This window comes from Lentzea sp. NPDC059081, from assembly GCF_042738015.1.
GTDB lineage: Bacteria > Actinomycetota > Actinomycetes > Mycobacteriales > Pseudonocardiaceae > Lentzea.
Genome location: NZ_JBHYGW010000001.1, coordinates 543,023 through 600,693 on the forward strand (window position 1 = coordinate 543,023; position 57,671 = coordinate 600,693).

Below are 57,671 nucleotides of genomic sequence, written 5' to 3' on the forward strand. Positions count from 1 at the left end.
ATCCACCAAACCGCACCCCCGGCCAACAAGTCACCTGCTCGGCACGGAGGACCGCCAGCAGCACCAGCGACACCATCGGGTCCAACAGCCACGCCGCGAACCAGGCCAGCGACCACACCGCCGCACCAGCCGCCGCGAACTGCTGAACGTTGGTCATCGTGAACGCGAGCCCAAGCAGAATCCCGGTCCAACACAACCGGTCCACCTGCACAGCAACCCGCTCGATCGGCTCACTCACTTCCGATCACCACCACGGCCACGAGGCTCGTACGTGGTCACCGTGAGCGCCTTCGTCAGCGTGTACGACGCGAGCAACGCCGGCACCCCGAGCACCGCGAACAACAGCCAGCCGCTCCCGCCGTGCGTCACGACCACCCACTGAACGATCACGATCAGCACGGCGTTCACGACCACACGCCCACCGAGCGACATCAGCCGAACGCTCGTCCGCGCCGCGTTCGCCGCAGCCTTCGCCCGACGGGAACCAGCCCGCCAGACCAACACCAGAACCAAGAGGACACCGACCGCGGCCAGCACCTGAGTGGGCGTGACGCTGATGGCGTTCATGAACGCGGCCCCCTCTCGGCCCGTTCACCGCGCTGAAGCCAGTGCCGGTGCACCTCGCGCCGCTCGTCCTCCGGCAGCGCACCCCACACACCGACCGTCTCAGCGCCAGCAGTGCGCAACTCCAGTTCCAAGCACTCGTCCCGCACAGGACACCCGGAGCACTGCCGTTCAGCCAGCTCCCGATCGGTCAGTTCCTCGTCCGCCCACGGCGGTTCGCCCGTGAACGCCCACATGCACAGCCCGTCGCTCTCGACGACGTCGGTCAACTCATCGGTCGGCACCCATCGCAAGTGGTCCAGCAACCAGGCAATGCCGACCAGCCGCAGATCAGTCACGAAGCACCCCCGGCCCTGAGAGCACTCGCCGAAGCGAGCTACTGGAGACGACGAGACGGCCGTACTGGCGCTCTGCCGTGAGCACTCCGAGCCGGATGGCCCGGAACACGGCGGACTGGCTGATACCGAGCACCCAAGCGGTCTCGCGGATGGAGTGAACAGAAGACACAGAAGTACGCATAGGAATAGGCCCTTCAAAGAGTGAGCTGACGATTTCAGCTCTAATTGATTGATTTCAGCGCACATGAAGGCGCGCTTGATCGCGCACAGCGCGAAATGCGCCGTGTCACGTCTCCAAACAGCGCAAGGCGGCTAATATCAGCGCCGAGGCGGAACGCGGAGGAATTACGTGTCGGAGGATTGGGCGGCAGTCGCCAGAGCCATCAACGAGCGCGTGAACGAGCTCGGCTGGCGTCAACGCGAGCTAGCAGAACGCTCGAACGTCTCCCAGGCGATCGTCCGCGAGATCCAGCACCACACAGTGGAACGCCGGCGGGGGCCGCGGACGCTGGAGTCCTTGTCTACAGCCATGGGCTGGCACCCAATGCACCTCGACGCGGTGTTGCACGGCCGCCGCCCACCCGAGCGAGACGAGCCGATCACCGACCCCGGCGACTCGCTTTGGTCGCGTTTGGACAGTGTCGAACAGCGCCTGATCGACATAACCGAACGCCTGGACGACCTGAAGTCGGACCTCGCGTCGGTAGCGAAGCAAGTCCGCGAGAACCGGTAGCGCGGTGCGTTTCTGCTGGTTGAGCGCTTTGATTTCCATGCACCAATTCCAGCGTGAATCGGCGCCCGAACCCATGCATGTCCAATGCAAGTTCAATGCAGGTTCTGCGCTCCGGGGGTAGCGCGAGCATGAGCGTGAACGACGAGTGGACCGGCCAATCAGCGCGCTGCCTCCAGGCAGCACTGCGCATGACTCACGAAGCCTTCGCCGAACACCTAGGCATCGGCGTCCGCACGGTGGCCTCCTGGCACCAGAAGCCGGACACCAAGCCGCGCTCAGGAGTCCAGCGCGAACTCGACACCGCCCTGGCGAACGCACCCGCTGACGCAGCCGACCGTTTCCACGAGCTGGTCAACGGCGGACCGCTGGACCTCCCGGACGGCGCGTCCAAAGACGCGGAACTCCGTCTCAGCGAAGACGCGACGATCGTCGCCGCTCTCGACTGGCTCGACGCCCGCGCAGGCTGGGACCCCGGCACAGCCCGCCGAGAAGTGGCCGCACGACTGGCAGCCCTCGACCTGCACGCCCTCCAGGACCGCGGAGTCCGCCGCGGCCGCGTGAACCAACGCGACACCGCGAGCGCACTCGCGGACTACTACGGCACCTCGACCACCGGCCACGGCCGCTACACAGCAACGTTCGGCACGAACACGGCAGCCTCCACGACCGTGCTGACGCACCCGGACTGGCTGGACCTCGACTGCCCGCTGTTCCCCAAGCACGACAAGCTGAAGCTCGCTGGCGTAACCCCAGCCGACAACATCACGATGGACGAGGCGAGCGCAGACCGCGCCGCGCAACGGCTGGCCGAAACGCTGGCCCTGGGACACCGCATGGTGAACATGCCGCTGTTCCGGCTGCTCGACGTGGGCATGCGAAAGCACCAGCTCGCGGGCACCGTGGGCGTGACGGACTTCGTGGGGTACGTGGTGACGATGGACCTGCTCGAAGGCGAGCTGGTCGACGCACTCATCACCGACCAGCCGACGAGCCCCGGCGCACTCCCCCTCCGCGACACCTACATGCCGAATCTGACGGCCGCACTCAACGTCGGCGACCGAATGTGCGCAGGCGGAGCCCTCGCCCTCACGGCCATCGCCCGCCCTGCGGACGCGTTCCGCAGCGAGCCTGACTACCTCCTCCTAGTCCAGGAACGCTCAGGCCACGTGATCAACGCGGCCCGCCGCCTAGCGGTGATCCCCAAGGGCTTCCACCAGCCGCTAACGGACTTCCGCGCCGACACACAGGTAGGCGCGACTCTCCGTCGCGAGATGGAAGAGGAACTGTTCGGCCGCGACGACGTGGACAACACCGTCGGCGAACAGCGCCACGCAGACCCCATGCACCCAAGCCGGCTCTCCGAGCCGATGCGCTGGCTACTGGCCGAACCCGGCCGCCTGCGCATGGAGTGCACGGGCTTCGGCCTGAACCTCGTGAGCGGCAACTTCGAGTTCGCCAGCCTCATCGTCATCGAAGACGAGGAGTTCTGGACGCGCTACGGCGGAGACGTCCAAGCCAACTGGGAAGCGTCCCGTCTGCACCAGTACTCCAGCCGTGATGCGGAGCTCCTGGACGAACTCGTCAACGATGTAGCTTGGAGCAATGAAGGGCTCTTCGCCCTTCTGCAGGGCCTACGCCGCCTCCGAGAAATCGGCGGCACCCGCGTGGACCTGCCAGAGATCGAATGGGAGATCAGGTGACCGCCAACTGGCAAGCCGGCAACGCCGCGGACGACAGCACGGAGACCCGCGGCTGGCTGGTCGGACACTTCATCGACCCGTCGATCGGCGTCCGCTCCCAAAAGGACGTCGAAGTGAAGTGGGGAACCCACCCCGCCGGTGACAAGCGTCCAGATTGGACTGCCGACGACCAGCGCACGACCCTGGTCCTGTTGGTAGAAGGCAACTTCCGCGTCGATACCACCGACGGCAGCAAGACCATGACCCGCCAGGGCGACTACATCATGTGGGGACCGGGCGTAGACCACTCCTGGGAGGCCCTCGCAGACTCCGTCGTCATGACCGTCCGCTGGCCATCACAGACCTGACAACTCGAAGTTCGGAAGGCTCACCCGCGGGCCACCGATCTCGCGCAACCGCCGGAGCCCTTGGAGCAACGCGAACAGCCCCTCGTTGCTCCAAGCCTCCTGCTGCACCAGGTCCGTGATGAGTTCGCCGTCCAGGCTTGAGTAGAGCATCAGCCCGGACGCCTCCCAGTTCGCCTCAAGTTGCCCGCCGAACCGCGGCCAGAACTCCTCATCGTCGATCACCACGAGCGTCGCGAACTCGTAGTTGCCACTCACGAGATTGAGCCCGAACCCTGTGCACTCCACGCGCATCCGTCCCGGCTCGTCCTCCAGCCACCTCATCGGCGCTGACCAGCGACCCGGATGCATCGGCGATGCCGCCCGCGCCGTGCCTCCGGTCGCGTCCACATCGCTGCGCCCGAACAACTCTTCCTCCAGCTCGCGCCGGAGCGTGGCACCGATACGAACGTCAGCGCGAGGATCGGTGAGCGGCTGGTGGAATCCCTTCGGGATGACCGCCAGCTTCCCAGCGGCGTTCACCACCTGGTCCGACCGCGTCTGCACGATCAAGGCGTAGTCCGCAGCACCCCGGAACGGGTCCGCCGGCCGTGCAATCGCCACAAGCGCCAGCACCCCACCGGCGCAGACTCGGTCGGCGACATCGAGCACGGCATCCACGCTCGGCAAGTACCTGTCCCGCAACGGGTTCACCGCATTGGAGCCGCTCGTCGCTGATTCCGTCAGCTCCGCTTCGAGCAGGTCCATCGTCAGCGCGTACTCGACAAAGCTCCCCACGTCCGCCTTCCCACCGATGCCCCGTGCGCTGACGTCGATCTCCACCATCCGGTACACCGGCAGGTCCGCGAACCTCACCCCCAGAGCCGCGGACGTGACGAGCCGCTGGACAGCCGCCTCCGCGCCATCTGCGTCCAACACGGGTGTCACCCCAACTCGCTGCACAAGGGCCAGCCGCTCGTTGCCCGCGTCGAGCGGTAGCCCGAGGTCACTCCATTCCGGCCGCGTGAACACGCTGGTCCGCACATCCAAGCCCGGACCGCGGACGCCGAACGTGTCACCAGTTCGGTAGTACCGCCCCACCGCGTCCGCGACCTGACGCCGGCCGATGCCACTTCGCCGCGCTCGCAGGCCCTGGAGCGCACCGATGTCAACGAGCTTCAGCCCGGCACCGACCTTCGCCGCGGCCGAACCCTTGGCCCAACCAGCTGCGTCATCCAGCCACTCGAACGCACCCATCAAGCCTGGGTGAACCGACACGTCGCCCACACGTCCCGCAGGACTGCGCTCCGTCGGTGAAGACAACAACACCTCGACCGGTGTACCGAGCATGCTCTCCAGCAACCGGGCGGTACTCGCTTTGACCTGGCCAAGAGCCTCATCGGCCGACCGACGACCAGCAACAAGTCTCTGGAGGTGCCGGAGCCCGAGCGTGCCAGGCTCCCGATGCTCTCGCGCATACAGCTCGGCTTCCTGGACAAACTCCTCCAGCGTCAGCCGACGTTCCCATATCCGCTGCTCAAGCACGGTGCGAAACGTCCGCATCGCCCCTCCTAGCTCCCCAGGTCGCAGCTGGTCGCCCCAGGTCACCCACAGGCCGTACCGCTGATCTAGCGCTGATGAAATCTTGATTTCAGTCTGCCATGCCTGCTCCGCAGCCGTCAGACCGTCCGGTGACGTGAGGACTCCGCGTCCGCCTCAAACACGTCACCGGACACCCAACGCACGCGCCGCAGGGAAGGGAGCCGCTATGGCCGCGGTCACGGTCGCGCTCGGTCTCGTGGCAGGGGTGACGTGGACGTGGGTCATCGGAGACCACTTCGACTGGTGGAAGCGAGCGGCTGCGCGCCGTCGGCACCCAAGACATCACCACTAGGCGGGGTGCTCGGATGAACGACCTCCCAGCCGAGGCGTATGGCGAAGCGTGGTTGTCGCTCACCAACGAGCAGCGCACCGAGTTGCTGTCACGGCGACGCGACAACCAGCTCAACCAGAAGGCACTCGACGAAGCGCCCACCAACCACGGCGAGGACGAACAGCCCAACCAGCCGGAGACCACGCAACCGCAGAGCTTCTCATCAAGTTCTTCGCACCAGAGCAAGGAATCAGGACATGCCCAAGAGGTACTCGACCGCGCGCGGCCGTGAGTTCGGCGAAAGGCTGCGAGCGGCCATCGCGCGAGCGGGCATGACCTCCCGACAGCTCGCCGACCTACTGGGCTGGCAAGAGGCCAAGGTCTCGGACATGGTGAACGGCAAGGGAGGGGTCACCACTCTGGAACTCGTGTTGGTGCTCGGTGCCTGCCGAGTCCCTGAGCACGAGCGCGAGTACCTGCTCAGCCTCTTCCCTGCTACCGAGCTGAACGGCTGGTGGCAGCCACACGGCAAGTGCGCACCGGTCCGATCACACACGGCCCGCACCAACCTTGCCGCAGCCAAGTCCCTCGTCAGCTGGCATCCTCATGCGATCCCGGATCTACTCCGAACGGCCGACTACGCGCGTGGAGTGTTGGCCGCGTCAGCCACCGTGCTGGCGACAGAACTGGACGAGCGGCTGCGTGCGTTGCACGAGATGCAGGAGCTGCTCCGCAACGGTCTCGACTGCACGTTCTATGCCCACGAGTTCGCGCTTGAACTCCAGGTCGGTGGGCGCGAAGGGCATATCGCCCAGCTGCAACACCTCATGCGCATGGCGAACTGGAAGAAGATCAGGATCTTGATCGTGCCCGCGGCAGGCGGTGCGCATGCCGGCATGGCTGGACCGTTCACGCAGCTCACGTTCCCGAAGTACCAGCCGCTGATCTGGACCATGACCGAGAACTCCAGCCTCTTCGTCGAAGAGAAACACGCGGTCGAAGGGTATGAGGCAGTCGTCCAGGCACTCGACGAGATCAGCCTCAACGAGGATCAGTCGCTGAAGTGGATCTCCCGCCGATGCGTGCGTCTCCAGGAGTCCGACGGGGCCGAGGACGTGATCCGCGAAGACGAGGACGAGCCCTTTCCACCGTTGTAGGCAACAGGCGCGTCGCCACCAAGATGAGAGCGAGCAGAGTGATCGTGAGGCGTCGATCTCCTCATGCCTAAGGACTTCCGAGCTACCGCGCTCGAACGCGCTATCGGCCGAAAGCTGGCCAGCTGGCGAAACGAACGCGACCTCAGTCTCGTCGAAGCGGGCAACCGCGTCGGTTTCAGCAGCGCCAAGCTGTCCATGATGGAGAACGCGATACAGGCCTCCGCGGCCGTCGACATCATGGCGCTGGGGTACGTCTACAAGGTGCCCACACCTGAGTGGCAGTTCGTGATGTCGCAGGCAAGACACGCGGCGGACTTACGAATGCCCCGACCATCACAAGGCGAAATATTCGACGCGACCGAAGACCTTCCTCTCCTCATCGCAGACGCAACAAGGTTGCGCACGTTCGCCACGGACACGGTGCCGACAATCCTTCAACTCACCGACTACGCAAGAGCCATCACGCATCAGGACTCTCCTGCCGCATCCGCAGAACTCTCGCGCATCCGAGCATCTTGGGAAACCCGGTCAAGCACTGACGACCCAATAGCCGTCGAAGCGGTGGTGCCGGAATCGGTACTTCGTCAGGTCATAGGAGGCAGGCTCGTACGCAGGGCGCAACTGCTTCATCTCATGGAAGTAAGTGAGCTGGCTTCTGTGCGCCTCCGTGTGGTGCCGCACTCAGCCTCCGCATACCCAGCGGTGGGCTGCTCTTTCACATGGCTGAGCTTTCCACACCGATTACACAACGACATCGTCTATATTGAAACCTTCCTACACTCCGAGTACATAGAAGATCATTCCCACGTCAACCGAGCAGCAATGCGGTTCTCTGCACTTCAGGACCTTGCATTAAGCGAGAGTGAGTCGCTAGAACTTATCGCCGACGCGGCAGCGCACACTTAGCCGAATCACTTTACCTTACCTTTGCTGCACTACTGCTCCCCACTCTCAACGTTAGCAAAAACGACTAAACACTGGGCATCGGAGCAAGACTCTCGTACAATTCGCGATAGCGATTCCAAGCATTCGCAAGAATCTCTTCGTAACTGATCACCTTATAGCCATCAGCCAAGCCAGCGCGGTCAAATTCGGCCGAGAACTTGTCTCCAATCAGAATCACCTCGATATCCTCGTCTCGGAACTGCGCGAGCGACTTCTTAAAAACATTCTTGTACAGCATCACCTGCACAATCTCAGCAGCCGCCACAGTCACCCCTGGTCGCTTAAACTCGACAACAACAAGTCGCTTCGGCTTGCCTGCAGGACCACCCACGAGCGGGTGGTCGTCAAAGCACACGAGATCAGGGCGCTGTTTCGCCGCGAACTTCATCTCTTTTGCCAAACCACCAGCAAGCTTGGTTGCAAAGGCGCGGTTATCGAACCAATACTGGAGATCGTTTCTAAGAAGCCAAATATTGCCGGAGATGATCTTATGAATGTCGCTCTCAAGAGCCCCATCGCGCACCTTCTCTCGAAGAAGGTCGATAACATCGAGCTGCGATCGGAGGATCTCCGCGACCTCTGAAATGCGTGCTGCGCCATACTGCGCGAGCAGCTCACTCAGTCGCTCGACCTCATCAGGTGCCGCTTCCTTCACGGCGGTCAAGATGAGTTTCAATGCATCTGACTCATAGTACCTAATGATTAGGTCTACAATTTCATCGACAGTCTCGTTTTTCTCATTTCTCGCAAGCTTATCAATTATCGAATCGAGGGTTTTATTCAACTTCCCATAGAGCTCGGGCCCCAGAGCCTTCAAGCGCTTCTCGACTGCCGGATTACGCTCGATAGCCGCCCTCTTGCGTTCTTTTACTCTCTCCTTGGCCAGGCCACTAGCGATCTCTTCGAGTTTCTGACGCGCATACTCTTCCAGTGCTTGTACCGACTCATCCTCTGGATTGAACCCACTACGACTCGTATTAATAACAAATCCGCCTCGCCGGGACTTCGAGGAAGACTTAGACGGCTTCTTGATAGGGTCAATAAAGTCCGGCTCCAGCTCACCCACGATACGAGTAATGTTGAAGTAACCGTGCGTCTGCTGATTTAGGCCGAATAGGCTGGTGTCCTGAACAATACGATCTCGGACACGGACGCTAAAGCCGGGTTCCAGACTGCGCCGATCGTTCGCAATGACGTAGTACCCACGCACCCTGCCGTGTCCTTCGATGACGTCATTGATCTTCACTTTTTTCCCCGGTATGGACCCCGGGCTGCATTTGACACCATTGACAAAGATCTGCCAGTCGTGGCGCGCCGGCAGGTGCCGTGCTAAATACGCACGCAAGACCTCATCCTCGGGCCTTTTAACCTCCTCAAGGAAGTCACTAAGCGTAATAGTAGTTCCGGATGAAGTCTTACTTCGAACCTTGGTTACCGTGGGCTGCAGATCGAAGGACTCCAACTCCTCGACCGTATCCAAGGCGTCTCGATCGAGAGTAAGCCGCGTCTTCTCACCAGACTTCCAGGTCTCGATTGTCATCGTCTGAACAATGCCAAAGCCAGCAAGCTTTCCGATCCCCTTATTCCCAATCACCGCCCGACCGCTTTGAGTTAGTTCTCCGTTCTCGCTCTCGTCTCCACGCCGATCCCTGCCAAGATGAAGATACTTTTCTCTCATATCTGATGTGGTCATTCCGAGGCCATCATCAGAAATGACAATCTGAGAATCCGTGTAGTTGATTTTCACAATTTTTGCATCCGCGTCGTAAGCATTTGCGCACAGCTCTGCGATAGCTTTTGTTACTGTGTTGTACATAGCTACGCCAAAGTGATCCAAGAGGCGCGGCGATACGGTGAACTTCATGGCACCAACCAATCAGAAAGAAGCGCGGAAACTTCTCAGGTGTTACGGCAGATGCGGATACAAGGTTGACGACCAGCGATCACAGCGTGTGCAGCCTTAAATCGCCCGGCGCAGCTCTTAACATGGGGCGCTGCGCGTCCTCCCGCGAGAGTGAGGAAGGAGTTACTACCGTAGGTAGCCTAGGCGCCGGTCCCCACTCAACCCACCAATGCCGAAACCGCTCTACCAGTCCAGATCTCTCAACAGAATCCCAGCTCGCAGGGAAATTTTTGCTACGAACAAGAGACAACACTTCTTCGACGGCATCGTTGACAACCTGCATTCTGAAACGAGCAGTTGCCGGAACGGCAGATAGACAGCTACCAATAGCTAGCCGAGCAATCTCAATGCGGCGAGAAAAAAGTTCAAGCTCTTCCGCGTCCCAGCTCTCCGCGCTACCATCAAACGCATCAAGGAAATCGTCTACAGCGATCCACGCCACCGAGCGCGTTGCATTCATTAGACTTTCAGAACGAAGACGTGAATCTAGGTTAACTGGAAGAAAAGTCGATAGCGGCATCATCGATAGCACGTCGATGGCTTTTTCCCAGATTGGCAGCGCCCGCTCAAGCGATTCTCTGGACGCAACCACCACCGACTCCACAGATTCAGCTGTGAAAACTTCAAATCTCTCGACATGCGGCAATAATCCGCTGCACGCGACCAATGATTGCAGACATGGATTAATGTTCTCTTGCGCGATAGAGGCGCAGACGACTCTAGCGACCTTCGAATTGAAATTCGCGCGAATCAACTTTAGTCCGTTGGTTCCGAATATCGCTTCGGCCCGCCTCCACGAGGAAAGCCTTCCAGGATCTTCCATCAGCGGACGAATCGGTTTGTGCTCGGCACTTAGCCCGTGAAACCACGAAACAGCAGCTTCGCAGCCTCGCGCAAAGCCATCGATCAAGACGATGGCATGCGCTACGACGTCATCCTCTACCTCCGCCCCCTCTACAACAAAGACCTCTTTGACTCCGTCCCAGAAAAGCGTTTCGTGTGCCTCGCCGTTCCTTACATCCCTAATTACGGCTTGCTGCGCAAGACCGCCAAGCCATCCGCCTTGAGCAACCAGTGCATCACGCATTTGTGTCAGCATGGGCGGCTCCGACCAGTTCCCCACACTTAAGCAATGATGAACCCAACCATATTTCCTGAAAGGCCCTTCAATCATTCTCTTATACAGATCGGCAAGGGCGAGATGCGATTCTTCATCATCGTCCAGATGTGCCAGCAGACGTGACAAGGTCTGGTTGATTCTGACGCGACCTTGGCGCAGTTCGGGCTCGCTTCTTCGGAGATATTGTAGCGCCTGCCTGGCCGCGTCCGATCCTCGCGATCCCAGAAGCCGATTCTTTAGTGAGTCCATCGAGCAGTAAGCCGTTACCGGATCCTCGCAGGAAAGAATCCAACCTACCGTGGACACCGCAACGAGCACATCGCTGGTTGCGGGGAGATTAAGAGAACCGAGGTGAGGAAGTACTATATCAAGGAGCTCGCCAGCCCGTTGATAGTAATGTGAGAATATCCGACTAGGACTAAACTCGTTGTTGGCATCATAGAGCTCGCTAGAGTCAATTTTGAACGCAAGAGAGATCAGATCAGCCCGATCGTCCACTAATTCGACATTAAGCCATTCGACACTGTCTCGAATATCTTCTTCGACGAGGAATGGGCCACCGCTTGTCAGGCGCCGAGATATATCTAATAGACTCAAATCGATGAGACCCAGCATATTTCTCGCAGCGAACTCGTCGAATCTCGCGAACGGAGCCAAAGCGAGCGTGAGCGACAGGATGCTGCTGCGGATTTCAAGAAGGTTTTGAAGCCAGTCCTTAATTCCATTGAAACCGATAGAAAGTGGAGGCGCAGCGCATTCGGAAACAAAGTTCTCGACGTGACCGGTGATCTTTTGAGCGTACAAATCCCAGATCTTCGGGCCAATCGGCAACGTATGCCAGCCGGGAAGATGAAGAGGCATGTTTATTGCTTCCCGCACTGGTGCGATCAGCTTGGCACACGCAGAATCGGGAAGACTCACTAGCTCATACCACGCCGTCATGCCCACCTCCGCCCAGAGCGGCCGCCTCTACGAGGCGTCAACGGGCTGTCGCTCAGTAGATCTTCGACGTTACAACGCTGCCGTGCGACACGACCGAGGTCCTCTCTCCGCTGGTGGCTGGCCACCCGGCCGACGACTTACGTAGCTGCGGATACCCCGCGGTCGACTGCAGGGGTCGCACTCGCTGATCAGCTGACTGAAGACTCGCCAGCGACGTAGCGGGTTCATAGGGCTCGGCGCTGCGATCGAGTGGTCTCGTATCGCCGTGTGGTGTGTGGTGCTGCGGTCGATCGTGGTGGTGACGAGTCACCGGCTTCCAGGACGCTACGGATCGACAAGCCTTCTCTGTGAGCGTCCGCGGTCCCGGCACCAGGCCCCTCGACTACTCCAGCCCTGAGGTGCATCTCCTCGCGCCGGGACACGTGCGGTTCGGCCTGTCCCGTGTCCCGCGGTCACATCTTTGCAGGCAGACGCCTTCATCTCCGCAGCATGAGACCCGTCCCGCGTGAACAACGTAGGACGGTTCCGATGTGCCAGACGGGCCAGGTGCGCTACTCGGGTCCAGGAAGCGGCACGCGGGTGAATAGTGTGCGACTTCGACCTCGGACATCGAAGTTGATCAGGCGGATGAGGATTCTCCAACCCCTCATCCGCTTTTTCATACAAGGAATCTGCTGCCGAGCACGTGGCTCCGACCCACTACTACGTAAACGGCCGCCGTGCTTCAACGATTTCTCGCAGTTCGGCCGGGGTGAGCCAGTCCGTACCGCGGTGAACCATGCGGTGGCAGTTGGCACACAACACTGCCAAGTCCTTCAGCTGTGTGGTGATCTCGCCGGTAGTGTACAGCGGTACGACGTGGTGGCACTCGGCGTAACCCTCTCCTCGGGAGCCGTAGGCGTGCTGGAAGTCGAACCCGCAAACCTCGCAAGCGAGAGTGCCACGCTCCTGCAGCACCTTCTTGATCTTCCTGGCGCGCAGGCGTGGGTTTCGCTCGCGGCGCAGGTGGATGCGTTCTAACAGCCGACCTTCGAGCGCTACTTCCCCATCGCCGACCACTTCTTCGGTCACGGGCAGGTTGTCGAACTCGCCTGCCGCTGCAGCTGACCGCAGTCGATCAGCGATTGCGTGCATCTCATTGGGGCGCTTCAGAAACGCTTTCAGGACTTCGACATCCAACTTGCCGCCGTTGGTGGGTTTGCGTGACGAGTCAGGGTGCCGAGTAGCGATGTCGGCCATCTTCCGGCGGACGCTGTAAGGACTGCGGAACTTCGGGCCGCGCAGCTCGTCAGCGTGGATTGGCAACGACTGCAGCAGGGCCGACAGCTCCTCCACCTCAGGACGCTCAGAAGGTAACTCGTGCCATTGGTTCCGGGCGACGAGATCACACGCCAAGACGAGCTCGTCCCATGCCCAGGCAGGGTCACGTCCTGGTTGGGTGCCCACCGCCGTCTGGCCGACACCGTCCAGGCCCACCAGATCCATTGCCTTAGCGGCTGGCCCGTCATGGAAGAAGCGGTCGATCAACGCCTGAACCGCCTCGGCTCGCGCGGCAGCGTCTGCCGCCATCAGGTCGTAGACCTCCACCCACAGACCACCCTGCGGGTTGTGCTCCCGCAGCCACTTCAACGGAGCCGAGCTGTGCGCGGCGGGGATCTCACCGACTGCGTCCGTCAGCTCCCACCAGGGCGTTCCGGCTAACGCCACGAACGGGTATTCCGGGGTCGGCCGGCTGCCCTCACGCCCCAGCGCAGCAAACACCAAGCGCAGCTGCTCTTGCGCCTCGCGCCACCGCAACAACCTCGGTAACTGGCGCTTCGCCCTGCCTATCGCCCACAACAACAGAATTCCCTGGTGCCGGACCGGACGATCAGCAGTGCCAGCGGGAGCCAGTTGGTCAACCAGGGCCACCATCTCGCGAGTTCTCTCCGCGTCAAGCACCCGGCCTCCAGATTCGCAGGGATTCGCGATAGAGCTGACTGAAATTGTTCCAGAAATCTGGCCCACGCACCCGCCGTATCTCCTCCAGATACGGCTCACACAGCTCATGCAAACGAACGATGGAGTTCCCCCATTCAGCAGCTATGATGTTGGGCGGAAGCATGCCGTTGTGACTAGCGATCCCCACAAGGTCGTAAGTACGGCAGACGCTCTCGAACTTCTCCTTTAGCTCAGCACTCATTTCCTCGTAAGTGCCGCCGGTCTCTCGATAGGCACCGAGATCGCGGAATAGATCGCGCCTGGCGCTTACGATTTCTTCTTTCGACAGAAGGTCGGCAGCCCAAGTGAAGACACCACTAATTCCGTTGCGACGAGCAATTCGAGCCAGACTAATGGCGATAACAAGGTTTACAATCGCCGCCAAACCACTCGCGCATGCCGCTATCGCCGCGATAGCTGTCGACATACAACTCCTTCATCCTGGCGGCAGAACCTGACGGGACACCAAAGCCAATGGGGCATCAGCACTATCGGCCTGCCTTCAGCCATCGATACAGCGATGGCTCAGCATCCCTCTAACGGCGCAGTCGCAGGGCAGTGCCTGGTCATGTGCTGACGGCAGGAGCACGCCCGCCGCGTTCGCCAACGTGCCCCCAGACAGAGTCAGCCGTCCCGCAACACTCCCTCGCCCGCCTGCCACCAAGGCGCATGACTTCACGCCAGGACGCGTGTGGATCGAGCTGTCCCGCGTCCTACGTCCGCGAAAATCTGCAGCTAGAGGCCAACAAGCACAACGTGTGAGGCCCGTCCCGCGTGATCACCTCGGGACGGGCCTCCTGCACAGAACGGGCCAGGTGGCCTACTCAAGGCCAGGAACGGCTACGTGGGTGAATAGTGTGCGACTTCATCCTCGGACACGTGGGGGTTCAAGTCGGTAGCGACTTGAACCCTTCTTTTTAGACACAAAACCCCCCACGGGTCGGTAGAAGACACCGTCCACGTGGGGTTTTTGTATGTCAGAGCCAGTTGGTCAGCTGGCCTTGTCCTTCAGCGACCCCAGCTTCGTGCCGAGAGCCCGCTTCACGCTGTTGTCGATGTGGTAGCGCTGCAGAACCGCGGCGGTAAGTCCTTCCTCGCTCCACATCTTCTGCAGGTCAGCCGACGACCAATGCGCTGACCCCGCCAACGCCTGAGCGCCGAGCACCGTCTCGACCAGTGCTTGTTCGAACCACTCGTGGACGATGTCTTCGGCGGCCGTTCTCGCGCCGGCGGTGTTGCCGTAGTGCTCGCACCACCGACTGACCATGTCGGTGAAGACGCGGAAGTCGCTGTTGACCAGGAGGAGGTTCTGGTCCGCCAGGAAGCGCGCCGCACGGTCCTCCAGGTCATCGGCGGTGCGCGTTCCGTCCTTCGTTGAAATCCACCTCACCTGAGGCATCACGTCGGCGCCGTCTACCGGCTCACCGTTGTCGCCGCCCGCCGCGGCGTACATGGCGTAGAGGTTTCCGCTACGTCCTCCCTTACCGCTCGACCCGCGGTGCTTTCCAGCCGTGGCCTGATCGCGAGTGCCGGGGCTTCCTCCGAGCGCCTCGTCGCTGACCTCGACGGAGCCGTTCGGAACCCGGCGGTAGCGGCTCACTTTGAAGAGGTGCCGGATGGCGTGCAACCGATCACGAATGGACTTCTGGTGGTCCTTCACCCCTGAGCCAGCCGCGATTCGCTCCATGAGCTCGTTCAGCTCGGCAGGAATCTTCGTGCGGAACTCGGCTGCCCACTCCGACCAGGGAAGCACGTCACCATCAATCAACAGCTGGGTGCGAGCGGTGTTGGACGTGAGCATCTCGGTTTCGCGGTCGGGTTCGACGTAGATGACCACTCTGCTGGTACCAAAGATGACTCCAAACTGCTGGAGCATGCTGATGGCGCTACGACCCGTCTTGAGCTCGTACAGCTCATCCTTGTAGAGAGCTGCGACGTGACCGTTCGTGACATACATGTCGCCGACCTTGGTCCGCGTTTCACTCTCTTCATAGATCCAGACGTGAGCCACGGCGCCGTCGAGTTCCACCGAACCAGACCATTCAGAGTTATGTTGCAGGTAACGCTCCATGCCGATGACGTTTCGCAAGAAGTTGCGTCTGCTGTCCGTCCGAGGAGCGTCATACCCCTCACGGACCTTCAGCTCAACACCATCAGGAAGTTTGAAGTATCGGGTGTTCAAATACTTCGTCACCCATCGCTTACGCCCTGTACGCACTGCTTCAAGACTTGGCTCGATCGTGTTGGTCTCGAACTCGTTCCCGAGCAGAACCACCATGGTGCCGTGAGAACCCATTTGAGACGGCTTGGCTTCATCATCCGGAGTCATCCAATCGGCGTACGAGCCATCCTCACGCTCAAACCGCTTGACGCCGTACTCTCCGGTGTCCGGGTCGCGCCAAAGATGGATCATCGAGCCTTTGTTGTTTTTCCAGGATAAGTAAAGCAGACCCGCATGGTTTCGAGTTGCCGCTGCAACCTTCGCGCCGACACCGTAATTCCCGTCGTACGACTGCAAGTGACTGGACGAAGAAAGCTGGTTTATGTAAGTCAGCATCTCATCGCCGGTCATTCCCGTCCCGGTGTCGATGATGGCGAGCTTCGGAACCCCTGTTTTCTCGAAGTGCCACCAGGCAACGTCCCACACGACCTCACCAGCAACGCCGGAGAGCGACTCAATGGAGTTCTGCGTCAGCTCGCGGATGTACTGAAGCGGGTGACAGTCCTGACCGAGGCGGTCGACCATGAACCCGACGTTGGCGACCCCCATGGGCAATGTCGCCTTGATCGCTTCGGTTGTCACTTGCGGTCCTCTCTGGATCAGGGCAGGGGAATACCGCGGTCCCTGATCAGGTCATTTCCTCGCAAGAGAGAATCCATGAACGCAGGAGTGGCCTCACTGCGGCGTTCTCGGCACTCCATCCCTGCGGGGCGCACCAACACTTCCACCCATTCGACTTTTAGTTCGTCGACAGGCCTCCTTTCGTTACCGCGGCCGTGCTCGCCGGTTCGGCGTTCGCGACCACCACCCGGCGTGCGGACGCGGCCACGTTCAACCTGGTCTGGAACGCCTGGGGACCACTCGCCGACTACCGCGTGTCCGCGGAGTGCAACCCCGGCAACACCACACTTCCCATAAGGTCAGAGCGATGTGCGCATCGCGCCCGCCGGCGATGGACCGATTGGTACAGCGAGGTGACCACCAACCCGCAGGGAACGTCACCTTCGTCAACGCGCTGGGAAACATCAGGTTCGAGGACGAGACCCCCGGACCGCCAGCCGGTCGCGCGCGCGACCTACCAATACGTGTACGCGGTCCGGCTGCCGCGGATAACCACGATGGACAGTGCTTCCTGGATCGGCGAGCAGGTCCACCAGATGATCCAGTTGTGGGATGGCTCGGACCGGCTCTGGGCCGCGGGCAGGCACACGCTTGAGGCGACCCTGTTCTGGAAGGTCAACCCGTGGGATCCCGACTGCGGAAAGATCTTCGTGTACACGATGAGCGGCGGATACCTCGCCGCGCTGTACACCGGTGTACGACTGCCAATTCAGAGACGGGTGACGAAGCCGAGCAAGAGGCCGAGCAGAACGACGAGAAAGGCAATGGCTGCCCAGCGGAGCCTCCGGACGGCCTCGCGGAGCTTCTGGTACCGGTGGCGGTGTTGCTTGATCACCAACCACAACTCGACATGTGCGGCTTGGAGGATGTCATCGAGGTTTTGCGCGCGCGAGTGGGACCAGAAGTCCTCGAACGCGCCGAAGTGCTCGACTGTGTAGGGACCATTGAAGAGGAACGACGGTGGAAGTTGTTGCTGGGACGCGAACATCGTGCGGCTGTCCTTGATGGTGACCAGCACACCTGCCGCCCGGATGAGGGACATCACCACCAGACACGCGCTCCCGGCCAGGCCGATGGTGAAGCAGATGAGGAGCCAGGCCGAGAACCGGCCGGCGGGGACACTGAGCAGGTGAGTGAGGACCACTGCGTTGCCTGCGGAGAGGAGAGCACCGGCGCTCATCACCACGGAGGCGCGGGTAGCGGTTGAGGCTCGGAGACGGTCGTAGCGATCAAGATGCCACTTCGTCAACGACAGCTCGTCCCGGCTTCCTTCCACCGATACAGGCTCTGGATCAGCTTCGCCGACGCTCTTCATCCGATCGCCTCCGTCGAGGGTCTCGCCACCCGCTTGGTGGATACCGCGGTCGCCAACGGTCGCTGTAAACACGCTTCCTGCGGGCCTCGGGCATCCACTTGCCGGTCCGGAACACGTCTGATCCTAGCGCTTGCGCGGATCCGGGGACCGTCCGATGAAGGAGGGCCACGCGTGCAACGCATCCTTCGACCGACGGTATGGCAGCAGGTTCTGCCAGAGGACGTCTTCGCCAGCCTGGCGTTGTGGATGGAAGGCCAGGACTTCCAGTTGGATCACCGGGCGTGGATGCACGGCGGCAGCGGATCCCACGTGGCTCATGTCCGTCTACGGTACGACACCAAGGTGCAGGACCAGATCTTCAAGTTGATTCCGCCTCCGGACGGCGCGACCGAGTCGCGGAGAGTCGCCAGAGCGATCGAGCGGACTCCGCCAGCGTTCAGGGAGGCGCATCTGGTCAAAACCGCGCAATGGTCCCCCTTGTCGGAGTCACGCTGGTGGATCCATCAGCAAGAGGTCGGCGGCGGCGATCTCAACGAATGGAGGCCACTCACGAGCTTCATCGACGACCCGGCGTTCGGTGAACACTGCGCAGTGATCGTCAAGTCGGTGCTGGTCGAGTGGAATGACCGGCACAGTCCTCCGCCAGAAACAACTACGGCGTCCGGATTTCTGCAGAAGAGGTTGGCCGACCATCTGAAGGAGCGCGGAGGACTACGCAGGTTTGCCCAGGAGACGGAGTTCGACCTGGACGCTCCGCCGTCTGTTGTCCAGATCCCAGGGCGATCGGCAGCGTTGCCCAATCCGTTCGCACTGCTCCGCGGCGTCCTGGGGGCGAGGCAGCACATCGAGATCACGCTGGGCCGGGCGCACGGCGACCTCCACGCGGACAACATCCTGATTCCCGAAACAGATGAAGGGTCCGAGCCAGCCAGATACAAGCTCCTTGATCTGAGTCGCTTCGAGGATGACGCTCCGCTCGCCCGCGATCCGATGAAGCTCGTACTGTCCGTTGCTGCCCTCTGGCTCCCGTCACTGGTCGTGGAAAGCTCACTGCGCAGCTGTCTTGCGGAACTGGTGGTCTCACCGAACGGGTACCCGAGGTCGGCGCCAGTGGCCGGATACGCCGAGGTCTCGCAGAAGATCCACAGAGCGTCCGAGGCTCTGGCTCGCCAACAGAGCGCGACTCATGATTGGAAACTGCAGAAGCTGCTGGTGCTGATCATGACGGCGTTGCGGTTCGTCGCGCGGCAGGACTTCGGTATGGCGGATCGGATTTGGTTCTTCGAGGTCGCCGCGCTCGCCACCCGTGAGTTCCTCGATCCGGACCACGGGCGGGACCGCGGCCGAACATCGCCGACTCGCCGACAGCCGGTCCCGGACCGCGGCGGGCTGACGCTGGTGCGGCCGGAGACAACCGCCGACCTACCTGCATCCCCTGACAGCCAGCCTGAAGCGACGATCATCCCATTGCCGCTGAAGACGAGCCAACCGGTCGACGAGGTGCCGAGGTTGCTCGTGGAGCTGCTACACGGCATCAAGGAACTACCGCTGTCCTCCAGCGATGCTCGCCTGGCCTTTATCGCCGCAGGCCTCTGTAAGACGGCACGTCGGCTGGGCGAGGCGTTGGCGTTGATCAGCGGCACTGGGCCGGTGCAGCGTGAACTGCGCGGCGTCACACAACATCTCCAAACGCTGACCAGCGCGAGCAACCGCCGGCGCACGGTTCCTGAGCTGCGAGCGGCGGGAGACGAACTGCGTCGCTACGCGGATCAGCGCTGGGCGCTCCCGGACGACTGAGGGAGCATACGTTGCGCGAGCCTGCCGTCTTCCTCGCGAACTGGCACAAGCGGGCGACAGACAAGCGCACGCAGTTCATCAAGGCCGTCCGGCAACGCAAGCTGAAGGACAAGGTCAGCAATGGCTTGGATGCGTTGGAAGAGCTCGATGCGATCCGAGAGGAGCTCGACAACTGGCTGAGACAACAACGCCCGAGATCGCCGACGCTCACTGAGGCCGCACGGGAGCTGGTACAGCACCTCCTTGCGGTGCTGGAAAACCTAGCGACCGCCACGTTTGCCTGCATCGTGGAGTTTGGCCAGTTGGAGGAGAGGCCGGGCAAACCGCTAACCCCCAAGCAGACCTCCGACGTGACCACCGCGATGGTGAATTTCGTCAGGCCGGTCGAGAAGTGCTCTCAGGAACTACTCGACAGCGTTGCGGAGATGATCGAAGCACAGCGCGAAGTCGGGCTTGCCATGCAAACGCCTCGACGAACCGAAGTCCGTGCAGACAGCTATGACCCGCGCAAGCGGCATGCGTGAAGCAGCGAGGCGCGTCTAGAAGGCAGCCTGCAGGGTTTGCGTTGTAACTCCTGTTCGTGTCGCGGCGATTCGTTGTCATCGAGAGCGCGGGACCACAGTCTGACGCGTCGTCTACGACGACACTTCACGCATGTTCCAGGTCTGCAGCGTCAAGCGTCACGTTCCCGTCGCGTGTCTCGGGAGGACATCGTCATGCGGGCAGGCGGACCGTCTCTCGCCGGCGGCAGGCGGACCGTCTCTCGCCAGCGGCAGGCGTCCTGGCCGAGCCATCGCACGGATGTACTCCTAGAACCAGATTGAAGTTGGGGCCGACGGTTACAGCATCCCGCTGTCCTGTGTTCCCTCGCCGTTCTCGCTGGCAGGGCTGCCAGGCTCCATCTGAGCGACCCATCCCACGTGGCGTTGCGGAACGGGTCGCTTGTGCTCACGCGCCAGCTCCGCCTACTCAGGCTCAGGAAGCGCTACGTGGGTGAATAGTGTGCGACTTCGCCCTCGGACACCAAAATGTCGCAAATTTGCGACGTCTACGTGGCAGGTGCTCAAGTCCACTTGAGCACCTGTTTTGCGTTTCCGTGCCACGTGCAGGTGGCGTTCGATGACGATTTCCTACATCCGGCCGATCGTCCCGGACACGACGCCGGAAAAGGCGTCCGATGCCTTGACCCGGGCTCTTGCCCAGCCTCTCCCTCTGATCGCTGTCCCCGCATCCCGGCCTCCCAGGCTGACAAACGTCCTGTACCGGATGGCCACCGTGGACCAGCGCGGTCGCCTCGCTGACCGACACACCACGGCCGCACTGGACTGGAACGCGGGCACCCGGCTGCACATTCGCGAGCACGACGGCCTGCTGGTCATCACCGCCGACCCGCACGGCGTCTTCCAGCTCACCAAGCAGGGCTACCTCCGCCTACCAGCAGACGCTCGCCGCGCCGCGGCCGTGAGCTGCGGCGACGGGGTGCTCCTTCTGACACACCTCGATCGCCAGACCGTGACGGTGTTCCCACCCGTCGCACTGGACGGCCTCCTGCTGCGCGCCCTGCCAGGTGGTGAGGGCGCATGACCGGCGCACCGACGCAAGCCGAACTCGACGCCGCACGCCTGGTCCTCGACCGCATGGGTGTCATAGCCGAGTACCTGCTCAACTCCGTCAAACCGCTGGCACCAACGTTCGGCGAATACATCCCAGTCGTGGCCGCTGCGGTCAGTGACGGCACCCTCCGCGCCTACACCCCGTACTGGAACCGCGTGCTCGAACAGTGGGCTGACATCTCGCTCAGCGACCGCAGCCCGACCGACATCCAGCTGCTCATCCAGCACATCAAGGCCAACCTCACCGTCCGCCGCAACACCCGCAACGGCAACTCCGCCGCCGAGCACCTCATCGCCGCACTGCGCTGCCTCTACCGGCACGCCGTCAACGACGAACTCATCGACGAGCGTTCCAACCCGGCCGCCAAGGTCGCCAAACCGCTACGCCAGTCCAGCAATCGACGAGTCGCGGTCACGGCGGCACAGCACCACGGTGGACCGTATCCAGCCACTACGGCAGTAGGTCACACCTCGGTCGGCACGGCGGCCATCGAGCGGTTCCTGCGTCCGGTGACCTACCAAAACGCCCCCGACGCCCTGCTCCCAGAAGCGCTGTGCGACGCCAACCCGTGGGAACTGCCTCGGACCGTCAACGACGCTGGCGAATCGAAGAGCATCGCAATGCGGAGATCAGCGACAAGTCACGGCATCAGCGGGGAAATGCGGCGAACGCGAACCTCATGGAGGCAACCGAATAGGCCACGGCACCGGTGCACGACCCTGAGGTCCGAGATGGAGGAACCGCACACGACCGGAACACAAGACGCAGCCGAGCCGCGGAGACGGCGTCTCCGCGGATCACAGGCCGGTGGTCAAGCCGTCCGTGGTCGGCTGCAGCGTGCCGATCCGCGCCTCGCGTGCCTTCAACCTGCTGGTGTTCGTGAGGATATCGCCCACAGTGCTGATGATGTTCACCTCTGTTTCCAGTGCCCCGCCGATCCGGGCTTCGATCGACCCGATCGCGACTACTTCGGCCCTGTCGTCGAGCACGAGCTGCACACCGGCGAACGCGGTCTGCCCGGGCTTCAGCTCTACAGGGCGCGGTTCCCGCGGCAGGGGTGTCTGTTCGACCACCACCTCGGCGACCTGGCCCGTCACGGTGGTGAAGACCAGTCGCGGCCACCCCGTCACGGTCAGCGGGATGGAACCCGTGTTCGTCGCCGCCAGCACCGCGAGGCCGGGCTTTTCGGGCCGCAGGGCGAGGTCGACCCGCATCGGGCCGCGTGTCGTGGGCTCGTACGGCGATCCGCTCGTAGAAGGTGCGCTCGTGATGCGGTCGCCCTCACCGGCCGGCGGGAGCGTGGCGCACGAAGCAAGGCACAGAGCCAGAATGCTCAGGCACGCCGATGTTCGCATCGCAGCCATTGTCAGTTCTCCCCGGTGAGCGGGATCGTTCCCGGTCAGAGGGTGTCAGCGAAACGGTGCCACCTGGCGGGATCCAGCCTGGCGCGGCCCGATCGGGAGGCGAACCATGGCCGTGCGGACAGCGGCCGTGGCCGACGGACCGGCCACCACGATCGGCACCAGGAAGTGGTTGGGTCCTGGGCGTTCCGGCGGGCCCGCTCAGCGGCCGGAACTTCCGCGAGGCGACGGCCCGACCACCGTGGTGGGCAGGGGCCTCCACTCGGGCTCGCCGGAGGAGCCGCGGGCGACCTGGCCGAACACCTGGTCGCCGAAATGCATCCCGAAGCCGTACGTGTCCGGCCGCTCCAGTTCAGCCAGTACCCGTGCGCGTGCGGTGAGGACCTCTCCCGCACCGAAGTCCTGCGGTGAGATCCAGTCGTGGTGGGCGAGCTGCGCGGGAACGTGGAACACGTCGCCGAACGCGACCAGCCTGCGTCCGGCGGCCGAGGTGATCACGAACGAGGTGTGGCCCGCGGTGTGCCCGGGGGTCACCATCGCCGTCACCCCCGGCGCGATCTCCTCGCCGTCGGCGAAGCGGTCGCACCACCGGCCCAGCGGCTCGATCGTCGTGGCTACCCCGGGCGCTCCGAACGGCCGTTCGCCGGCGGCCAGTGACGCCCACTCCGCGTCCGCCACCAGGTAGCGGGCCGAGGGGAAGGTGGGCCGTGGTGTGCCGTCCTGCCCGGTGACGAACGCCCAGCCGGTGTGGTCGGCGTGCACGTGGGTCAGCGCGAGCACGTCGATCCGGTCCGGGCGGAGACCCAGCAGCTGCAACGTCTCCGGCAACGCGCCGCAGTCGACACCGCCCGCCGGTGACCGGGTCACGACGGGGCCGAAACCGGCGTCGACGAGCAGCCTGTGCCCGTCCCTCTCGACCAGCAGGCCGCCGGTCGACATCGCGATCGTGCCGTTCTCGGTCAGGTCACCGGCGTCGCTGGTCCAGAACCGTTCCGGGACGTCGGGCAGGAAGGCGTCCGGGCGCAGGTCCATCGTGCCGTCCACCACGTAGGTCAGCAGGACATCGTCCATGCGCAACGACCGCACCGCCGACCAGTCGCCGAGCCTGCCCGTCGTGCCCATCTCGGTCAGGCCGGCTTCACGCGCGGCTTCGGACGGGTGCTGCCACCGCCGCCCACCTGCCGTTCCGGATAGTCGCGCGCCGGCGCGGAGATCATCTCCAGCCGTTCGCTCATCTCCTCCGGCAGCTCCAGCCGCTCCGCCGTCAGCGACTCGGCCAGCTGTGCCGCGGTTTTCGCCCCCACCAGCGGAGCGACCACCCCGAGACGGTCCCGCACCCAGCTCAGTGCCACCGCGGCAGGTGTCACGGCCAGTTCCTCGGCGCAGCGGACTACCTCCTCCACGATGCGCCCGCACCGGTCGTCGGTGGCGTAGTGCTGCACGTACCACTGGAAGTACTTGCTGTCCCGACGGTTCTCCGGAATGCCCGCCCGGTATTTTCCGGTCAGCACACCACGACCGAGCGGTGCCCACGGCAGCACGCCGATGCCGGACTCCACCGCCGCGGGGAGGACCTCTCGTTCGACACCTCGTTGCAGCAACGAGTACTCGACCTCGGTGGTGACCGGTCGCGCGCGACCGCCCACGTCCTGGATCGTCGCCGCCTTCGCGGTCTGCCAGCCGCAGTAGTTGGACAGCCCGACCGACCGCGCCTTGCCCGACGAAACCGCCTTGTCGAAGGCCTCCAGCGTCTCCTCCAGCGGGTGCGTCCAGTCCCAGGCGTGCACCTGCCAGATGTCGACGTGGCCGGTGCGCAGCCGCCGCAACGACTCCTCCAGCTCCGCGAGCATCCTCTCGCACGAGGCGTCGACCTTGGTCGTACCGGGGATCATCCCGGCTTTGGTCAGCACTACGAAGTCATCGCGCCGGTGGGAGGTGGCCAGCTCCGCGCCGAGCACCTCCTCGGCACGGCCGTTGCCGTACACCGTCGCGGTCGTCACGAAGTTGCCACCGGCCTCGGCGTACGACCGCAGCTGCGCGGCCGCGTCCTCGTCGGTTCCCGGCCGGCCCCAGGTCAGGGTGCCGAGCCCGATCCGGGACACCTCCAGACCGCTGTTCGGCAGAACACGTTTCCGCATTGTCGTGGCTCTCCCTGTGGTGGATGGGGCTACTCGGAGTCGTTGGTGCTCAGGCGCACCGGCAGCGCGACGATCCTGCGCATCAGCGCCGTCTGGTCCCACACGACGTCGGTGGCGCCAGTCAGCCTGATGTCGTCGAACCGGTCCATCAGCGTCTCGAACGCCACCTCCGCCTCGACCTTCGCCAGGTGAGCGCCGAGACAGCGGTGCAGGCCGTACCCGAACGCCAGGTGCTGGTTGTCCTCGCGGCGGACGTCGAAGGCGTCCGGGTCGGCGAACCGATCGGGATCGCGGTTCGCCTCGGCGAGTGAGCAGACCACGACGTCACCCGCGGGTATCTCCACGCCCGCGACGACGTACGGCCGGTGCAGGGGGCTGCGGAACGCGGACAGCGCCAACGGGGTCTGGTACCGCAGGCATTCGTCCACTGTGGACGAAAGCAGCGACCGGTCTGCCCGGAGACCAGCGAACTGCCGCTCGTGGGTCAGCAGCGACCACAGGCCCTTGGTGAGCAGCTGGGTGGCCGCCGTCTGCCCTGCCAGCATGACCACGAAAACCATGGAGCTGATGTCGTCGTCGTCGCCCATCCCCGCGCCGACGAGATCGGTGATCACGTCGGCGGCCGGGGTCTTCCTGCGCTGCCTGCCGAGCTCCGCGTAGTAGGTCAGCAGTTCGGTGCCGGCGAGCTCTTGGCGCTCGCTGCTCGACAGCAGGTCGGTCACGAAGACGTCCGAGAGCTGTTGCACGCGCCGGCAGTCCGCCGCCGGAATGCCGATGATCTCCCCCAGCACCCTGGTCGGCAGCGGGGTGGTGTACGCGGTGAACAGGTCCACCACCGGCTCGCCGGCGAACGCGTCGACCAGCTCGCCGGCGATCCGCCGGACCGCGGAACGGGCGGCCTTGGCACGGCGGGAGGTGAAGTGCTGGGCCACGGCCGACCGCTTGCGGGTGTGCGCCGGCGGGTCGTTGTTGAGCATGCCCCGTTCGACGAGACCGCGCACGAACTCCGGCAGTCCCGCGAGCGGTGCCCTGTCCCCCATGGCCGAGGTGTCGTTCGACAGCTCGCCGCTGGTGAGCAGCTCCCGCACCAGTTCGTATCGGCGCACCTGCCAGATCGTCCTGCCGTCCGGCAGGGACACCTGGCGCACCGGCGAGGTCTCGTCGGTGACCGTCACGCGAGCACCACCGGGATCTCCGCCAGCCGGCGCACCACCATGCCGGGGCGCCACTTGGCGTCCTCGGCCGCGTGGACCAGCCGTGAGTCCGGGAAGCGGGTGAAGAGCCGTTGCAGGCCGACGGCGGTCTGCAACCGTCCCAGCTCGGCGCCGAGACAGCGGTGGATGCCGTGGCTGAAACCGAGATGCCCTCGCGGGCACCGTGCCGCCTGGAACGTGTCGGGGTCCGCGAATTGCCGCGGGTCCCGGTTCGCGCCACCCGTGGAGATGAGGATCAGCTCCCCCGCGGGGATCGTCACGCCGTCGAGTTCCATCGGATGGTCGAGGTAGCGCGGGGCGAGCATCCGGAACGGTGTCTCGAAGCGGATGACCTCCTCGACGCAGTCCGGCATCAGCGCGGGGTCGTCCAGCACCGCTCGCAGCTCTTCCGGATGGGTGAGCAGGGCCAGGATCCCGCTGCTGATCGCGCTGGCCGGTTCCATTCCGGCCACCAGCAGCAGCGTGATCATCGACATCAGCTCGACCTCGTCCATGGCACCGCGATCGGCCGCCTGGACGAGCTCGGTCAGCACGTCCGCGGCGGGCTGGGCCCTTTTGAGCGCCACCAGTTCCCGCGCGAACCGGGTCAACAACCGCGCCGCCTCCTCGACCCCTGCCTTGGTCGGTGCGGTCAGGACGTCGGTCTCCCAGACAGGAAATCCGCCACGCATGCCCTCCGGCACCCCGAGCAGCTCGGAGATGCCGGTGGCTACGAGGCCGCGCGCGTACCGCGCGACCAGGTCGACCGGTTCCCCGACCGGCAACCTGTCGAGCAGCTCGTCGGCGACCTCCTCGACGCGGGACCGCAACCGGTCGATGCGGCTGGGGACGAAGAACTTGCTGATCACCGACCGCAGCCTGCGGTGGTCGTCCCCGTCCTGGTCGAGCATGCTGCGCTGGAGCTCCCGCGGCAGCTTCGGCCTGCGCTCGATGTCGAGCAGGGTGCGCTCCATGAGCTCGTACCGGTGCTTGACGAGATCGCGTTGCATGCTGGGATCGCCGAGGATCGCCCGCGCGTCGTCGTACCGCGTCACGACCCACATCCGGAATCCGCCGTTCTCCACGGGAAAGGCGGCGTGCTCGTCCTGGATCTTCCGGAGGATCGGGTAGGGATCGGCCATGAACGAACGGGAGATCAGTCTCTGGGGATCGGCCGTCGCGCCAACGCTCATCGGGACCTCCGGACGTGGGATCTTCGATACGAGGAACGTAAATCTCCGCACGGCCCCCGTCAGCCGCACCGTTCCGGCCCACGGGACGAAATCTCGCACCCCCGCCATCCGGCCGCCGCGCCGTCACCGCGCTGCACTCGAGTACGGAGTTCGCCGCACCTTCGTCCAGGACAGCCCTGTCGCCATCCGCTCCCGAGTTCAATCGGGAGCGGGTGGCAAGCACCACGAACTTGGAGATCCAGCATGGCCTACGGTCTTGGTGTCGACCTCGGCACGACCTACACCGCGGCGGCGGTTTCGGACGCGCAAGGCACCCGCGCGATCCCGCTCGGTCACGGTGTCGCCGTTCCCTCGGTGGTGTTCGCCACCGAAGGCGGTGTGCTGATCACCGGTGACGCGGCCGATGGCGAGGCGAAGAAGAACCCGCACCGCGCTTCCCGGATCCACAAGCGCAGGCTGGCGGACCCGACGCCGTTGCGGGTCGGTGACGCGGTGCGGTCCCCCGCGTCACTGATGGCCGCTCAGCTCAAGGACGCCGTGGCGGTGGCCACCGCGACGCAGGGCTGCCGTCCGCAGTCCGTCGTGCTCACGTGCCCGGCGGTGTGGGGTCCCTACCGGCGGGAGCACTTCTCCGAGGTGCCACGCCTCGCCGGGCTCGCAGACGTGCGGATCATCACCGAGCCCGAGGCCGCCGCGATGCACTACTCGGTCGAACGCCGGCTCGGAGCCGGCGAGACCATCGGTGTGTACGACCTGGGCGGCGGCACGTTCGACGCCACCGTGTTGCGCAAGACGCCGCGCGGCATGGAGATCCTCGGCAGTCCGGAGGGGATCGAGCAGCTAGGCGGTATCGACTTCGACGACTCCCTGGTCGCTCACGTCGACCACAAGCTGGGTGGTGAGCTCGGTCGCCTGGATCCGGAGGACCTGACGTCGGCGCGCTTCCTGATGGAGGTGCGCGAGAGCTGTCGCGTGGCGAAGGAGCGGCTGTCCACGAAGACCAGCACCCTGGTCCAGGTCGAGCTGCCCGGTGGCAGTCACGAGGTCGAGATCACCCGCGCCGAGTTCGACAAGATCATCAAACCGCACCTCGACCTCACCACGGAAGCGCTCCTGCGGTCGATCCGCTCCGCCGGGCTGCGCCCTGACGACCTCGGCAGCGTGCTCCTCGTCGGCGGCTCCTCGCAGATTCCCATCGTCACGGCGACCGTGTCCGCCGCCTTCGGCAAGCCGGTGCGGGTCGGCATGCACCCCAAGCTCTCCGTCGCTCTGGGCGCGGCGGCGGTCGCACGAACGCGCCAGGCCCCGCCACGCCCGATGCCCGCAGTTCCCGCCGTGCGTGCCGCGCCGGGCCCGGGTCGCGCACCGCGCCCGGTTCCCCACGTCTCCACGTCGGCCAGAGCCTTCGACTGGCTCGGCAGGAGGAGCACGGTGATCGCGGTCGTCATCGCCGTCGTGCTGCTGGGCATCGGCGTCGCATCGGCGGTGCTGACCGGTGACGACTCCCCCGCCGCGCCGGTGGCGGGCGAGGCCACCCCGAGCACCAGCGCTTCGGAGGGGGCCGAGTTCCTCGAGCACGGCCGGGACGTGGCTCCCTACCACAGCATGATCGGATCGGACGACGACTGGACCGGCACCGCCTTGTCCGGGAGGGGCACCGCGACGCACAAGGCGCTCGCGGTCCGTTCGGGCGACGGAGCAGCCAAGGCCGGTGGACGACTGGTGACCTGGTCGGGCAGCGGTCCCGGCCAGTTCTACCTGCAACGCCACCAGGGGAACGCGGACGCGCGCCCGTACCTGGAGTCGGGCACGTTGACGTTCGACGTTCTCGTCACCAAGGCCCCGGCGGCGCCGGTCTCGCTCGCCCTGCACTGCCACTACCCCTGCGCCGCACAGGTGGGTATCACCGAGCTGCTCGCCCAAGCGCCGGTCGGCGAACCGACGACGATCCGGGTTCCGCTGTCCTGCTTCACGCTCAAGGGCCTCGATCCAGAGCGGGTCGACGTCCCCTTCCTGGTCAGCACCACCGGCGCGTTCGAGGCGGAGTTCGCGCGGGTGCGCTGGGAGTTGTCCGGCACCACCGCGGGTCAACCGGTCACACCGTGCGCGAGCCTGGCATGAGGCCGCTCACCGTCGACCAGACGGCGTCCTGGTACCGCCGGCACATGGCGTGGCCGGTCGAGATCGCCGACTCGCGCGTCGTTCTCCCACTTGGCCGTGGCTTCACGGCGTTCGACACACCGGCCGGCTACGTGAGCAAGGTGCTCGTACACCTGAAAGCGTTGCACAGCGACGACTTCAGCGTTCCGGTGCTGTCGGACGGACAAGCCGACGGACGGGCCGTCTTCCTCGCGGAAGCGGACGGTACGGTGCTGGGCCAGTACCAGATGCCCTACGACGTCACGTTCCTGGACTCGGCCATCGAGCTGGTGCTGCCGTTGCGGGCACCCGGTCCGGCCGGAGGCAACCGGTCGTGGCGCGTGCCGCCGAACCCGGCGGCACGCTGGCTCCTCCCCGGTCCCGCGGTGCTCGCGGCCATCAACGCGGCGGCGCCTCCTTCGCACCGGTGGAGGCCGGCCAAGCGGGCAGCCTCCCGTCCCGCCAGGACGATCATCGGCTGAGCGGGGCGCTTTCCCCGGCAGCATTCACGCCTGCCGCTTGCCCTCTCGCGGCAGGCGGACCGTGTACACCGTTCCCTCGTCCTGCCCGACCTCGATCGTGCCACCGTTGCGGTGCACGGCCTGCCGCACGAGCGCGAGCGCGAGGCCTCTGCTGCCGTCCTTCGTGGACCATCCCCGCCCGGACTCGTCCGCGTCGCCGGTCATCTGACCGGTGTCGGCCACCCGGATCACCAGGTCCTCGTCGGTCGTGCGCAGCGTCAGCACGACCGTCGGCGCGTTGCCACCCTCGATCGAGGCGTCCATCGCGTTGTCGATCAGCTTGCCCACTATGGTCACGAGATCGCGGCTCTGCAGAGAGCTCCCCTCCATCGCGGTGTCGTCCGTGACGATCAGGTCCACGCCGCGTTCGTTCGCCTGGGCGGCCTTGCTGAGCAGGAACGCGACGAGCACCGGCTCGTCGATCGAGCTCACCAGGGTGTCCGTCAGGAGCTGGGCCAGCTCCATCTCCCTCGTGGCGAAGCTGACCGCCTCCTCCGAACGGCCGAGCTCGATCAGCGACACCACGGCGTGCAACCGGTTGGCCGACTCGTGGGCCTGGGACCGCATCGACTCCGCCAAGCCCTTCAGCACGTCCAGTTCCCCCGTCACCGTCTCCAGCTCGGTGTGGTCGCGCACCGTCACGACCCAGCCTCGCGAGTCCACAGAGGACTTGTTGACGAGCAGCACGTGCGAGTCGGTGACGTGGATCTCGTCCCTGAGCTGACCGTCCGCCAGCAGGCTCGTCACGAGGCTCCGCGGGAGACCGAGCGAGTCCAGCGCGCGTCCGTCGACGTCCTGGGAGCCGAGGTCCAGCAGTTCGCGAGCACCGTCGTTGCACAACGTCACAGTGCCGGCGGTGTCCAGCAACAGCAGACCTTCGCGCACGGAGTGCAGGATCGACTCGTGGTAACCGATCACCCGGTTGAGCTGCGCCGGCTTGAGGCTGTGCGTCTGCCGCTGCAGCCGCGTGCTGATGAGGTAGTTCCCCACCAGGCCGACGCCGAGCATCGAGAGGTTCACCAGTGCCTGAAGCAGAGGTCGCTGCAGTTCGAGCAGCTCTCGCGCGATGATGGACTTCCTGACGCCCGCCGACACCAGCCCGACCACCCGGTGGTCGGGCGAGTAGACCGGGACCACGACGCGTGTGGAGGGACCCGCCGCCCCGGTGTAGTCGTCCCGCACCACCTCACCCGCGAGCGCTCTCGCGATGGATCCGGGGTACTGCCTGCCGATCTCCGAGGTGTCCGGGCTCGTGTACTGCACGCCGGAGGTGCTCATGACCGTGACGAAGTCGACCCCGGTGTCCTTGCGGATCTCCTCGGTGTAGGCCTGGAGGACCGCCGACGGGTCGGAACTTGCCAACGCGTCCCGGACGAAGGGGGAAGCGGCGACCGAACGCGCGGCGGAGTTGCTCTGGACGAAGACCGCCCGGTCGACGTTGTCACCCGCCACCGCTTTGGACAGGAACCCGTCCAGGACGACGAGCAGCAGGATGATCGCCGCCTGCAGGGCGAACAGCTGCCGCGCCACGCTCCAGTTGCGCACCGAGGAACCTCCATGTCCAGGTCTGCTCAGTGCACTGTGTAGACCAGTTCCGGTCGTCCGACCTGTCCGTACTGCGGACGGCGCACCGCCGTACCGGATTCCGCCAGGTACTCGAGGTATCGGCGGGCGGTTGCCCGCGACAGGCCGACCTCCGCCGCCACGCTCGCCGCGCTGAGCCCGCCGGTGGCCGACCGCAGCGCGTCCAGGACGGCGTTCAACGTGTCGGCGCTCATCCCCTTGGGGAGCGTCCCGGCGACAACACCGTCCACACCGGACTCGTCGGCCGCGTCGTCCTCGGCTCGTCGTTCCAGCGCCTTCGCGTACTGCACCAGCCTGTCCTGCAGGGTGGCGAACGTGAACGGTTTCAGCAGGTACTGCACGACACCTTCGGAGATGGCCGACCGCACCATCGCCAGATCGCGGGCGGACGTCACCGCGATGACGTCCATCAGATGCCCCGCGGCCCTGACCGCGCGCACGACCTGCAGACCGTGGCCGTCGGGGAGGTAGAAGTCCAGCAGCAGCAGGTCGATCTCCTGCTGTTGGATCATCCGCGCTGCCTCGGTGCCCGTGTACGCCACGCCGACCACCGCGAAGCCGGGCACCCGGTCGACGTACGTCCGGTGCGCCTCGGCCGCGACCGGGTCGTCCTCGACGACCAGCACGCGGATGGATGGGGAGTCCGGTCCGGTCATGAGGCGGCGAATCCCGTCCCGGTGCCCACCGTGGACGCGACCAGCCCGTAGCGTGTGCGACAGCCCACCTTGGCGAACAACTTGGTGAGGTGCTTCTCCACCGTCTTCACGCTCATCTGCAGTTCGCTGGCGAGCTGGCGGTTGGTGCGCCCCTCGCAGATCAGGTCGATGATGCGCATCTCCAGATCGGACATGTCCGGCCTGCGGTTGCGCCGTGCCGGCACCACCAGACCGTTGTTGCCCATGACGCGCCTGACCACCGCGCTGAGCCGGGCGGCCCCGATCGACTTCGCGGTTCCGTAAGCCCTGTCCAGCCACTGCCGGGGATCGTCGGTCACGCGGGCCACCGCGAGCTGGGCGTGGACCAGGCCGGCCCGGCACCCGCGCGTGCGGATCATCCTCTCCGCCGACAGCGCCGCCGACACGTCCCGGTCCAGCAGACCGCGGACGTACAACCTCGTCTCCAGCTGCGAGGCCGGGCCGTACCGGCCGTAGCTCGCGATGGCCGCGGCGAACTCGCCGCGGTCCACGTCCTGCTCGCCGGCTTCCACCGCGATCGTCGCCAGCCGTTGCAGCAGTTGTGCCGCACCGGGTTCCTGGGCGGACCTCTCCTGATCGGACACCCAGGTCCGGTACGCCGTCCAGCCTTGCTCGCAGGCCGCACCGGAGTCGCCGGCGTGGTACAGCAGGCCCGCCGACACCCATGCGCGCAGCAAGGGGAACGCGCCGTCCTCCGGCACGGCGTCCAGCCAGCCCCGCGCCTGCCGGTCGTCTCCCCGCCAGCCGCACATCTCGGCGCTGAACAACCGCGCCGCGCTCAGCACCACCGGATCCGCGGCCGACGCCGCCAGCTCGAGCTGGCGCGCCGAACTGAGCGCCCGGTCCCAGTCACCGTCGGCGTATGCCGCCAGCACGGTGTGGTAGAGGGCAATCGGCCCCTCTGCGGGCACGCTGTAACCGGCGCCGAACACGGCCTTGAACGCCGGCACCAGATCCCGCAACGCCCATGCCGACCGCACGTCCTCCGCGACCACGCCGTCCCCGACGGCGACCACACGGCCCGCGGAGTCCCCGCTCCCGCCCGACGGGTCCGGCGTAAAGCTCAACGCGATCTCGAACGGGTCCACGGGCTCTCCCGCGAGCCACCGGTCGGCGAGCTCCACCGGCGCAGGCACGGCTCCCCCGGCCTCGATGGCTGCCCGCAGACGGTCCGGCAGCGCTGCGGGAAGGTGCAGGCGCGCGAACGCCGCGGCTCGCGACAGCCCTTCGACCTCGTCGGTGTCCAGGGTCTGGGACACGGTGATCACCTCGTCGACGAACTCCGCCAGGCCGCGGTAGTCGGCCGCACGAACGAACAGCCGGCAGATCTCCGCGCGCAGCCGGTCGCGCACCGGGCCGGGGCCCGCGTGCCACCACGCGGCGCGACGCCGTGCGACGAGCTGGCCGGGGTCGTCGGACAGCTCCCGGATCCCGTCGTCGAGGAGCAGGTCGACCAGGTCGGTTCGCGGCGGGAACGCCGTGCCCGCCGCGGCAAGGTGGTTCACGACCGCCACGCGCCAGCCGACCCCTCGCCAGTCGTCGTCCAGCAGCTGCTGCGCGACCGCCCGGTGCAGTTCACGAACCGCCACCTGACCACCCGACTCTTCGACCAGCCCCGCGACCAGTGCCGGAATCGGGCAGGTCAGCACACCCGAGGGGCCGCTGGCGAGCACGCCGGCCGACACGAGCATGTCGGTCGCCTGACCGTAGCCGAGCGCGGACCGCTCCGTCGCGCTCGCCAGCGCGGGGATGTCGTCGAGGCCGAAGCCGAAGCCGCCGGCGGCCAGCAGGACCAGATCTCGGCCGGGTTCCGCGAACAGGCTGACCAGCGTGCGCATCTCGTGACCGGCGGGCAGCACCAGTGTCGTCCGCGGCTCTCGCACGACGAGGTGACCGCGCACCTGCACCAAGCGGTCACGGCGCAGCAGATCGGCCACCACGGCGACCATCGTGCCGGGGTTGCCGTACAACGACCCCAGGCTCTCACGCAGGCTGCGCAGCACCGTGGGGTCGATCGGCGCACCGGTGATCTGCCGGGCCAGCGCCTCGACCTCGCCGTCGTTCAGCGGCTCCAGCAAGACCACGTCGGCCGCGGCCGCGCACAGGTCGGCCGCCGCGGTTCCGGACACCGAGCACGAGGCGATGACCAGGTGGCCTGCCCCGTGCACCGCCGCCAGCGCGAGCAGCGGGTGGTCCATCCAGTCGGCGTCGTCGACCAGCAACACGACCGTTGTTCGTGCCCGAATCCGCACGAACAACGAACTGAGGGCGCTCAGCAGGATGTGCCGGCGCCACGACGAGGCATAAGCGATCGGATTGCACAGCCGCTTGACCGCGTCGATCGAGTCGATGACTTCAGGATCGTTGCCCAGTTCTTTCAGGGATCCGCGCACAGCGGCCAGGATCGCCAGCACCCGGAATGCGTCCCACACCGGCTGCTGCCCGTGCGCGCATTGGACCTCCAGGACGATCTGCCCCGATTCCCGCGCTTCTCGCGCGAACTGCCCGAGCAATGCGGACTTGCCGGCGCCCCCCGGCCCGCGGACCACGCGCACGGCCGAGCTGCGGCCGTCCCACCTGAGGACGTCGAGCTGGGCCTTCTGCCCGATCAGCTCGATTCGCTGACCCATCGCGCACCACCCTCCCGTCCCCTGGCAGAGCCCACATGAATCGAATCACCTGCCGGCTACCGGGAAGGTAGCAGGGAAAAAACCACTTCCATCGCGCGGCGCCCGATGGAAACGCATCCCGACCTGCCGGAGAACTCGATCCCGGAAATCGCCCCACCATTTCGCCGGCGCAGTCGCCCGCACCGGCGTGAACACGGCCCGACCGCCGAACAGAACACCATCTCGCCGGACCTCACTCGTCCGGTGTGCTGCGGGACACAGCCGGTCGAGGTGATGATCGGAACGGTAACGCCCGCGACCCCGGCAAACCCGGTGCGTCGTCCGGAGCAGCCGTCCGAAGTAGGGATTCCCCTCAGCAGCCGGCTCAGGTTCCCGGTTCGCCGGCCGACGCCTGTCCATCCCCTGGTCCCGCCATCTGCTCCGCGTAGAAGGCCGCGACCTCCTCGTCGCTCAGCGACACCGCGTCCCGCAGGAAGTCGCCGGTCAGCCGTACCGAAGCCACCCCGCCTGGGTTGTACAGCACGTCGACGCCGTCCGCGAGCAGCCGCACGAGCTCCTCCAGCTCGACCCGCCGCCAGTCCGGCGAGCTGACGCGCAGGCGGTGCAGCTCTCCCGTGGCGACGACGACGCACGGAACGTCGTCCGGCGAGTCGGTGACCAGTGGCCTGCCGTCACCGTTCATCGCGAGGTCCACCAGTGAGTCCCGCAGAGCCAGCTGGATGTGGCGGGACTCGGCCCGACGCTGCAGCACCAGCCGCAGCACCGCGTCGATCGGGTCGGTCGGCGAGTCCTCGTCGATCGGCCGGTAGGCCGGGTTGGACCGGAACTTCCCCACTTTGCCGTCCTCGAACGGCCACAGACCCACCACCGCCTCCAGCGGCGGCACGTCCTCGTCGTCGCCGGGGTCCCAGTAGGGGTCGGGGAGCACGAACCACCGGCCGCCGGCATCGGCCTGCTGCGGCCGTTCGGTCACGTTCTCCACCACTGACCACCTCCCGATCCCCCGTCCCGCCGCGAAGGTTAACCAGCCGACCGGCGTCCGCCACGGGAGAACGACGGCCGCCGGCCGGGCGTAGGGATCCCCCTCACCACCGGCGGACCGCTCGTGCCCGCGGCCGCCTCACCAGGCACCATCGCCGAACACGTCCGGCAGTTCGTCGAGTGCGCCGGCGTTGCGCAGGAACTCGGTCATCCACTCGTCACCGGCGTCCTGCTGATCCGGCACCGCGGCAGGTCCGGCTCCGGCAGGTGTGTTGACACCGACAGGTGCCGTGGTCGGCGGCCGTTGCGCCGCGACCACGTCCGCGAGGTCTCCTTCCAGGATCCGGACGTCCCCCTCGCCGCCGAGCACCATCCACCGGGTCACCCCGTCCGCGGCATCGTCGTGCGCCCACACCACCTCGGTCTCCAGGGCGGTGCTGACAGCCGATGCCAGCGGCCACATGTCCGCGTCCGGCCGCCGATCCTGCAGAACCACGAGCGGCGCCACACCCTCCTGCCGAACGGCCGCCAGCACGTCGCGATGAGCCAGAGCCGACGCCAGCTCCTCGACGCTCACCGACTCGCCGTTCCACAGCGCGACCCGCTCGTCGTCGCCCGACAGCACGGACACGACCTGCACGCCGTCGTGATCAGGCAACAGGTGCACTGCCGCGCCGGCATCGGTCGTCGACTCCCCCCGCGCGGGGAAGTACACGCCTCGGCCGGAAGGCCCGGTCACCGACTGCGTCGCCAGCCCCGCGTCCTGGTGGAGCGCGGTCAGCGCGGGAGCGACCTCCCAGGGATTCGAGCCCTGGTCCTCGGCCTCCAGCAGGTGCTCGAAGCCGAACGGTTCCAGGCCGGCCTCCTCAGCCAACGACGAGCCGAACACGTCGTCGTCACCAGCCCACAGCCCCTCCGGGCCCCCTGTCGTGTCGCCGAAGCCGAACGGCGCCGAGTCCGCGCTGCCTGCCAGCAACGCGCCGAACGCAGCGGCCTCCACGAGCGGATCGGGGGATCCGGTCTCCCCCGGTTCGGCCGGCGTTACGACGGGCATGTCGGACTCCGGTGCCGAAGTCGCCTCCTCGGTCGCGGCTGGCTCCTCGGGCGCAGCCGGTTCGTCCAGCGTGACCGGCTCCGCGGTCGCCTCCTCCACCGTGACCGGCTCGTCGGTCGCCGACACGGACGTGACCACCGTGGCAGCTCGCCCGGCCGGCGTGCGAATCGCCGCGACCACCTCCTCGAGCGTCCCCTCGAGGATCCGCACGTCCTGGTCCCCGTCGAAGAACGCCCACCGGGTCACGCCGTCCGCGGAGCCGACGTAGGACGACAGCACCCCGGCCCGCAGCCCGGCACCGACCGCCTGGGCCAGCACCGCCGCATCGGCACCAGGCCGCCGATCCTGCAGCACCAGGAGCGGAGCCACTCCCCGAAGTGGCACGGCATCGAGAACATCGCGTTCGCCGAGAGCCCACATGAACTCCTGCACGGTCACCGACTCGCCGTTCCACAGCGCGACGCGCCCGTCGTCGGTGGACTTCACCGACACGACCTGGACACCTTCTTGCTGCGGCAGCGCGTACGCGGCCTTGACGGACTCGCGCGCCGACTCCCCCTGGCCGGGGAAGTACACACCACGGCCGAACGGACCGGCCAGCGACAACGACGCCAACTCGGGATCCTGCTCGATCACCGGCACGTCGGACGCGAGCCGCCACGGCCGCGTCTGAGCCAGCCGGCCCGCGGCCATCCGGTCGAGGTCCTTCGTGAACGGCAGCAGGCCGAGGACCTCCGCCAGGGCGTCCAGTCGCTTCGCGTCGTCCACCGGACCGTGGCCGAGCGGAGTCGGATCCACCAGCATCGGCTCGAGCAGCGGGTCGATGCTGGGGTCCTTCGCCGCTTTCCAGAGCGCTTGGCTGAGCACGGCGTTCACCTGCCACTCCGCGATGTCGTGACCGCCGGGCCAGTGGAAGTCGATGAAGTCGTCGTCCGTCCCCTTCACACCTTCGAAGCTGACCAGCGTCCCGGCACCGCCACCGGTCGACCTGCGCAGGTCGGACACGGTTCGCACCTGACCCGGCATCGGCGGCAGGGGAAGCGGCCCGGCGCCCTGCACGACCTCGCCCGCGTCCCGGTATCCGGCGAAGTCGGCGAGGAACGCTTCGGCCGCCTTCGCCAGACGCAGCAGCCGCACGAACTCGTGAGCTCGATCCGCGCTGAACCTGTCCACCTTGACCCTGATCGTGCTGACGGTTCCGGCGGTGTCCACCAGCTTCTTGTCCCGGTGGCTGCGAATGGCCTGCAGAAGCGCCTCCAGCTCATCCCAGTGACGCTTGATGTCATTGGCCACCTTCGCTGTGAAAGACACTTCGTCTCCCCGCCGCGAAGACTTGTCGATCCCCCACTTGTACAAGCTCGCCCGATAGCCGAGACGCTCGATCCACTGATCCACCTTGCCGGGCCCGAGCGCTGCTCCACTCGTGAGCCGAAGCTCCACCCGAAAACCGATGGAATCGTCGCGGGAGTTGAAGACGGCGCGCCTGAACGGGTCGTACACGACTGCGGCATGGCCTTCCGCTATTTTCGCTCGAGCCGTCGCGAAAGCCTTTTCCAGAACGCCGCGCCGAACGCCATGAATTTTCTCCAAAGCCGCGTTCAGCGAGACGATCCGACTGGCCGTGTCCCGCCTTCTTTCCACGTACAACTCAAGCCGGTTCAGCGCTTTCGCATGAAAAATCGCGTAGACGCGGCGAGCTTCGGCGGACTCCCGGTTGTCCCTCGCCTCGTCGGCGGGAAGAGCCCGCCACACCCGGTTGAAGTGCGACATCAACAGTTCACCGCGATCGAGCAGGGCGCGGAGCTCGATCAACGGCGGGGTGTCGAGGAACGGCCGGAGCTCGGGCAAGGGCCGAGATGCGGACGAACCCCGCGAGGCAGCCCCGGCGGGCGCTCGCCGCGCGACCGACCTGGCCTCGGCGGCCGTTCGCGGCCGCGCCGGAAGCCGAGACGATCCGGCCGGTTCCGAGCCCACGTCGAGCAGTCCATCGGCGAGACGAACCGCGTCCTGCGTCGTGTACCTCCGCCCGCCGGTCTGGGAACTCTTCTGCACCAGTTCGGCGGCCCAGTCCTCCAACCACCGTTCCAGCGACTTCGACCTCAGACCATCGGCGGTGACCTCCACGGAGACCGGGTACCGGCCCAGGACGATCTCTTCCTTGATCGTCCCCGCCCCGCCCCGCCTGGGTTCCCACGTCTTGATCGCCTCTGGCGTCGGCAGCACGTGGGCGTCCCACAAGCGAGAGACCGTCTCCGCGTTCGCCATACCGGACGCGGCGGCAACCTCTTCAGCCGTGTAGAACACCTCCGTGCCCGGATGCTTCAGACCGTGCATCTTCAGCGCCCACCCCTGGAACAGCGACGGCGCCCACAGCCGTGTGTCGTTCCCCGCCACCCTGTCCGCGAACGTCGCGAATCCGGCCGCCCCCGGGCGCCAGGCCATCACCTCCGCCATCACCTTCTCGACCTCGGCACGGATCCGGTTCGCCATCGGCGTGGGGACCAGGCCACCGGAAAGGCGGTTGATGTCCGCGTTGTCGAATCCCCGGAACACCAGTCCGATCGCGAGGTCGTTGCTCCACTGGCGCAGAGACGCGGTCGGGTGGGAATTCCCCTTTCGCCCGAGCGGAACCGGATAGCGCTGCTCCCGGACGAGCTCCGGGAGCTCGCTCGCCCGCGCCGGATGCGCGACCGAGTCCCAGTTCGCGACCTCGACCGGGGTGGGCAGCGCGTGGCTGGTCCAGATGGCCTGCACCACTTCCAGGTCGAGCGCGCCGGACAGACGGGCAACGTCTTCCGCCGTGTAGTAGGACCCCGTCCTGGGATTCACCTGACCATGAACACCCACCGTCCACAACCCGAGAGCGTCCAAAGCGTCCCCGTTGAACTCCTCCCGGCTGTTCAACGTCAGTGACAGGCGGTCGTCCGAGCGCGCGCGAGCGGCGGCGTACGTCCTCGGGCCTGAGCCGTCCTCCGCCGGCCGCCAGGCCTCCCACCGCGAACTCGGCGGCGGCGCGAGCGGGCGGGAGCCGGGACGGGAGTCCGAGGCGGGTTCCGCGACGGTGGGCGGCTCGTCGCGGAGCAGACCACCCGACAGCCGCACCGCGTCCTGCACCGTGTACCTGCGATCGGTACCCGGAACGACCTTCTTCACCAACTCCAGCGACCACTCACGCGCCCACAACACCAACGACTTCGACCTCGGACCGTCCGCCGACACCTCCGCCGACACCGGATAACCACCCCGCACGACCTCGTCCAGCAACGTCGCCGCCCGGCCCTCACCCGGCTCCCACGACAAAAGCTCCACCGGCGTCGGCATCACGTTCCCGTCCCAGATCTCCGCGACGGACTCCGCGTCCAGCAGCTCCGAAAGAGCGGCGACCTCCTGAGCCGAGTAGTACACGCCCGTGTCCGGTCCACGCACACCGTGCATGCCCACGACCCAGTCGTGGAGCACTTCGGGTGTGGCGAACCGGACGTCGACCCCGGCCACCACCTCCCCGAAGGTCGCGAACCCGTCCACACCAGGACGCCACGCCACCAGGTCCGCTTTCAGCTGTTCCAGCTGGAGTCGCACCTTGAGCACGGCGACCTCGCTGATCAGTTCTCCGGAAAGCCGCGAGGTCTCCGCGTTGCCGCGGCCTCTGAGCACCGACTCGACCACGAAGTCGCGCACCCAGAGCTCGGCGGAGCTCGACACGAGCGAGTGGCCCGTCTTCTCGAGCGAAACCGGGTAGTTGCCTTTTCGGATGACATCCGGAAGCACCCGCACGTCCGGCGGGCTCGTGGCGGGGTCGAAGTGCACGACCTCCTGGGGCGTGGGCAGGAGACTCGAGTCCCAAGCCTCCTGGACTTCGCGCCGGGAGAGGGCGCCGGAGAGGAGGACGACCTCGTCCACCGTGTAGAACGAGTCCCTTCCGGGGTTCAGCGCGCCGTGCAGCCCAGCGGCCCAGCGGACCAGCTCCGTCCTGGGGAGCCCTCCGACACTGTTTCCGGTCGAAGGCAGCGGCGGCTCGGTCGGCACGTCCGCCTCTACGTGGGTCCTCGGTCCTGAACCGTCCTCTGTCGCCTGACCGGCGCGGAGATCATCGCCTGCGCTCCGCGATGACGGACCGGCCGGGATCACGCCGGGCGGAACCGCGGCTGCTGTTCTCATCGACCTGCTGTATCTCGTCACCGTGTTCGCCGACAACCATCCGCCCAGCCTTCGGCCGATCTCCCTGGCCGCGACTCCCTCGTTCAGCAACTTCATCGCGACGTCGCGTGTCCACCGCGCGGCTGTCACCGACACGAGACCCTTTTGGTTCTTCGTCCCCGACACCGGATAGCCGCGTTGGAGGATGTACTCCGGGAGGGTGCGCACGTCCTCGGGGAGCCGCTCCCACCTCAACTCGAGAACGTCTTGAGGTGTGCTCAGGAGATGCTCGTCCCACATGGCGATGACCGCGGGCTCGGGTAGTGGAGCGGTCATCCGCGCGACTTCTTCCACCGTGTAGTACGAACCGGTTTCGGGATTCACATCCCCGTGGATTCCCGTGATCCAGGCCTGGAAAGCCACCAAGACGCTCTGCGAGGCGAAGACACCGTTCTCGTCGAGCTCCAGAAAGGACAAAGCAGCCGACAGTCTGCCGTACCGCAGTCTGTACATGTCGGTGAAGGTTCGTGGCCCCGAACCGTCCTCCGCGGGACGCCATCCCCGCAGGGTCGACCTGGGTGGCGGAGTCGCCAGTGCCACACCGCCGGAAGGTACAGGAATGGGAACGGGAACGGGTTCCGCGACGGTGATCGGCACGTCGCGGAGCAGACCACCCGACAGCCGCACCGCGTCCTGCACCGTGTACCGGCGATCAGTACCCGGAACGACCTTCTTCACCAACTCCAGCGACCACTCACGCGCCCACAACACCAACGACTTCGACCTCGGACCGTCCGCGGCCACCTCCGCCGACACCGGATAACCACCCCGCACGACCTCGTCCAGCAACGTCGCCGCCCGGCCCTCACCCGGCTCCCACGACAAAAGCTCCACCGGCGTCGGCATCACGTTCCCGTCCCACCAGAGTGGAACGAGGTGCGCGTACGCCACATTCGACAGAGCGGCGACCTCCTCGGCCGAGTAGAACTCGCCCGTGTCCGGTTTGCGCACACCGTGCATGCCCACAGCCCACTCCTGGAACACCCCGAGCGTGCCGACCCGGACGTCGACCCCGGCCACCATCTCCCCGAAAGTCGCGAACCCGTCCACACCAGGACGCCACGCCACCGCACGCGCCCGCGCGTCCTCGGGTGGTCGCCGCGTGGCCGTTCGTTGCTCGGCGGCATCGTGCGCCGCCACCCGCAGCGCCAGGGCCTTCGGACCGCCCGGTCCGGCCGTGGTCGCCCGCTCCCCGCTCCCCGCCGGCGACTGCCGCGGCGACTGGTGCGGTGAGCTCGACGGCCGTGGCGCGCGGGTTGTCTCCGCGGTCGTCGAATCCGGCGCGAACGGTGAGTGCTGACCACGCCGAAGACCGGGCAGCGGCTCCTGCTCCCGCGCCGGTCCGGCCGCGGACACCGGCGTCCTCCGCTGGTGAGGTGCGACCGAGTTGTGGAGTTGCACCTTCGCGAACTGCTGGATGTGCATGGTGTGGGCTTCGAGGCCACCGGGCAGGACGTTCAGCAACGCGCGCAGAGCCTGCAACGGCGTCGCGGAGACATCGGGCAGCGCGGTGTGCACGGTGGGGTCGGCCGCCAGCTGGACGAGCGCGCTCGCCAGTTCGGTGTGAGCCTGCGCCGAGCCGGCGGACAGCTGGGCAGCGTCGAAGTCGAAGTAGGCCATTCCGTCGCCGACGTCGAACGTGACCTGCTGAGTGCCGGGGCCTTGACGCATTCCCAGGCTCCCGAGAACCGGCCGTACCGTCCGCACCAGTTGTTCCAGGCTGCGCATGTGGTCGGGGTGCAAGGGCCCCACGGCGATCTGGGCTTCCGCGCGGCCTCCCCACTCCGGTCGCACCGCTCCCGTCCTCGCGGCGTTCAGCCAGGTCGCGAGTTGGGTCCACGTGCCGGGCTCGACGGCCGGCAGCAGACTGGAGACCAGCGTTCGCTGATCTGGCGTGCCTGGGTCGGAACCGAGGAACCACCGCCCCGCCTGGTCCACCGGGAAGATCGTCCCGGTCGCCACCGGCTCCCCGGCGTCGAAGCTGAAGATGTACGAGACGTTCGCGACTGCCACACCGGTCGCCCCGCCAGGAACGCCCTGCTCGTAGAACTCCACGGGATCGCGCAACGCGGTGACACCCTCGTCGCCGCGGCGATCCGTCCTGGCGAGGGCGAGATCGAACGCGCGACTGATCGCGTCGCTGGTCCACACCTCCGCGACAGGGCGTGCCGACGACTCGTCTCCCGGTGCGCGCTGCGGGACCGGCGGCGCTGCATCCACGTCCATGAGGTGTTCAGGGGCGACAACCGGTTGCCGTGGCGGCATCTCGGCCGCGGGTGCGGCAACGGCGTCCGGCGCCTCGACCGCGGACCTCGGGCGAGATCCCGCACCGTTCTCCGCGGGGCGCCGGCCCGCCACGTTCTCACGGTGAGGCGGCGTCGCGAGTGGAGCGGGCGGTCGCGGCGGCGCCGTCCCCACCGCCGCGGCCAGGGCGTCGCGGACGTTCGCCGAGAGGTGGCCGGTCCACTCGGCGGTCGCTTCGGCGATCGCGGCGGGATCCTTCCCGCTGCTCAGGGCCTTCTCCGCGAACGTGTTCATCCACCTGCTGGCGGACGCGGAGACAGGGCGACCGTCCGGGTGGAGCTCCATCGAGATCGGGTACCCGCGATGGCGGAGGAACTCCGGCAGGGTCCGCACGTCCGGAAGAGCATCGGTGCGGCTCCAGAAGTAGACCTCGGGCGGCACTGGCAGGACGTTCTCGTCCCACCACGCCTGGACCACGGCCTCCGGGAGAGGGCCCATCCGCGCGACCTCATGGGCGGTGTAGTAGCGGCCGCTCGCCGGGTCGACGTCGCCGTGCGCACCCAGCGCCCAAGTCCTGAGCACCCCCTCGGTCTCCCCGGACCCGAACCATCCGTGCTCCTTCACCTGGCGCGCCAACGGAGAACCCGACAGCTCGACAGCCTCGGTGAGGGTGCCGGGACCGGAACCGTCCTCTGCGGGACGCCATCCCTCCACGGTCGACCGAGGAGGCGGAATGACGAGCGGCACAGCGGGAACCGCGCTGACGGCAGGCACCGGATCACCCTGCACGGCCCGCACCGGTGGCACCGTCTCACCGGGAACCTCCTGCCCGGCGGGCACACCGCCGGCCCGGCGAACTCCGGTCTCCCCCGCCGACCGACCCCCACCGTGCTGGAGCGGTGCTCCCGGCTCCGCCTGCGCCGCGGCGACCAGTGCTCGCACCTGGGTGGATCCCATCAGTTTCCCGAGCCGCTGGACGATCACGGTAACGGTCTGCCCGTCCTTCCCCGCCTTGCGCACGAACTGCCGCGACCAGTCACCGGTCGACGCCGAACGGAAGGAACCACCCGGGACCTTCTCCGTGGACACCGGATATCCGCGGTGCTCGATGAAGTCCTTGAGCGTCCGCACACGCGGCGGACCGGTCTCCGGAGTCCACCGCAGGAGCTCGTCCGGCACAGGCAGGACGTTCTTGTGCCACCACGCCTGGACAACATCCTCGGTGAGCGGGCTCATCCGCGCGACGTCGAGGGCGGTGTAGTAGCGGCCGTTCGCGGGGTTTACGTCGCCGTGCACACCCAGCGCCCACGTCTTGAGGACGCTCTCGGTCTTCCCGGACGCCGTCCACCCGTGCTCTTTGACCTGCTGCGCCAACGGAGAGCTCGACAGCTCGACGGCTTCGGTGAGGGTGCGCGGACCGGAACCGTCCTCCGCGGGACGCCAGCCCTCCACCGTCCACCGCGGAGGCGGAGTCACGAGCGGCACGGCGGGGACGCCACCGCCGGTCTCCGCCGGCTGACCCCCACCGTGCTGGAGTGACGTCCCCGTCTCCACCCGCGCTTCGTCGAGCAGGGTCCGCACCTGCGAGGGCCCCAGCAGTTTCCCGATCAGCTGAACGATCTCGCGAACGGTCCGCCCGTCCTTCCCGGCCTTGCGCACGAACTGCCGCGCCCAGTCGCCGGTCGACGCCGAACGGAAGCGACCACCCGGGATCTTCTCCGTGGACACCGGATATCCGAGGTGCTCGATGAGCTCCGGCAGGGTCCGCACACCCGGCGGACCGGTCTCGGGAGTCCACCGCAGGAGCTCGGCCGGCACAGGCAGGACGTTCTCGTCCCACCAGATCCGGACCGTCTCCTCGGGGAAGCCGCTCATCTGCGTGGCTTCCGCAACCGTGTAGTAACGGCGGGTCACCGGGTTGACGTCGCCGTGCACACCCTGAGCCCACTTCTTGCCGACCACCTCGAGCTTCGCCGCCGGAAGCCACCCCTGCCCTTCGACGTGCTGCCAGAACGGTTCGCCGACCAGATCAGCGGCTTCGGTGAGGGTGCGCGGACCGGAACCGTCCTCCGCGGGACGCCAGCCCTCCGCTGTCGACCGCGGAGGTGGAGTCACGAGCGGCGCAACGGGAACGCCGCCGACGAGAGCCGCGGAAGGAACCGGCTCGCCGGGAACACCCGCCGGCTGGTCCTCGACATCGGCGATCCCCTGCTGCACGACGGACTGGTCGCGCACCGCGCGGGTCACACCCGGATTTCCGGCGAGGCCGAGGAGGAACTCCCTGGTCTCGCCCGCGTCGTGGTCCAGCAGGTGGCCCAGGACGGTCGTGACGAGATCGGCACGCGATGCCGGATCCACGTTCGGAATGGTCTCGTCGAGCAACTGACGCGCGATGGCGGTGAGGTCGGCGACGTGCGCCGCGGGCATCTTCGCGATGCGGCGGGCCACGTCCTGGGGCGCCCGGCGCCGATCCGCGTCAGCAGAGGCTGAAGCCGGACGTGCCTGCGATTCCGGCGCTCGGCCCTCGGCGTGCGCCGGCGGATCAGGCGGCTCCGCAGTGGCGGCGCCGCGCCCCGTGGCTTGCACCGCCTGCACCGCCGCCAGCACGGCCGCCAGCGAAGTCTGCCCGCCGAGCCGGCCACCGCTCGCGAACGACACCTCGCCGAGCGGCCCGAACGATGCCCAGTTCTTGGTGCCGTTCGGGTCGTCGACCTGTGCGACGACGGTTTTCCGCAGCTTCGCGGCAGCGGCGAGGGCGATCTGGTGCGGGTTGCCGGCAGCTCCCGGGGTGTGCAGCACGACGACCGGTTCGACACCGGGCGGCAGGTCCTCACCCAGTGGTGCCAGCAGCTCGGGCACCGGCAGCGACGCCGCGAACTCCTCGGCGGTGAAGCGGTCTCCCGACCACAGCACGACTTCGCCGTGCTCGGTCGCGGTCAGGGAGATGACCTGGACTCCCGGTACCCGTGGAAGGTCGTAGGTCGCCATGACGGCGTCACCGGCGGAGGTGCCGGGTGCGGGGAAGTACCAGCCCCTGCCGAAGGGACCGCTCAACGACTGCGAGCGGAGCCCGGGATCCCGCCGGCGGACCGCGGTCTCCGGCGTGAACGGCTCGGTCAGCGCGAGCAGGCCGGCGACGATGGCGTCCAGGTGCGGATGACCCCGCAACAACGCGAGCAGTTCCGAGGTCCTCGCTGCCCGGTCCGCCGATGCTTCCCCCTGGTGGCCGACGAGCCGGAGGTCGCCGAGGTCGTCGAGGACGGCACCGGTGGCCGGGTCGGCCGCCGTGGTGACCAGCACGGCGCTCAGTGCCGCGTACGCCCGCAGAAGTCCCATGTCGAAACCTGGCCGCCACAGGTGGAACGTGACCGAGTCGTCGTCCTGTCCGAGCACGTCGGCGAAGCTGATCGCGTCACCGGGACGCGTCAACGCCCTGACATCAGCGAGAGTCCGCACCTCGTGCTCCGACGGCGGCAACGACAACGGCCGCACGTCATTCGGCCCGCCGGCCACGTTCGCCAGACCGTGGAGATCCGCCTCGAACGCCTTGAACAACCGCACCAGCCGCACGAACTCACCCGCGTGCGCCGCGCTCACCGCTCCCAGCGGAACCGACACGGCCGACCTGAGCGAAGTCGCACCGGAACCCTCGACGACAGTCGTCAACTCGTCCAGTCCCGCCCAGGTCTCCGTGGAATTGGGCAGCACCTCCGACGTCAGGACCACCGTTGACGTACGCCGATTCGCCTCGAGCCGCCAGCCCTTCGGCACGACCGGGAGAACCGAACTCTTGAGCCAGGGGACGAGCCCACCGGCCGCCGCCACCACCCCGGGCTCCGCCACGAAACCCAGCTTGAGAACGACGGAATCGCCGTGGCGGCCGGTCGTCTTCGAGGCAACTCGGTCCAGCTGGAGCGGGTTCTCTCCTTCCGCGGCTCGCTGCCGCGCGGCGGTGACGAGTTCCGCCAGCCTTCGCCCTCGCACGGCCCTGAGGTCGCCGACCGCGTCCACCAGCCGGTCGCGCAAGTCGTCCCAGGCCGGAGTCCCCAGCGAACCGGACGTGCCCCGCTTCGCCTTGCCGACCGCTGTGTTGATCTTCTCGATCTTCCGGATCAGTGCGTGCGCGTCGGGGCGGCGGCCCTTCTCCGGGAACGCACCGCGATGACGCCGGTACTGCTGCAAGGCCCGCTCGATGCTCGCCTTCGCGGCCTGGAAGGGATCGTCGTCCGCCTGCCGGCGCTCCAGCCTCGCACCGAGGTCCCTGGCGAGCGGCTCAGCGTGGACGACGCCGTGGTCGAACACGGCCGTCGCCAGGACCGCGTGCGCGTTGTTCCGCGCGTCCACGCCGGCAGTCCCCAGATGGCGATCGACCAGGATCCTCGCCTCGCGGTTGGCATCCCTGAACGGGCCGAGCGGCAGGTCCACCCGTCGAGCGCGGGCGGCCGCGGCGCTGCTCGCGAGCCACGCGTCCACCGCGCGATCGAAGCCGGCACGCGGAAGGGCATCCGGCCGCGGGTGCGCCGGGCCGGCGTCCGCGTCCCCCGCTCGCGGGGTGTACTGGCTCGCCGGAGGAGAAGTGATGTCATCCGGACGCGACACCGGAGTCGCGTTCGGGTCCAGCCTCGCGAACGCGGTCCTGATCTTCCTGTCGTTCCCCGAGTCGAGCGCGTTCTCGCCCAGTTCGCGTGCCGGTAGGTCGACACTCACGGTCGGGCCGGCATCGGACACGATCGTCCGCACGGCGATCTCGTCCGCGTTCACCCTGGCGAGGCCGGTGCGCACGAGGTGGCGCATCTCATCCGCCATCGCGCCGGACAGCAACCGCTCCAGCCGCCGGTGGCCGGAGGGCGCGGCGATCTCGACGGTGGGCAGCTCCGAGTCGCCCACGCCGTTCTGCCTGCGCCAGCTCGCCGCCCGCGCGATCCGGCGGCCGATCTCCCGGACCGCCTCCTCGCCCTCCCGCGTCAGCGTGCCGTCCGGGTTGCGCGACACCGTCACCGGGTCGATGCGGGACGCCGCGAAGTCGCTCAACGGGATGAGGGGACGAGCGGACCGCGGACTGGTGATCTCGGTGAACACGCCCTCGGCCTCGAACTTCCTCGAGCCGAAGTACGAGTCGACCAGCACCCTCGACGACGCCGCCGTCACCCTGGCGCGTGGCCTCCTCGACCGGAGCGCCTCCCGGAACGCCTGAGCGACGGTGCGGTTCCCCGACCGCGGATGGGCCGCGTCGAGGAAGCACTGGTTGAGCAGGAACGTCGCTTCCGGCGCCACCCCGGCCCGAGCGAAGTGCTCGCTGTCGACGACCGCGGACACAGCCAGGTCACCGGTCAACCCGACCGAATCGCCCCGCCCGAACCTGGACCCCGTCTTCATCACGGCCAGCATTCCCGTCGGCAGGCCGTGACCGTCCACGTGCCACGGCCGCTCCGCCGAGATCGGGTTGAAGTAGGCGACGTCCCGGACGGTGCCGTCCGCGGCGGTGACCTCCCGCATGAAGAACCGCTGAGTCGCTCCGGTCGTCGTGAGCGAGGCCGTGCCCATGTTGGCCATGTCGAAGTCCGCTGAGGGGAAGAACTGCCCGTGCGGACCCAGTTCGTCGTTGACCGACGCGAAGGACAGCAGGTGCTCCGCCGTCAGTCGCACCGGCGGGATCACCACCGGTTGCCCACCGGCCGGCGTGAGTGTCCCGTCCGGTCCGAAGAGGACGGTCCCGTGCGGCAGGTGCGCCACCGGCCGGTGGAAGCCGCCGGGCACCAGAGCGGCCGCGAACTCCTCCACCCCGGTGACGGCGCCGCTGACGGCGAGCACGAAGAACGGCAGTCCCTTGCCCGTGTCCGCGAGGTCCCGCAGCACCTTCTCGTCCCGCAGGGCCTGCCCCAGCTCCGCCGGGGTGAGCACGAGGCCGGTGTCGTCCGAGCGGATGGCCCGGACGCCGTCGTGACCGGGTGCCATGAACAGGTGGACGTGGGTGCGGGCCTGCGAATCGATCCCCGCGGCCCACGCACTCGCCCTCGCGAAGTCCTGGGCATCCCCCGGATAGCGCACGAACAACGCCACCGGCTTGCCGTCAGACCCCTTCAACGGTGCGATGTCGAGGTCACCCGCCCGCAACCCCGACACCAGGTGGAACTCCGAACCGGGATCGCGGACGAGACCACCGGCCCGCACCGTGGCGCCATCCAGCACGTAGACGTCGTTGAAGAACTTGTCCTTCCGCAGCCGCCCCGCGAACTCGTACGCGGCTCGCACCGAGTCCCTGGCCACGATCACCACCGGCGCACCCGTGGCCAGATGAGCCCTGGCCCCGCTGTCCCTCAACCAGATCGACGCCAGCTCACCACCCGGCAGCTCCCCCACCTGCGTGCCCGACCGCTCGCCGCCGACCAGGTCCACCGCGAAGTGCCCACCCAGACCGGTCACCGGCACGAACACGGGCTTCTGGTCGCCCCACGGACCCTCCACCGCGACCGAACCGTTCGCCAACCCCCTGCCGAACGCCCTGAAGGCAGCACCCTGCCGCACCGGATCACCGCCCGCCGCACGACTGGGGAAACCGAAGACCGCTCCGCCGCGCGCCGTGTTGACGTTCGACCGCGCCAGCGCCGGACCGGACGAGAAGCTCTGGCCGGCGGGCAGCTGGAGCACTCCGTCGGGTCGCACGGAGCTGGGTCCGGAGTGCTCGAACGTCCGCCGCGGCCCCGTCAGCGTCGCCAGTGAGCGGAGCAGGGCCGGATTCGGGTTGGGCGCGGTGCTCGGCTCGGCGTGCGTGACCGCGATCAGCGGCCGGCGCACGTCGCCGCTATTGGCCTTCTGGAAGAAGTCGTTGCCGGCGACCAGCGGTGCCGCCTCGTTCCCGGTCAGCACGACCGTGCCGCCGTCGCTGACCGGAACGGCGTACCTGCCGTCCACAGTGGTCATCCCGAGGACGAACGGCCGGGCCACGTCACCGTCCGTGGCGTCCTGCCAGAGAGCGGGAACCTCGGTCTCGACCTGCTTCCCGCTCTCGTCCAGCCTCGACTCGGCCGTGAACCGCAAGGTGAAGTCGTTGGCGAACGCCCGGTTCCGCGTCGTGTCCTTCGTCCTCGAGTCACCGTGATCGAAGATCATTCCGGCGTCGCGACCGTGTGCGTCGGTGATCTGCCGCCACCGGACGTCCTCCGGCAACACCTCCGACACGCGCCACCAGCCCGACGCCTCGGAGACGGAGATCCCCCGGTACGGCCCGTCACCGCGGAACGCACGGGCGAACTCCCGACCTGCGGCACGCCAGGCGCTCACGTACTCACCGGGCGCGTCCGCCCGCATCAGCCGAACGCGCACGGTCGGGTCGTGGGCGACCGAGCGGAACTGGTCGGACTCCCGCACCAGCTCGGCCACGCGCGCCGGGCTGACGGGCTCGCCCCGGTAGCGGAACTGCCCTCCCTCGAACGTCACGAACACGTAGAAGGGCTGCGTTCCCGACGGCAACGCCGTGCGCGTGGCGTGCTCCTGCCGCATCCGGTCGACGTCCCCGCGCTCACCGGCCAGGAACAACGCCCCGGACGAGGTCGCACCGGCCCGCGCTCCCGGAGGGGCTCCCGCGACCGCCAGCGCGGCGGTCAGATCGGTGCTCCCCGTGTGCACAGGAGGCTCGCCGGGCCTGAGGACCACCCACTCGGAACTCGCCTCCACACGTCCACCGGCCGGCCGGACGTCACCGGCGGTGGCGACCACCGTCCTCTCCGCTTCTCCGGCCAGCGCCGGCCCGAGGTGGCTCAGTCCGCTGGACGCGGTCAGCACCAGCGGGCGGTCCTGCAGCGCCGCCCTGTCGTCCACGTCGAGCCTCGACATCCGCGTCTTCTGCACGGACGCGAACTTCTCCGACGAGACGACGGCGCCGCTCCACAGACGGACTCCCGCACCGTCAGGGGTGAGTGAGGCGCCCAGGACGTCGGCACCACCGCGAGCGGGTTCGTCCGCGAGCGACGCCACGGTGTCCACCGCCTCGGAGGTGGTCTGCCCTGGCGGCGGGAAGTGGTGCACTCCCCCTCCCCGCCCGACCACGGCCTCGGACCTCAGGTCGGAGTCGTTCGTGGCCGTCCTCTCCCACGGCTTGGTCCAGGCGAACTTCTGCACCAGCAACCGCTGGGACTCCCGGCTGAGCGGCAACAGCTCCAGCAGGTCGACGAGCTCCGCCAGTGCGGTGTCACGGGTCCGGGCACCGTCCCCGCCGAGCGGGCGGAGCGCCGTCATCAGTTCGTCCAGCCGCCGGTGGACGCTCGGATCCCGCGCGGCGAGGTACATCGCGCCGGCGAGCTCGGCGTTCGCCTGCAGCTCCGCCGGGGCGGGCTTCCGGCTTCCCGCGAAGAACCGGAACTCGACGCGGTCGTCCGGCGTGCCGAGGACGTGCCCGAAGTTGACGGCGTCGAGCCTGCCGTTGTTCAGCAGTGCCACCTTGTCGAAGGTCGTGATTTCGGCCGGCGCGGGCGGAACCGGGTTGGGTCCCGCCGCCCACAACGACCGTTGCGCGTCGCCGGCGGACAGCTCGTGGTTGCCCATCCGGTACAGGAGCGGCTCGAACACCTTCGCGATCTGAGCCAGGCGCGCGTACTCCTGCGGGCTGAGGAGGCGGTCGAAACTGATGTTGACGTGGCCACCCATCGCGGAGCCGTCCGGCACGAAACCGTCACCGAAAGCATCGCGGTTCAGTTCGGCGAGCACCTCGGGGACGGCGTCGTTCCAGGTCCGCGGACCGCCGCGCAGCACAGGTGAGACCAGTTCGGCGGCATCGGGGGCGGCCGGCTCCTCGACCAGGAGCCACTTCCCCTCCTGCGCCGCGGCGTTCGGGTCGATGAACGAGGACTCTCCCGCCCAGTCGAGATGTCCCGCGTCGTCGAGCCGTTCTCCCAGCTCAGTGACGCGGTCCATGTGCACCACACCGGACCTCGGTGTCCTGCCCGCGCCCCGGTACTGGAACTCGATCTCGAAGCCCATCCGCAGGTCGGGCCTGCTCGTGACGCCGGAAGGCACGCCACGGCCGTGGTAGGTCAGCGGGTTGCCTCCCGCCTTCACCACCGCCTCGGCGGCGTCGAGGTCGTGCGCGGCCTGCCGCAGGCGCTCGTTCCTCAGGTGGTCCGTGAACCGGTGGGCGGCGTCGAGAACGCCGGACAGCCGGTCGCCCGGCGTGGTGGCAGCCGTGCGCGCCACCGCTTCCCAGCGCTCGATCCGGACCTCCGCCAGTTCCGCCGTTCCGGCGGTCAGCACGGCGAGATGCCGCCGCTGCTGGGCGACCTCGTTCCTCAACCGCTCCGCCGCGGCCTCCGGCTCGGGCACCGGCGCCGCGGCCTCGTGGCGAAGCTCGGGGGTGTGCGCAGCGGGCTCGACCTTCACCACCACGACACGGCCTTCGGCGGAGGAGCGGGCCGTCGACCGGTGACCCGACCCGGTCACCGGGAGAGCGGGCACCTCCACCTCCGGCGCGATGCGCTTGATCTCCGCGACGGCGTCCGCGACGAACGCGGCGGCGAGGTTGCCCGCGCGCTGCTCGCCCGTCCGCTCTCCGTGGGTGCGGCTGTTGCCGTACCCCTCGACGCTGACCACGGGCAGCGGCCGGGCCGAGTCCAGAGATGCCACGACGTCCTGCGCGTAGGCACGGGCAAGACCCCGGACCTGCGCCAGCTGCGCGGGCTCGAGCTGCTTGGCACCCTCGTCGAAGTAGATCCGCGACTCGCCCTGCACGTGCCGGCCGGCACCCTCCGCCTGGTCGAGCTGCGACCGCACGTCGCCCGGAGGCGCGTCCGGAGTCGTGAGCGGTGCGAGAGTGCCGCTGATCGGAGTGAGTCCGGTCGCCGCGACCGGCGGCGGCGCGTAGGGCGCCAGTTTCGCGAAGGCGGCGTGGATCTCGTCGATCGAGCCCGACTCGATCGCGGCCTCGCCCAGCTCGTGCGCCGTCATCTCGACGGTGACGACCGGATCACCGCTCGCGGCCACCGTCCTGATCGGGATGTCGCCGGGCTTCACCGGGGCGGTCAGGCCTTCGCGGGCGAGGAGGGCCAGCTCGTCGGCGATCGACTCGCGGAGGTACTCCGGCAGCGTGGTGAGGTGTGCGCCTCCGCTGACCACCGCGGACGGGAAATCCGCTGCCCCCAGCCCGTTCCGCGCTCGCCAGGCCGCGGCCCTGGCGATCTTCCGGCCGAGCGCGCGCACGGCCCTCGCACCGTCGCCGTCGAGGTGGCCGTGTTTCTTCTGCGCGACGGTCAGCGGGGCGATGCGGCTGGCCGCGAGATCGCTCAGCGAAACGGGACCACCGGTGCGCCGGCCGCCGCTCACCTGGCCGAAGGAGCCCCCGTTCTCGAAGTACCGGCCGGTGACGTTCGAGACCGCGACCACCGCGTCGGCGGCCGTCACCTCCGCACCCGGCCGTCGCGACCGCAACGCCTCCTCGAGCAACTGCGCCGCGGTGCGACCGCCGAGCTCGGGCACCTGGGCGTTCATGAGGCACTGGCTCAGCAGGATCGGCGCGTCCGGAGCGATCTTCGCGGCCTTGAAGTGGTCACTCCGCAGGATGTCGGAAGCGGACTCGTCCGCGGAACGGATCAGCACGTCCCCGAGCCCGAAGGGATCACCGGTCCGCAGTGCGACAACACTTCCGTACCCCTCGCTGTGGCCCACCGAGGACCACGGCATTCCGCCCTTCATGGGGATCAGGTACGGGTCGTGCCCGACCGTCCTCTTCCCGGTGACGGGATCGGTCGTCTTGTGCTGCCGGAAGAAGATCCGCTGCCGGACACCGGATTCCGCAGCGGCGATCGAGTCCATGAACGGGCCGTCGAGAGCCTTGCTCGGGAAGAACTCCCCGAACACGCCCAGCGCGTCGTTCACCATCGGGTAGGACATGATGTCGCGCCCGGTGATCTCGCGAGGTTCGACCAGGTCGAGCTTGCCCCCGGTGACCTCGAACGAGCCTCCCGCCGCCAGGCGCACGGTCTCCCCGTCCGGCACCTTGACGACCTGGCGCGCGTAACCACCCGGCACCAACGCGTCCGCGAAGTCCTCGACCGCCCGCAGCGCCCCCTCCACCGCCAGCGGGAAGAACGGGATGACGGACTGGATGCCCGCCACCTCCCTGAGCAGCGGCTCGTCCCGGATCGCCGCCGCCAGCTCACCCGCGCCGAGCACGACGTGCTCGCCGTCCGACCGGACCGCCGCCACGTTCTCACCCGCGGGGCCCAGAAACACCGGAACCGGTGAGAACTGCCACGGAGCCCTCCTGGACGTGCCATCGGGCAGGCGCAGAGTGCTGAGCGAGCCGCCGCCTACCTCCTCCGCCCACGCTTCGGCCTTGCGGAAATGCCGCCCATCCCCCGGATAACGCACGAACAACGCGACCGGGAGCTTCGCGGCGTTGCGCAGCACACTGATGCGCAGGTCGCCCGCGCGCCAGCCCGACACCTTCTGCGGCCCCGCGTTCCCGTCCCGCACCAACCGGCCCGACTCCGCGACCGCCGCGTCGAGCACGAACACGTCGTTGAAGAACCCGGCGGCACGCAGACCACCCGCGAAATCACGCGCCGCACGCCGCGACCCACGAGCCACGACGACCACCGGTTCACCCGACCGCAACCGATCGGCGAACGCCTGGTCCCTCAACAGCACCGAAGCGAGCTCCCCACCCGGCAGCTCCCCCACCTGGGACCGGCCCCGCGCACCACCCACGAGATCGACACCGAAATGCGTGCCGAGCCCGGTCACGGGCACGAACAACGGCTTCCGGCCACCCCACGGCCCGTCCACCCTCCGCGAGCCGTCCGCCACACCCCTGGCGAACGCCTCCACCCCCGCCGACGAGCCCGCACCGCGACCAGCCGCCCCGCCCGGAAAGCCGAACACCTGCCCCTCCGCCACATGACGCAGGTCAGCGAGCTCCAATTCGGGACCACGGCTGAACTTCTCGCCGCTGGCCATGGCCAGCACACCCGTGTCGGACGCGAGGATCATGCCGGAGTACTCGAACGTCCGCCTCGGTCCCTCCAGTTCGGCCAGCGACTCCAGGAGCTTCCGGTTCGGGTTGGGCCTGCCGAGCCGCGGGGAGCTGCCGAGCAGGATCAACGGCCTGCTGGCGGCACCGGCGTTGACCTTCTTCCAGTGGTCCATGCCGGTGATGAGCTTGGCGGTCTCCGACGGGGAGAGGTTCACGGCGCTGTCGTCGCTCAACGGCACGGAAACACGTTCCCGGAAGCTGTCGACGTGGAGGTAGAACGGCCGGGCGGCACCACCCGTGGTCGCATCGCGCCATTCGGTCGGCCGCACGACGTTCTCGGTCTTGCCGGCTCGGAACTCGCGGGCCGACACCACGCGCAGTGAGTGGTCGGTGGTGCCCGCCAGCGCCTTGGCCGTGTACTCCGCCCTGTCGTCACGTCCGAAGACCATGCCGGCGGCACGGCCGCGCACATCGGTGACAGGAACGAACCGGACGTCCTCCGGCCTCGGCTGCGAGACCCGGGTTCCGCCCGCGGCATCGCGCCCCACCTCGACTGTCCGGTAAGGACCGTCACCCCGGAGCGCCTCGGCGAACCGGGCCGCCGGCGCGCTCCAGGTCATGACATCGGGCGAGTCCGGGGAAACGAGGCGCACACCCACCTTCTGGTCGCCCGCGAACGGCGCGAACTCGGCGGAACCCTTGACCTCCTCCGCCAGCCCCGCCGGGCTCACCAGCCGGCCGCCGACCCGGAAGCCCGCTCCCTCCGGCGTGACGAAGACGTGGAACGGCGCCTTCTCCGTCTCCGCGGGCGGTGCGTTGTCGAGCACCTGCCGCATCGCGTCGGTCCGGGTGGCATCGGCACCGAGGAACAGCGCACCGGAGCTGGCGGGCTTCGGTACCGCCGCGGCGGACGACGCGGCTGTGCTCGGGCGGGACCCCTGGACATCGACACCGTCGAAGGACTCCCTCTCCACCAGCACGACGCGGCCCTCGTCACCGCGAGCGGAGATCGGCGCCCGTTGCCCCGTCACCCGGAACGGCAGCTCGGCGGGCATCAGCCGAGGAGGAAGGTACTGGGCCAGCCGGGCTTCGGCCGCGGCGCGGTACAGCTCGGCAACCTCGCGCGCACGCTGCTCGCCGGTGACATGTCCATGCCGGATGCTGTTGCCGTACCCCGTGAAGTGGACCGCGGGCGGCTCCTGGCCGGCCCTGATCTTCACGGCGGCCGTCCTCGCGTACGCATCGGCCAGGTCGGCGATCCGCGCCGCGTCCGATGAAGACAACTGCTTGGTCAGCTTCCCGTACCGGAACCGGTCCTGCACGGGGGACGCCGGAGGTCCTTGGAGGGCTGCGGAACGAGCTGGCGCCGCACTCGGTCCAGCCGTCGTGGACGTGGATTCCGACGACGACCTCCGGGAGCCCACGACGGAAGCGAGCCGGCCGTCCGATGGCGGCGGTGCGACACCGGCCGCCTCCGAACGGCTCGGGTCGACCGGTGGCAGCTGTGCGGCACTGTGCACTCCCGCGTAGGGGTCCTCGGTGTTCGCGGTGGTGGGCTTGCCGACCGCGGTCGAGCCGTCCAGCCGGCCGGCCGGGCCGGGCACGTCGGCGAGGGAGAGGTCGTGCACCTGGCGGGCCTGACCGGTGAGCACGTCGATCCTCGCCAGGTCGGCCTCGGTCAGGAACAGGTCGAGGTGCTGTCCCATGATTCCGCGCTGTTCCCGGCGCGGGAAAAGGAAGTTCTCGTCGCCGTAGGCCTCCTTGAGGCCGAGGTGGTGGAAGTACTCGTGCAGCGAGTCGCGGACCTCGTCGGTCAGGTTCCAGTTCAGCTGGTCCGTGCCGCGCTGGTGGTGCGGCCCGCCGGCCGTCAGGTCGACCGGTACGCCGCGGCTGGCGTTCGCGTCCCAGTTGGCCGCCGCTCCTTCGACGGTTCGCGCGTCGACGACGAAGTGGGCGAGGTCGCCGTCGGCGAAGCGGTGACCGTTGTCGAAGTTGAAGTGGTGGTCCAGGAACCACTGCATCCGCGCGGCGCGTTCGATGCGTGCCTCTGCGGGCACCTTGGTTCCGGTGACCAGGTCCAGCGGCACCGAGTACTCCCGCACCCACACGCCGGGCTCGACCTCGAAACGACGGACGTCGAAACGGATCTGTTGCAGCGCACCGGAGTTCTTGCCACCGACGCTCTGAGGAGCCTTGTGCGGGTCGTAGGACTCGGCACCGTGGCGCGTCGGTTCCGCCATAGCGCGGCGTTCGCGCCAGACGTTCCAGTCGACGTCGATCTTCCCGTCGCGCCCCAGCCAGACCTCGACCGCGTCCGGTCCACCTGCGGGCAGCAGGTGCGGAAGCGCCCGGCCCTCGAAGTCGGCCAGCGTCAGCGGCTGCTGGTCGGCGGGAAGTCCACGCTGGCGCAACGCCAGCATGCGTTCCAGCTCGTTCATGACCGCGCGCAGTCCCTCCGCGCCGCGGTCCAGGTCACCCGTCGTCCGGTACCGCACGGTCGTGCCGGACCGGTGGGCGCTGATCATCTGCCCGGCCAGGTCGTGGAGGGCCTTGCGGTGGCTCCGACCCAGGGGCCGGGTAGAGGTGGCGCCCGTGCCGTCGAGCTCGACGCGCACGCCCAGCCGCCCGCCTCG

At 67.3% G+C, this 57,671-nt stretch carries 30 protein-coding genes and 2 pseudogenes (1 of these 32 cut by a window edge); 12 read left to right on the forward strand and 20 right to left on the reverse strand.

Going from position 1 to position 57,671, the window contains the following annotated elements; all coding sequences use genetic code 11:
• From ACFWV3_RS02695 to ACFWV3_RS02705, 3 genes and pseudogenes are all read right to left on the reverse strand, one after another.
• Nucleotides 1-238 (reverse strand): annotated as a pseudogene (locus ACFWV3_RS02695) (hypothetical protein); the annotation flags it as partial.
• The gene (locus ACFWV3_RS02700) at nucleotides 235-567 is read right to left on the reverse strand and encodes a hypothetical protein (RefSeq protein WP_090062701.1); all 333 of its coding nucleotides are present in this window, start codon (nucleotides 565-567) and stop codon (nucleotides 235-237) included. The gene ACFWV3_RS02700 and the pseudogene ACFWV3_RS02695, both read right to left, overlap by 4 nt.
• Nucleotides 564-902 (reverse strand): WhiB family transcriptional regulator, encoded by a 339-nt coding sequence (locus ACFWV3_RS02705; protein ID WP_382407454.1) that lies wholly within the window; start codon nucleotides 900-902, stop codon nucleotides 564-566. Before ACFWV3_RS02705 ends, ACFWV3_RS02700 begins: the two co-directional genes overlap by 4 nt.
• A 349-nt stretch (nucleotides 903-1,251) precedes the next feature.
• Between ACFWV3_RS02705 and ACFWV3_RS02710 the strand changes: the two genes are divergently transcribed.
• The 3 genes from ACFWV3_RS02710 (at nucleotide 1,252) to ACFWV3_RS02720 (ending at nucleotide 3,682) form a co-directional block, all read left to right on the forward strand.
• Nucleotides 1,252-1,635: an XRE family transcriptional regulator gene (locus ACFWV3_RS02710; RefSeq protein ID WP_166053843.1), complete on the forward strand. Its 384-nt coding sequence runs from the start codon at nucleotides 1,252-1,254 to the stop codon at nucleotides 1,633-1,635.
• Between the two features lie 128 nt (nucleotides 1,636-1,763).
• Nucleotides 1,764-3,335: a transcriptional regulator gene (locus tag ACFWV3_RS02715; protein ID WP_382407456.1), complete on the forward strand. Its 1,572-nt coding sequence runs from the start codon at nucleotides 1,764-1,766 to the stop codon at nucleotides 3,333-3,335.
• Nucleotides 3,332-3,682, forward strand: a complete 351-nt coding sequence (locus tag ACFWV3_RS02720) for a signal peptidase I (protein WP_382407458.1) — start codon at nucleotides 3,332-3,334, stop codon at nucleotides 3,680-3,682. The genes ACFWV3_RS02715 and ACFWV3_RS02720 overlap by 4 nt, the downstream gene beginning before the upstream one ends.
• Here ACFWV3_RS02720 and ACFWV3_RS02725 read toward each other — a convergent pair.
• Nucleotides 3,671-5,221: a transcriptional regulator gene (locus ACFWV3_RS02725; protein ID WP_382407460.1), complete on the reverse strand. Its 1,551-nt coding sequence runs from the start codon at nucleotides 5,219-5,221 to the stop codon at nucleotides 3,671-3,673. The genes ACFWV3_RS02720 and ACFWV3_RS02725 overlap by 12 nt on opposite strands.
• Nucleotides 5,222-5,565: 344 nt before the next feature.
• Between ACFWV3_RS02725 and ACFWV3_RS02730 the strand changes: the two genes are divergently transcribed.
• The 3 genes from ACFWV3_RS02730 to ACFWV3_RS02740 all read left to right on the forward strand — a co-directional run bounded on the left by ACFWV3_RS02730 (nucleotide 5,566) and on the right by ACFWV3_RS02740 (nucleotide 7,594).
• Entirely contained in the window at nucleotides 5,566-5,823 is a 258-nt protein-coding gene (locus ACFWV3_RS02730; RefSeq protein WP_382407462.1) for a hypothetical protein, read from the forward strand.
• Entirely contained in the window at nucleotides 5,789-6,688 is a 900-nt protein-coding gene (locus ACFWV3_RS02735) for a helix-turn-helix domain-containing protein (RefSeq protein WP_382407464.1), read from the forward strand. Before ACFWV3_RS02730 ends, ACFWV3_RS02735 begins: the two co-directional genes overlap by 35 nt.
• Before the next feature lie 63 nt (nucleotides 6,689-6,751).
• On the forward strand, nucleotides 6,752-7,594 hold the full coding sequence (locus ACFWV3_RS02740; protein WP_382407466.1) for a DUF5753 domain-containing protein: 843 nt from the start codon (nucleotides 6,752-6,754) through the stop codon (nucleotides 7,592-7,594).
• Nucleotides 7,595-7,658: 64 nt separating this feature from the next.
• Here ACFWV3_RS02740 and ACFWV3_RS02745 read toward each other — a convergent pair whose 3' ends face one another.
• The 6 genes from ACFWV3_RS02745 to ACFWV3_RS02770 all read right to left on the reverse strand — a co-directional run bounded on the left by ACFWV3_RS02745 (nucleotide 7,659) and on the right by ACFWV3_RS02770 (nucleotide 17,735).
• A complete protein-coding gene (locus tag ACFWV3_RS02745; RefSeq protein ID WP_382407468.1) occupies nucleotides 7,659-9,497 on the reverse strand; it encodes an ATP-binding protein in 1,839 nt (612 codons plus the stop codon).
• Nucleotides 9,498-9,576: 79 nt separating this feature from the next.
• Nucleotides 9,577-11,598 carry a hypothetical protein gene (locus ACFWV3_RS02750; RefSeq protein ID WP_382407471.1) on the reverse strand — a complete coding sequence of 674 codons (2,022 nt, stop codon included), beginning with the start codon at nucleotides 11,596-11,598 and terminating at the stop codon, nucleotides 9,577-9,579.
• A 702-nt stretch (nucleotides 11,599-12,300) separates the two neighbouring features.
• On the reverse strand, nucleotides 12,301-13,539 hold the full coding sequence (locus ACFWV3_RS02755) for an HNH endonuclease (RefSeq protein WP_382407473.1): 1,239 nt from the start codon (nucleotides 13,537-13,539) through the stop codon (nucleotides 12,301-12,303).
• Entirely contained in the window at nucleotides 13,532-14,005 is a 474-nt protein-coding gene (locus ACFWV3_RS02760) for a hypothetical protein (protein ID WP_382407476.1), read from the reverse strand. The genes ACFWV3_RS02755 and ACFWV3_RS02760 overlap by 8 nt, the downstream gene beginning before the upstream one ends.
• A gap of 564 nt (nucleotides 14,006-14,569) precedes the next feature.
• The gene (locus ACFWV3_RS02765; protein WP_382407478.1) at nucleotides 14,570-16,381 is read right to left on the reverse strand and encodes a hypothetical protein; all 1,812 of its coding nucleotides are present in this window, start codon (nucleotides 16,379-16,381) and stop codon (nucleotides 14,570-14,572) included.
• A gap of 748 nt (nucleotides 16,382-17,129) precedes the next feature.
• Nucleotides 17,130-17,735, reverse strand: a complete 606-nt coding sequence (locus tag ACFWV3_RS02770) for a hypothetical protein (protein ID WP_382407481.1) — start codon at nucleotides 17,733-17,735, stop codon at nucleotides 17,130-17,132.
• Nucleotides 17,736-17,906: 171 nt separating this feature from the next.
• Here ACFWV3_RS02770 and ACFWV3_RS02775 point away from each other — a divergent pair, with 171 nt between their 5' ends.
• The 4 genes and pseudogenes from ACFWV3_RS02775 to ACFWV3_RS02790 all read left to right on the forward strand — a co-directional run.
• The gene (locus ACFWV3_RS02775; protein WP_382407483.1) at nucleotides 17,907-19,532 is read left to right on the forward strand and encodes a hypothetical protein; all 1,626 of its coding nucleotides are present in this window, start codon (nucleotides 17,907-17,909) and stop codon (nucleotides 19,530-19,532) included.
• An 11-nt stretch (nucleotides 19,533-19,543) separates the two neighbouring features.
• Nucleotides 19,544-20,056 (forward strand): hypothetical protein, encoded by a 513-nt coding sequence (locus ACFWV3_RS02780; RefSeq protein WP_382407485.1) that lies wholly within the window; start codon nucleotides 19,544-19,546, stop codon nucleotides 20,054-20,056.
• Between the two features lie 595 nt (nucleotides 20,057-20,651).
• On the forward strand, nucleotides 20,652-21,116 hold the full coding sequence (locus ACFWV3_RS02785) for a hypothetical protein (RefSeq protein WP_382407487.1): 465 nt from the start codon (nucleotides 20,652-20,654) through the stop codon (nucleotides 21,114-21,116).
• Nucleotides 21,117-21,550: 434 nt separating this feature from the next.
• A pseudogene (locus ACFWV3_RS02790) lies at nucleotides 21,551-21,739 on the forward strand (aldehyde dehydrogenase (NADP(+))); the annotation flags it as partial.
• A 204-nt stretch (nucleotides 21,740-21,943) separates the two neighbouring features.
• Here ACFWV3_RS02790 and ACFWV3_RS02795 read toward each other — a convergent pair.
• From ACFWV3_RS02795 to ACFWV3_RS02815, 5 genes are all read right to left on the reverse strand, one after another.
• On the reverse strand, nucleotides 21,944-22,360 hold the full coding sequence (locus ACFWV3_RS02795; RefSeq protein ID WP_382407489.1) for a DUF4232 domain-containing protein: 417 nt from the start codon (nucleotides 22,358-22,360) through the stop codon (nucleotides 21,944-21,946).
• Nucleotides 22,361-22,708: 348 nt separating this feature from the next.
• Nucleotides 22,709-23,629: an MBL fold metallo-hydrolase gene (locus ACFWV3_RS02800; RefSeq protein ID WP_382407492.1), complete on the reverse strand. Its 921-nt coding sequence runs from the start codon at nucleotides 23,627-23,629 to the stop codon at nucleotides 22,709-22,711.
• 5 nt (nucleotides 23,630-23,634) lie between these two features.
• Complete coding sequence (locus ACFWV3_RS02805; RefSeq protein ID WP_382407495.1) at nucleotides 23,635-24,645, reverse strand: aldo/keto reductase; 1,011 nt, start codon at nucleotides 24,643-24,645, stop codon at nucleotides 23,635-23,637.
• Nucleotides 24,646-24,674: 29 nt separating this feature from the next.
• Complete coding sequence (locus ACFWV3_RS02810; RefSeq protein WP_382407497.1) at nucleotides 24,675-25,820, reverse strand: cytochrome P450; 1,146 nt, start codon at nucleotides 25,818-25,820, stop codon at nucleotides 24,675-24,677.
• Nucleotides 25,817-26,980 carry a cytochrome P450 gene (locus ACFWV3_RS02815; RefSeq protein WP_382407499.1) on the reverse strand — a complete coding sequence of 388 codons (1,164 nt, stop codon included), beginning with the start codon at nucleotides 26,978-26,980 and terminating at the stop codon, nucleotides 25,817-25,819. Before ACFWV3_RS02815 ends, ACFWV3_RS02810 begins: the two co-directional genes overlap by 4 nt.
• Before the next feature lie 294 nt (nucleotides 26,981-27,274).
• On the opposite strand from ACFWV3_RS02815, the gene ACFWV3_RS02820 reads away from it, so the two are divergent.
• Both ACFWV3_RS02820 and ACFWV3_RS02825 read left to right on the forward strand, forming a co-directional pair.
• Nucleotides 27,275-29,152, forward strand: a complete 1,878-nt coding sequence (locus ACFWV3_RS02820; protein WP_382407501.1) for an Hsp70 family protein — start codon at nucleotides 27,275-27,277, stop codon at nucleotides 29,150-29,152.
• Entirely contained in the window at nucleotides 29,149-29,652 is a 504-nt protein-coding gene (locus ACFWV3_RS02825) for a hypothetical protein (RefSeq protein WP_382407503.1), read from the forward strand. The genes ACFWV3_RS02820 and ACFWV3_RS02825 overlap by 4 nt, the downstream gene beginning before the upstream one ends.
• Before the next feature lie 24 nt (nucleotides 29,653-29,676).
• Here ACFWV3_RS02825 and ACFWV3_RS02830 read toward each other — a convergent pair whose 3' ends face one another.
• From ACFWV3_RS02830 to ACFWV3_RS02850, 5 genes are all read right to left on the reverse strand, one after another.
• Complete coding sequence (locus ACFWV3_RS02830; protein WP_382407505.1) at nucleotides 29,677-31,236, reverse strand: ATP-binding protein; 1,560 nt, start codon at nucleotides 31,234-31,236, stop codon at nucleotides 29,677-29,679.
• 26 nt (nucleotides 31,237-31,262) lie between these two features.
• Nucleotides 31,263-31,931, reverse strand: a complete 669-nt coding sequence (locus tag ACFWV3_RS02835; protein WP_382407507.1) for a response regulator — start codon at nucleotides 31,929-31,931, stop codon at nucleotides 31,263-31,265.
• Nucleotides 31,928-34,600: an AAA family ATPase gene (locus tag ACFWV3_RS02840; protein WP_382407509.1), complete on the reverse strand. Its 2,673-nt coding sequence runs from the start codon at nucleotides 34,598-34,600 to the stop codon at nucleotides 31,928-31,930. The genes ACFWV3_RS02835 and ACFWV3_RS02840 overlap by 4 nt, the downstream gene beginning before the upstream one ends.
• A 364-nt stretch (nucleotides 34,601-34,964) precedes the next feature.
• Nucleotides 34,965-35,582 (reverse strand): type VII secretion system-associated protein, encoded by a 618-nt coding sequence (locus tag ACFWV3_RS02845; RefSeq protein WP_382407511.1) that lies wholly within the window; start codon nucleotides 35,580-35,582, stop codon nucleotides 34,965-34,967.
• Between the two features lie 138 nt (nucleotides 35,583-35,720).
• Nucleotides 35,721-57,671 carry the 3' portion of a hypothetical protein gene (locus tag ACFWV3_RS02850; RefSeq protein ID WP_382407513.1) on the reverse strand. It continues 8,877 nt past the right edge of the window, so the window shows 21,951 of its 30,828 coding nt (coding positions 8,878-30,828); its start codon lies beyond the right edge, outside the window; its stop codon occupies nucleotides 35,721-35,723.

Bases quoted from the DNA above. Each gene is read 5' to 3' on its own strand.
- ACFWV3_RS02700 (WP_090062701.1), bottom strand. From the start codon at position 567: ATGAACGCCATCAGCGTCACGCCCACTCAGGTGCTGGCCGCGGTCGGT.
- ACFWV3_RS02715 (WP_382407456.1), top strand. From the start codon at position 1,764: ATGAGCGTGAACGACGAGTGGACCGGCCAATCAGCGCGCTGCCTCCAG.
- ACFWV3_RS02725 (WP_382407460.1), bottom strand. From the start codon at position 5,221: ATGCGGACGTTTCGCACCGTGCTTGAGCAGCGGATATGGGAACGTCGG.
- ACFWV3_RS02730 (WP_382407462.1), top strand. From the start codon at position 5,566: ATGAACGACCTCCCAGCCGAGGCGTATGGCGAAGCGTGGTTGTCGCTC.
- ACFWV3_RS02735 (WP_382407464.1), top strand. From the start codon at position 5,789: ATGCCCAAGAGGTACTCGACCGCGCGCGGCCGTGAGTTCGGCGAAAGG.
- ACFWV3_RS02740 (WP_382407466.1), top strand. From the start codon at position 6,752: ATGCCTAAGGACTTCCGAGCTACCGCGCTCGAACGCGCTATCGGCCGA.
- ACFWV3_RS02745 (WP_382407468.1), bottom strand. From the start codon at position 9,497: ATGAAGTTCACCGTATCGCCGCGCCTCTTGGATCACTTTGGCGTAGCT.
- ACFWV3_RS02750 (WP_382407471.1), bottom strand. From the start codon at position 11,598: ATGACGGCGTGGTATGAGCTAGTGAGTCTTCCCGATTCTGCGTGTGCC.
- ACFWV3_RS02760 (WP_382407476.1), bottom strand. From the start codon at position 14,005: ATGTCGACAGCTATCGCGGCGATAGCGGCATGCGCGAGTGGTTTGGCG.
- ACFWV3_RS02770 (WP_382407481.1), bottom strand. From the start codon at position 17,735: ATGAAGAGCGTCGGCGAAGCTGATCCAGAGCCTGTATCGGTGGAAGGA.
- ACFWV3_RS02785 (WP_382407487.1), top strand. From the start codon at position 20,652: ATGACGATTTCCTACATCCGGCCGATCGTCCCGGACACGACGCCGGAA.
- ACFWV3_RS02795 (WP_382407489.1), bottom strand. From the start codon at position 22,360: ATGCGGGTCGACCTCGCCCTGCGGCCCGAAAAGCCCGGCCTCGCGGTG.
- ACFWV3_RS02800 (WP_382407492.1), bottom strand. From the start codon at position 23,629: ATGGGCACGACGGGCAGGCTCGGCGACTGGTCGGCGGTGCGGTCGTTG.
- ACFWV3_RS02805 (WP_382407495.1), bottom strand. From the start codon at position 24,645: ATGCGGAAACGTGTTCTGCCGAACAGCGGTCTGGAGGTGTCCCGGATC.
- ACFWV3_RS02815 (WP_382407499.1), bottom strand. From the start codon at position 26,980: ATGGCCGATCCCTACCCGATCCTCCGGAAGATCCAGGACGAGCACGCC.
- ACFWV3_RS02820 (WP_382407501.1), top strand. From the start codon at position 27,275: ATGGCCTACGGTCTTGGTGTCGACCTCGGCACGACCTACACCGCGGCG.
- ACFWV3_RS02825 (WP_382407503.1), top strand. From the start codon at position 29,149: ATGAGGCCGCTCACCGTCGACCAGACGGCGTCCTGGTACCGCCGGCAC.
- ACFWV3_RS02835 (WP_382407507.1), bottom strand. From the start codon at position 31,931: ATGACCGGACCGGACTCCCCATCCATCCGCGTGCTGGTCGTCGAGGAC.
- ACFWV3_RS02840 (WP_382407509.1), bottom strand. From the start codon at position 34,600: ATGGGTCAGCGAATCGAGCTGATCGGGCAGAAGGCCCAGCTCGACGTC.